Source organism: Microcoleus sp. Pol1C5 (genome assembly GCF_036701115.1).
GTDB lineage: Bacteria > Cyanobacteriota > Cyanobacteriia > Cyanobacteriales > Microcoleaceae > Microcoleus.
Map to the genome: position 1 here is coordinate 1 of NZ_JAUBQE010000033.1, position 57,671 is coordinate 57,671.

General features: G+C 45.5%; 41 protein-coding genes, 1 tRNA gene and 2 pseudogenes (1 of these 44 running past the window's edge). 17 read left to right on the forward strand and 27 right to left on the reverse strand.

Annotated elements, in window-relative coordinates; all coding sequences use genetic code 11:
- Positions 1 to 172: 172 nt before the first annotated feature.
- From QUA23_RS18650 to QUA23_RS18680, 7 genes are all read right to left on the reverse strand, one after another.
- Positions 173 to 697 carry a pentapeptide repeat-containing protein gene (locus QUA23_RS18650; protein WP_333075898.1) on the reverse strand — a complete coding sequence of 175 codons (525 nt, stop codon included), beginning with the start codon at positions 695 to 697 and terminating at the stop codon, positions 173 to 175.
- A 20-nt stretch (positions 698 to 717) separates the two neighbouring features.
- A complete protein-coding gene (locus QUA23_RS18655; RefSeq protein ID WP_333075896.1) occupies positions 718 to 2,067 on the reverse strand; it encodes an LCP family protein in 1,350 nt (449 codons plus the stop codon).
- 14 nt (positions 2,068 to 2,081) lie between these two features.
- Entirely contained in the window at positions 2,082 to 2,429 is a 348-nt protein-coding gene (locus tag QUA23_RS18660; protein WP_333075894.1) for a DUF6717 family protein, read from the reverse strand.
- A 423-nt stretch (positions 2,430 to 2,852) separates the two neighbouring features.
- Positions 2,853 to 4,028 carry an aminotransferase class V-fold PLP-dependent enzyme gene (locus tag QUA23_RS18665; RefSeq protein ID WP_333075893.1) on the reverse strand — a complete coding sequence of 392 codons (1,176 nt, stop codon included), beginning with the start codon at positions 4,026 to 4,028 and terminating at the stop codon, positions 2,853 to 2,855.
- Positions 4,029 to 4,098: 70 nt separating this feature from the next.
- Positions 4,099 to 4,704 (reverse strand): molybdenum cofactor guanylyltransferase, encoded by a 606-nt coding sequence (locus QUA23_RS18670; protein WP_333075892.1) that lies wholly within the window; start codon positions 4,702 to 4,704, stop codon positions 4,099 to 4,101.
- Between the two features lie 126 nt (positions 4,705 to 4,830).
- On the reverse strand, positions 4,831 to 5,895 hold the full coding sequence (locus tag QUA23_RS18675; protein WP_333075891.1) for an anthranilate phosphoribosyltransferase family protein: 1,065 nt from the start codon (positions 5,893 to 5,895) through the stop codon (positions 4,831 to 4,833).
- 93 nt (positions 5,896 to 5,988) lie between these two features.
- Positions 5,989 to 6,963, reverse strand: coding sequence for a LysR family transcriptional regulator (locus QUA23_RS18680; RefSeq protein WP_333075889.1), 975 nt, complete (start codon positions 6,961 to 6,963; stop codon positions 5,989 to 5,991).
- 591 nt (positions 6,964 to 7,554) lie between these two features.
- Between QUA23_RS18680 and QUA23_RS18685 the strand changes: the two genes are divergently transcribed.
- Positions 7,555 to 10,977: a PAS domain S-box protein gene (locus QUA23_RS18685; RefSeq protein ID WP_333075888.1), complete on the forward strand. Its 3,423-nt coding sequence runs from the start codon at positions 7,555 to 7,557 to the stop codon at positions 10,975 to 10,977.
- A gap of 112 nt (positions 10,978 to 11,089) precedes the next feature.
- Here the strand turns inward: QUA23_RS18685 and QUA23_RS18690 are convergent, their stop codons facing one another.
- Complete coding sequence (locus tag QUA23_RS18690) at positions 11,090 to 12,382, reverse strand: HEAT repeat domain-containing protein (RefSeq protein ID WP_333075887.1); 1,293 nt, start codon at positions 12,380 to 12,382, stop codon at positions 11,090 to 11,092.
- A 228-nt stretch (positions 12,383 to 12,610) separates the two neighbouring features.
- Between QUA23_RS18690 and QUA23_RS18695 the strand changes: the two genes are divergently transcribed.
- Positions 12,611 to 13,480, forward strand: a complete 870-nt coding sequence (locus QUA23_RS18695) for a lipid kinase (protein WP_333075885.1) — start codon at positions 12,611 to 12,613, stop codon at positions 13,478 to 13,480.
- 81 nt (positions 13,481 to 13,561) lie between these two features.
- Positions 13,562 to 14,626: pseudogene (locus QUA23_RS18700) on the forward strand (IS630 family transposase).
- 101 nt (positions 14,627 to 14,727) lie between these two features.
- Here the strand turns inward: QUA23_RS18700 and QUA23_RS18705 are convergent.
- Together QUA23_RS18705 and QUA23_RS18710 are read right to left on the reverse strand one after the other, a co-directional pair.
- Positions 14,728 to 16,293: an FAD-dependent oxidoreductase gene (locus tag QUA23_RS18705; RefSeq protein ID WP_333075884.1), complete on the reverse strand. Its 1,566-nt coding sequence runs from the start codon at positions 16,291 to 16,293 to the stop codon at positions 14,728 to 14,730.
- A gap of 415 nt (positions 16,294 to 16,708) precedes the next feature.
- Positions 16,709 to 20,896 carry an NACHT domain-containing protein gene (locus tag QUA23_RS18710; protein ID WP_333075882.1) on the reverse strand — a complete coding sequence of 1,396 codons (4,188 nt, stop codon included), beginning with the start codon at positions 20,894 to 20,896 and terminating at the stop codon, positions 16,709 to 16,711.
- 240 nt (positions 20,897 to 21,136) lie between these two features.
- On the opposite strand from QUA23_RS18710, the gene QUA23_RS18715 reads away from it, so the two are divergent.
- Together QUA23_RS18715 and QUA23_RS31080 are read left to right on the forward strand one after the other, a co-directional pair.
- Entirely contained in the window at positions 21,137 to 21,484 is a 348-nt protein-coding gene (locus tag QUA23_RS18715; RefSeq protein ID WP_333075881.1) for a hypothetical protein, read from the forward strand.
- Between the two features lie 39 nt (positions 21,485 to 21,523).
- Positions 21,524 to 21,799, forward strand: a complete 276-nt coding sequence (locus QUA23_RS31080) for a transposase (RefSeq protein WP_445243504.1) — start codon at positions 21,524 to 21,526, stop codon at positions 21,797 to 21,799.
- Positions 21,800 to 21,944: 145 nt separating this feature from the next.
- Here QUA23_RS31080 and QUA23_RS18720 read toward each other — a convergent pair whose 3' ends face one another.
- The 3 genes from QUA23_RS18720 to hemW form a co-directional block, all read right to left on the reverse strand.
- On the reverse strand, positions 21,945 to 22,217 hold the full coding sequence (locus tag QUA23_RS18720) for a DUF1830 domain-containing protein (RefSeq protein WP_333075879.1): 273 nt from the start codon (positions 22,215 to 22,217) through the stop codon (positions 21,945 to 21,947).
- 101 nt (positions 22,218 to 22,318) lie between these two features.
- Complete coding sequence (locus tag QUA23_RS18725; RefSeq protein ID WP_333075877.1) at positions 22,319 to 22,579, reverse strand: hypothetical protein; 261 nt, start codon at positions 22,577 to 22,579, stop codon at positions 22,319 to 22,321.
- A gap of 227 nt (positions 22,580 to 22,806) precedes the next feature.
- On the reverse strand, positions 22,807 to 24,150 hold the full coding sequence (hemW, locus tag QUA23_RS18730) for a radical SAM family heme chaperone HemW (RefSeq protein ID WP_333075875.1): 1,344 nt from the start codon (positions 24,148 to 24,150) through the stop codon (positions 22,807 to 22,809).
- A 375-nt stretch (positions 24,151 to 24,525) separates the two neighbouring features.
- On the opposite strand from hemW, the gene QUA23_RS18735 reads away from it, so the two are divergent.
- Positions 24,526 to 25,605 (forward strand): PIN/TRAM domain-containing protein, encoded by a 1,080-nt coding sequence (locus QUA23_RS18735; protein WP_333075874.1) that lies wholly within the window; start codon positions 24,526 to 24,528, stop codon positions 25,603 to 25,605.
- A 298-nt stretch (positions 25,606 to 25,903) separates the two neighbouring features.
- Here the strand turns inward: QUA23_RS18735 and QUA23_RS18740 are convergent, their stop codons facing one another.
- Together QUA23_RS18740 and QUA23_RS18745 are read right to left on the reverse strand one after the other, a co-directional pair.
- On the reverse strand, positions 25,904 to 26,476 hold the full coding sequence (locus tag QUA23_RS18740) for a Uma2 family endonuclease (protein WP_333075873.1): 573 nt from the start codon (positions 26,474 to 26,476) through the stop codon (positions 25,904 to 25,906).
- A gap of 90 nt (positions 26,477 to 26,566) precedes the next feature.
- Entirely contained in the window at positions 26,567 to 28,777 is a 2,211-nt protein-coding gene (locus QUA23_RS18745) for a Tex family protein (RefSeq protein WP_333075871.1), read from the reverse strand.
- Between the two features lie 161 nt (positions 28,778 to 28,938).
- On the opposite strand from QUA23_RS18745, the pseudogene QUA23_RS18750 reads away from it, so the two are divergent.
- Positions 28,939 to 29,777: pseudogene (locus QUA23_RS18750) on the forward strand (Uma2 family endonuclease).
- A gap of 94 nt (positions 29,778 to 29,871) precedes the next feature.
- Here QUA23_RS18750 and QUA23_RS18760 read toward each other — a convergent pair.
- Complete coding sequence (locus tag QUA23_RS18760; protein WP_333075866.1) at positions 29,872 to 30,804, reverse strand: class II fructose-bisphosphate aldolase; 933 nt, start codon at positions 30,802 to 30,804, stop codon at positions 29,872 to 29,874.
- Positions 30,805 to 31,107: 303 nt separating this feature from the next.
- Entirely contained in the window at positions 31,108 to 31,842 is a 735-nt protein-coding gene (locus QUA23_RS18765) for a phosphoadenylyl-sulfate reductase (protein WP_333075865.1), read from the reverse strand.
- Positions 31,843 to 32,773: 931 nt separating this feature from the next.
- Between QUA23_RS18765 and QUA23_RS18770 the strand changes: the two genes are divergently transcribed.
- The 6 genes from QUA23_RS18770 (at position 32,774) to QUA23_RS18795 (ending at position 44,401) form a co-directional block, all read left to right on the forward strand.
- The gene (locus tag QUA23_RS18770; protein ID WP_333062848.1) at positions 32,774 to 33,139 is read left to right on the forward strand and encodes a response regulator; all 366 of its coding nucleotides are present in this window, start codon (positions 32,774 to 32,776) and stop codon (positions 33,137 to 33,139) included.
- Between the two features lie 257 nt (positions 33,140 to 33,396).
- A complete protein-coding gene (locus tag QUA23_RS18775) occupies positions 33,397 to 33,900 on the forward strand; it encodes a chemotaxis protein CheW (protein WP_333075863.1) in 504 nt (167 codons plus the stop codon).
- 90 nt (positions 33,901 to 33,990) lie between these two features.
- Positions 33,991 to 39,783 (forward strand): PAS domain S-box protein, encoded by a 5,793-nt coding sequence (locus QUA23_RS18780; protein WP_333075861.1) that lies wholly within the window; start codon positions 33,991 to 33,993, stop codon positions 39,781 to 39,783.
- 249 nt (positions 39,784 to 40,032) lie between these two features.
- A complete protein-coding gene (locus QUA23_RS18785) occupies positions 40,033 to 42,891 on the forward strand; it encodes a hybrid sensor histidine kinase/response regulator (RefSeq protein WP_333075860.1) in 2,859 nt (952 codons plus the stop codon).
- Between the two features lie 208 nt (positions 42,892 to 43,099).
- On the forward strand, positions 43,100 to 43,576 hold the full coding sequence (locus QUA23_RS18790; protein ID WP_333075859.1) for a chemotaxis protein CheW: 477 nt from the start codon (positions 43,100 to 43,102) through the stop codon (positions 43,574 to 43,576).
- 66 nt (positions 43,577 to 43,642) lie between these two features.
- Complete coding sequence (locus QUA23_RS18795) at positions 43,643 to 44,401, forward strand: pentapeptide repeat-containing protein (RefSeq protein WP_333075857.1); 759 nt, start codon at positions 43,643 to 43,645, stop codon at positions 44,399 to 44,401.
- 139 nt (positions 44,402 to 44,540) lie between these two features.
- On the opposite strand, the gene urtE is transcribed toward QUA23_RS18795, so the two are convergent.
- The 6 genes from urtE to urtA form a co-directional block, all read right to left on the reverse strand.
- Positions 44,541 to 45,239: an urea ABC transporter ATP-binding subunit UrtE gene (gene urtE, locus QUA23_RS18800; RefSeq protein ID WP_333075855.1), complete on the reverse strand. Its 699-nt coding sequence runs from the start codon at positions 45,237 to 45,239 to the stop codon at positions 44,541 to 44,543.
- Positions 45,240 to 45,361: 122 nt separating this feature from the next.
- On the reverse strand, positions 45,362 to 46,108 hold the full coding sequence (urtD, locus tag QUA23_RS18805) for an urea ABC transporter ATP-binding protein UrtD (RefSeq protein WP_333062859.1): 747 nt from the start codon (positions 46,106 to 46,108) through the stop codon (positions 45,362 to 45,364).
- A gap of 185 nt (positions 46,109 to 46,293) precedes the next feature.
- A complete protein-coding gene (locus tag QUA23_RS18810) occupies positions 46,294 to 47,016 on the reverse strand; it encodes a TIGR00266 family protein (protein WP_333075854.1) in 723 nt (240 codons plus the stop codon).
- Between the two features lie 190 nt (positions 47,017 to 47,206).
- Entirely contained in the window at positions 47,207 to 48,349 is a 1,143-nt protein-coding gene (urtC, locus tag QUA23_RS18815) for an urea ABC transporter permease subunit UrtC (RefSeq protein WP_333075852.1), read from the reverse strand.
- 27 nt (positions 48,350 to 48,376) lie between these two features.
- A complete protein-coding gene (locus tag QUA23_RS18820) occupies positions 48,377 to 49,531 on the reverse strand; it encodes an ABC transporter permease subunit (RefSeq protein ID WP_333075851.1) in 1,155 nt (384 codons plus the stop codon).
- A 327-nt stretch (positions 49,532 to 49,858) separates the two neighbouring features.
- Positions 49,859 to 51,178 (reverse strand): urea ABC transporter substrate-binding protein, encoded by a 1,320-nt coding sequence (urtA, locus tag QUA23_RS18825; protein WP_333075850.1) that lies wholly within the window; start codon positions 51,176 to 51,178, stop codon positions 49,859 to 49,861.
- Positions 51,179 to 51,650: 472 nt separating this feature from the next.
- Here urtA and QUA23_RS18830 point away from each other — a divergent pair, with 472 nt between their 5' ends.
- From QUA23_RS18830 to QUA23_RS18845, 4 genes are all read left to right on the forward strand, one after another.
- A complete protein-coding gene (locus tag QUA23_RS18830; RefSeq protein ID WP_333075849.1) occupies positions 51,651 to 51,818 on the forward strand; it encodes a hypothetical protein in 168 nt (55 codons plus the stop codon).
- A gap of 75 nt (positions 51,819 to 51,893) precedes the next feature.
- A complete protein-coding gene (locus tag QUA23_RS18835) occupies positions 51,894 to 52,097 on the forward strand; it encodes a 7-cyano-7-deazaguanine synthase (RefSeq protein WP_333093867.1) in 204 nt (67 codons plus the stop codon).
- Between the two features lie 252 nt (positions 52,098 to 52,349).
- Positions 52,350 to 53,240, forward strand: a complete 891-nt coding sequence (locus QUA23_RS18840; RefSeq protein WP_333075848.1) for a phosphate/phosphite/phosphonate ABC transporter substrate-binding protein — start codon at positions 52,350 to 52,352, stop codon at positions 53,238 to 53,240.
- Positions 53,241 to 53,388: 148 nt separating this feature from the next.
- Positions 53,389 to 55,308: an ATP-binding protein gene (locus tag QUA23_RS18845; protein ID WP_333075847.1), complete on the forward strand. Its 1,920-nt coding sequence runs from the start codon at positions 53,389 to 53,391 to the stop codon at positions 55,306 to 55,308.
- Between the two features lie 56 nt (positions 55,309 to 55,364).
- Here the strand turns inward: QUA23_RS18845 and QUA23_RS18850 are convergent.
- The 4 genes from QUA23_RS18850 to QUA23_RS18865 form a co-directional block, all read right to left on the reverse strand.
- Positions 55,365 to 55,437, reverse strand: a tRNA-Ala gene (locus QUA23_RS18850).
- 120 nt (positions 55,438 to 55,557) lie between these two features.
- The gene (locus QUA23_RS18855) at positions 55,558 to 56,286 is read right to left on the reverse strand and encodes an HAD family phosphatase (protein WP_333075846.1); all 729 of its coding nucleotides are present in this window, start codon (positions 56,284 to 56,286) and stop codon (positions 55,558 to 55,560) included.
- Between the two features lie 146 nt (positions 56,287 to 56,432).
- Positions 56,433 to 57,332 carry a methyltransferase domain-containing protein gene (locus QUA23_RS18860; protein ID WP_333075845.1) on the reverse strand — a complete coding sequence of 300 codons (900 nt, stop codon included), beginning with the start codon at positions 57,330 to 57,332 and terminating at the stop codon, positions 56,433 to 56,435.
- Between the two features lie 234 nt (positions 57,333 to 57,566).
- Positions 57,567 to 57,671: the end of an ATP-binding protein gene (locus QUA23_RS18865; protein WP_333093864.1), read on the reverse strand. Its footprint extends 2,322 nt past the window's final position; the window shows 105 of its 2,427 coding nt (coding positions 2,323-2,427); the start codon falls outside the window, past its right edge; its stop codon occupies positions 57,567 to 57,569.

The window sequence follows — 57,671 nt, forward strand, 5'->3', positions numbered from 1 at the left end:
AACTTATGTTGAGCGTGGGCGGGCAATAGCGCGCTCGAACTTTTTTGAGTTTTTTGGACTTATTCAGCAAGCCCTATGTAGGGTGTGAACTGCGCACTTTACCGCGATAAATGTAACCGCTATAAGTAGCGCGTAAAACCCATTTTTGTGTAATTCCTGTAAGTGTAAATATTTAGGGACATCCCAAACTTTCGCGGGTAGGAACTCCCGTCACGGGATTGACACCATCTGCTTTTTCGCACAGGATAGTTACTTGATAAGCGTCGATAATCGCGTCAGTAAAATCTGCGCCAGAAATTGCAGCATCAAAAAACCGAGTTCTAGTCATAATTGCCTCGGAAAAATTAGCATTCGTCAAATTAGCGCCATCGAATGTAACTCTATCTGCCAAAGCACCGGAGAGGTTAGCACCTGATAAGTTGGCATTTAGTAAAACTCCCTTAGTCAGAATCGCATTAGTTAAATCAGCACCTTGAAAATTTGTTCCCCGCATTTCAGCAGCGACAAATGTTCCCCCCGCTAAATTCGAGTTGGAAAAATCGCGATCGGACAAATTAATATTTGTGTAATTAATATTTGTTTTCGGCAGGGCAAATGCCGGAGTAGCACTCAGCAGCACCCACCCCAAAGCCAACACTAAACTTACAAACAGGCTCAGGAAAATTCTGAAAACACTTTTCACAGATATTGCACTCATGGTAATTGACTCATGACTAATTAAAATCGCTTTACCCAATCTTCGCCAACGCGAAGCGTCAAGTCAGAATTGATTTCACCCGTAGAAGATGCTTCAATTTTACCCCCTCCTAATTCTTTTTGCAGTAGATTCGCTGCCTCTAAATCGCCTTGCTGAACAATAATTTGACTTTGACGCTCTTTCTGGGGCGAATCCTGCACTACAGATACATTAAAAAAGCCCTTTTTTGTGAGAAACTCACCAACGTTTTTTGCGGTTGTCGTTTTGCTAGAAGCGTTTTGGACAGATATTTTGAGGTTTTTGGGCAAAACGGACTCCGTTGGATTGCGAACTCGTCCTTGTGCAAAATCCGCCACGCTCTGGTTGAAATATTGTGTCATAATGCGCTCCAGCCCGATCGCATCTACAATCCAATAACTCCTCAAATCGGCTTGTTCTGAACTAGAACTTCCAGGCAACATTACCATTTTAAAATTCTCTCGATCCAATTGCAAACCAAAATTTGCCAGCGTCAATATTTCCTCATAATTTAGGTTTGTATCCACATATTTTTGCATCAATCGCACAATTTGTGGCAAGCGCACCAATACTGATGGACTTGTGAGGCGGTTCCGAATAGCTTGAATTAAAGATTGCTGTCGCTGAATGCGATCGATATCTCCTAAACCATCGTTGCGAAATCGAGCAAATTGTTCTGCTTGTTCTCCATTGAGAGTTTGCCATCCCTTGGCTAAGTTTATTTTTAACTTTTGGGCGCTATCTGTATACGACATGGCGCGAGGTACAAATACCTCAATTCCGCCCACTAAATCGACTAATTCCCGAAACGCATTGCTGCTGACTCGCACGTATCGTTCTATTTTCGTATTGTTCAGCATACTGCTAACCAATCGCGTCGCCAAAGCTGCTCCTCCTCTAGCATTGGCTTCGCTAATTTTGCTGAAGCGAATTCCGGGAACTTCGACTTTAGTATCTCGCGGAACAGAAATCAAACTAATAGATTTATCTCTAGGATCGAGGTGAAATAAGAGTATTGTATCGCTGCGGCCCTCAAAAATCTTAGGGCCATTGGCTGCAGCTTCAGGCACGCCGTCAATTCCCAATATCAAGATATTAACTGACCGCGACAGGCGATATCCAGAGCGGTTGGAGGATAGATAGTCAAAGCCAGTTGCCTCTAATACTCTATTGATAATTGGGGGTTCCACGGGAGCTAAGAGGGCAGTAATTGCCCCCAGTGTGGCTGAGATGGCGGCGGTGAAAACTAGGAAAAATAGCCCCACTATGTACAGGAAGAATTTAGGCTTTTTTCGAGAGGTTTGATCGACTGGTGTAACAAAGTCTCTTTTAAAAATTGACAAGTTTTTCATTGACTTGCTGTTGGTTATTGCAGTTTTTCAGCTTTGCAGTAAAACTTGGGCGGTGCTTCTGGAAAGTATTTGAACATAGCCGGACACAGCCAGCCTTCGAGATTTTTCGATTCCCACCGATACCAGTTACCTCCGTACTCTGCTTTCAACCACAGCATTTCTGCTTGATATCCGGGAAATGGATTGGCTGAAAATAAAAGTCGGAAACCTTGAGCGGCATTGGGAATGTCTGCGACGAGCACGTTAATCATTTCGGGGACGCCCTGAACAAATGGTTCTCGGACAAGTCCGACTCGCTCGTCGTCAAAAACCCAGGTGTACTGTTCGCGATAGGGGTAAATTACCATCATGGCATTGGACATGGTATTCGCCTCTTTTCATTTCCTTTTTTTTGTCTGCAAAAATGCAAGTGTGGATACATTATATTCTGTTGCGCGGAAGTTGTGCGCTATCCGCTTTGACAACCCTGTTTTAACTGAGAATTTTTCGCGGGTTATTTACAAATTTTATTTGGTTTGGGCGGATGGGCGAATTTTAGGGCTATAGGGCTTTAGATCTATTTTTGTAGTTTTTTTAGTTAGGTAAAAAGTATGCAATTATGCAAAGAATAAACGTGACTCATTGCAGGACTTTTACTCTTATGATGCCTATTTTTATAACCTTTACTACGTTTATAGTAAGGACAAATAGTCTGTCTTCATCCCAACTATGAGAACCGATCCCCCAACTACAAACCTATAACTGTTTGTAGTTGGGTGTTATGTTTCTTTTCGGGAAGCTCCCGCTCAAATTCTCGTCAGCTCAACCAGGGCATTAGCTAAATATTGATACTGCGGCAAAGTATTGTATAACTGTGCCGAAATCCTCACCAACTGCTTGCTAGCATCCGGCCAAGGAATCACCGGAACTTCAATTTTAAAAATCTCCCACAGCGCCTCTTGCAAAGGTGGAATTCCTCCCTTTGCAACCACATCAGACGGGGAGTCTGCCAGCGGCACAACAGCCATCGAACCCACCATTTCATCAGGACAAGGCAGCGGCAAATCTAATTTGTCCGCCAATATTTTTCTTCCTGCCAATGCTAAAGTATGATTTTTCGCCATCAATTCCGGCCAGCCGCCACTCAACAAAGAACCCATAAAATCAATAGCTACAGGCACGCACAAATAGGGACTAGGATCGACTGTTCCCATCCAGTCAAATTCTAGTTGAAAGCGCGATTTATCAGCGCGCGGCGAATTAGCACCGTGACTGATTGTAGTTGGCCGAATGGCATCTTGCTTGTCGCGCCGCACGTATAAAAAGCCCGCACCTTTGGGCGCGCACAGCCATTTGTGGCAATTTCCGGTATAGTAAGTCGCGCCAATGTCATCTAAATTCAAGGCTACCATTCCCGGCGCGTGAGCTCCGTCTACTAATACATCGACGCCACGGTTAGCCAACTCGCCGACTAATTGTTTGATGGGAAATATTAAGCCTGTTTGGCTGACAACGTGGTCTAATAAGGCTAACTTTGTTTGCGGTGAAACGCACTTAATTATTGCTTCAATAATTTGGTCGGGTGACTCAATTGGAAAGGGAACTTCTGCTACTATTACTTTAGCGCCTGTACGCTCGGCTACAAAATTAAGTGTGTTGCGACAAGCGTTGTATTCCTGATTTGTAGTTAGCAATTCGTCGCCCGGAGAAAAACAGAGCGATCGCAAAACTGCATTTACTCCCGTCGTCGCATTCGGCACAAACACCAAGTCATCCTCAGCCGCACCGATAAATGTTGCTAACTGATTTCTTGCATTATCCAACAAGGGCTCAAATTCCCGCAGTAAAAAGCGCAATGGTTCTCTTTCCAGTTGTTCTCGAAAAATGGTTTGCGCTTCCAGTACGGGAATCGGACAAGCCCCAAAAGAGCCGTGATTGAGAAAAGTTATATCGCGATCGAGCAACCAATATGCGTTAATCATTAGTAATTAGTAATTAGTCCGTAGTCATTAGTCATTAGTCATTAGTCAGTTAACGGTCAACAGTCAACAGTCAACCGTTAACTATTTTACCTTTTAATTTCTCAAACTCTTCTAATGTATTGCAATTCGATAACATTACTGCTTCTCGTTCCCCTACAGGTAAAGGGATGGCGGGAATTTGATTTAACCAAACTTGAAAAGAACGTCCACCTTTGTCAATAAAACTTTGCAAACTGGGCAGAGCTTTTTGGCGGTAGAAGCCGCACAAAGGCTCCCAGCGCGAATTTTGATAAGGCACAACTGCTAAAGTTGATGGGGGCAATTCAGTTAACTGACTGGCCCAATTCTGAATAATCTGGGCATCCAACAAAGGCAAATCGCAAGCTAACAGTAAAATCCACTCGGTGGCAATTTCTGTCAATCCCTGAGTCAACGCAACCAATGGCCCGGAGCCGGGATTGTACTCTACCAGAAATTGGGATGTTTCGGTTAAGGTCGATCGATAGCGATCGGGCCAAGCAGTCAGAACATAAACTTCGGGGGTTACAACTGCGGCAACTTCCAACGCCCGCTGCAATAGGGATTTGCCCTCAATTTCCAGCAGAGCTTTATCTCTACCCATCCGCGAACTTTGACCGCCTGCAAGCACAATTACAGCAATTTTATGATTAGTCATTAGTCAGTAGTCATCGAACTGTCTGTTTTGAACAGGCAAGATGCCTGTTCCACAATAATTATTGGAGATGTCTAGTAGTCAGTAGTCAGTAGTTAACGGTCAACTGTCAACTGTCAGTAGTCATTCTTAACTCAAAACACTAACGGCTTGGCTAACTTCCTCAAGTTTTTGCACGACTTGACCGCTACTTAATAAAGTTTCGGCCTCAATCAAACCCGAGTTCATATCCAAACAAACTCCGCTGCGCCACAGATAAAAGCCGCCGTTCCAGATAGCGGACTGCATCAATTCCGAGGGTTTTCCCAACAACACTTCCTGCATTTGTTTAAATAACTCAGAGGCTGATTCAAAGGCAGGATTTGTGTTGCTAAAACCGTAATCTCCGTGGGCTAAAAGCAGTCGCTCGAACTCAGCGTCCGGCTTAGCAATGCCGATAATCGCAGTACGATCGCGCGGCAAATCGCAGCTTCCCTCCAATCCTTTGACTGTGGTATAATTTTTGATTCCCCGCAACTCAAAGGCTTTTTGAAACATACCTTCTGTGGGCGGGTGGACGTAGCCGGAGATGACGTTAACGTCGCCGGCACAGGGACACCACATCAACTCCATTGTCGAAAAAGGTGGCCGTTTACCAATTTCGCGGCGGTAGGGTACTAAAGCCGCTGCTTGAGGAAAATGTTGGGGAAGGTAAACAAAACCTAAACCCGTACTGTCAAAAACTTGCTGGACTTTTTCTAAAGTCAGTTTTCTCCAGTCTACTCCCAAACCGCGCCAAATTTCAATCAGGGGAATGCCTTCCTTGGTTGGCATGGTATCGCCCCCGTGCATGAGGCTTGGGACGCCAGAGGCGGCTAAAATAAGGGCTGTTAAAGGGCTAATTGGAGCCGTGCGCGATCGCCCGTCGTAAGCAACGCCAAACACGGCCACGGTAGAGACGGAAAACCCTTTTTCTCGGTTTGGGGGGGCAAGCATAGGGCCCAATTCTTCATAAGCATCGAGCATTCCGGCTAATTCTTCGCCGGTGGGCCGTTTAATGCGGTGGGAAATCATAAAAGCTCCGATTTGAGCTGGTGTTGCTTCCCCCAGCAGCATCATCCGCGTGGCTGCTGCTGCTTCGGATCGAGTTAAGTTTTCTCCTGTGTGTACTCCGCTGCCAATTTTTCGCAGCAATTCTCTAAATGCGTCACTCATAACTTTTGAAGTTAGTAATTGGTAGTTAGTAATTGGTAATATTTGAATCGTTTTAAATTTAAAATTCCCAAAATTCAATTCAAAATTATCTAATTAACTGCCTGATTTTTCTAGCTTGATTACATCAAGTGGCGGCACAAATTCGCGTACCAGATTCCAGAAATGGGCGATCGGCGGAATTTGCATTCGATCGTGAGTTGTCACCAACACCACTTCGCGAGTCCAAGTGGGATCTGCGGCCAATTGACCGATCGCCGAAACCTTGGAATTTGACCGCTCTTGGGCGATCGACCGAATTGCTAAAGTGCGATCGCCCTTCGCGTCCACCAAAGCTGAATGCGGCAGCAAAGCAATCAATTCTCCCTGTCGCACCACACCTCGAAAAGCATCAAGAGTGTTGAGTTCCAAAACAGCATGAAGTTTAGCACCGATGCGTCCAAATTGTTCTTGCACCATCCGCTGCATTCCGTACCCGTCCTTAAACACCACTTGCGGGTAACAAATCAATTCCGACCAAGGTACTCGATCGTACTCGGCCAGGGGATGGCTAGCGGCCATCAACACCTCGATCGGCTCATTGTAGAGCACCTCAACCAACATTTCCGGGGCTTGAGTAAAATGGCGGTTGTTCATCACCACCGCTATGTCCACCAAACCGTCTTTGAGGACTTTCAGAGCTCGATCGCTGCCGAGGGAAGTCACCCGCAACTGCACGTCTGGATAGTCGCGGCAAAACTTTTGCAGCACAGGCGGCAAATAAGCAGCGCAAACCGAGTGAATCGCAGCCACGCAAAGTTCCGGCTGCTTTCCCGCCCGTAAGTCTCCCAATTCTTCAGCAGCATTTCGCCAAGTCTGACAGATTTTGCGAGCGTGAGGTAACAGGCATTCGCCTCCCACAGTCAGTTTCGCGTGGGCTGTGCGGTGAAACAGCGACAAACCCACTTCCGCTTCTAATCCCTGCACTTGGCGGCTAATAGTCGATTGGGTAACGCCACACTTCCGGGCCGCTTGCTGAAAGCTACCAGTTTCAGCAACTGAAAGAAATGCTTGAAGCTGCTCTAAGCGCATGGAGGTTTAATTCGAGATGGTTTCAGAAATTTTACTGGAAGATAATCTGTGACATTAACCGATTTAGTAGCAGAATTTAGTAGACTTTGATACAGGTACAGATTAGTTTTGATTCAGGGGCGAGAGGCGGGGATGCTACGCTCCAAGCATCAATCTGCTCCGGCAGGATTTCTAAGCCTCCAAGTAGAAGTCGGTTCTCCTATGTTGAAAGGATTTCTGAATCGGCAAACTTATCAAAAAATAGATTCAATAAAGATGAGTTTATCGAATATTGCCAGCTTCTAGCTAAACCGTTTCAATGAACTGCACTCTACTAATCCCTTCATCTCGTGAGCTCAATTGATCTGTTTTTACGTCAGTTGTGAATTCAAAAGATAGCATTGAATTTCGTACATCCTTGGGAATTATAGTACCTCACTCTCCCTAAACCTCTCAATAAATGTACGAATATTGCAGGCAGGTTAAAGCCTGCTATGAACTTTCCTCCCCCGACTAAAGTCACTCTTGTTTTATGTTTTTTTGTGTATAAACTAGAAATTAGCGGGTCAGCAACACAAGTGCAACTAGGATCGATCGCACAGGAAAGCCGAAATGCTGCCATTTATTAAGATTATGTCATTTAACCACAATTTTATTCCCCAAGATGGCTGTTGCCAGTGGCAACCCCAGTTGATGGGACTGCACGCGGTCAGCGATTTGTTAATTGCCTTGGCTTATTATTCAATTCCAGCAATTCTGACATACTATGCCCGGAAGCAGCGGGACGTGCCTTTGAGCAAGGGGTTTCTCCTATTGGGAGCCTGGTTTTTCTGCGGCGGGACAACTCACTTGATGCAAGTTTGGATGCTGGTGCATCCCAGCGAATGGCTGTCAAGTTCTATCGCCGCCTTGACCGCTATCATCTCTTTGTGGGCTGTAGCGTCCCTGATACCCTGGATTTCTCAAGTCTTGTCTTTGGCTGGGGCGGCCTCTTTTCCAGCACATACGGCGCTCTTAACCCAAAAGGTCGATCGACCGCAAGCCGACTCTGCTATTAAAAATTCCTTCCCATCCCCCACAAGCGAACTCCAGCAAATTAACCAGCAATTGCTTGTAGAAATAACACAGCGCGAGCGAGTCGAGGAACTCCTGCTTGACGCTGTAGACAAGTTGCAAGAAAGCGAAGAACGCTTCCGCGTTTTTCAGGAATTATCTCTAGACGGATTTAACGTGTTCCGCAGCATCCGCGACGAATCCACAATTGTGGATTTTGAATGGGAATACGTAAATCCCGCAGCGGCCAAAATTCAGCAGAGTACCCCTGAAGAATTAATCGGCAAGCGATTGCTGCAAGTGCTGCCCGGCCATAAAGATAACAATTTGTTCGACCGTTACGTCGAAGTTATAGAAACAGGAATTCCCCTCGAAACTGAGATTTATTACAACAGCGAAGGCATTGTCGGCTGGTTTCGGATTATGACCGTTAAATTGGGCGATGGCATTGCTATTTCTTTTGGGGATATTACTAAGCGCAAGCAAGTAGAAGCATCCCTGCGCGAGGCGCTGCAAAAACTAACTTCTCATTTTGAAAATACCCCCCTAGCGGTGATTGAGTGGGATGAAAACTTTCGGATTAGTGGGTGGTCGCCGGCGGCTAAAAAGATTTTTGGTTGGGAAAAAATAGAAGTTTTAGGCAAGCATTTTAGCGAATGGAAATTTATTTATCAGGGGGATTTTGAAGAGGTAGAATCGGCAATTTATAGTTTAAAAAAACCAGAAAATCGCTGCAATGTAGTTCGCAACAGGAATTATAATAAGTGGGGTTCGTTGGTACACTGCGAGTGGTACAATTCGGCTTTTTACAGCGATTCTGGACAGTTGATATCGGTACTGTCTCTGGTTTTGGACGTGACGGAACGCTTTAAATTTCTGGAAGTGCTGCGACAGTCTGAAGAGCGGTTTCGGATTGCTGCCGAAAGTGCCAGTGATTTAATTTATGAATGGAATATCGAAACCGGGATCGTGCTGTGGTTCGGTCACGTAGACGAACATTTGGAGTACGCAAAAGGCGGATTTCCGAGGACAAGAGCAGCTTGGAACAGTATCTTGCATCCAAGCGACCGCGATCGAGTTTTGGCCGCGGTCGATCTGTATTTGAGTGCGCCAGACAGTTCTGCCGCCCCATTTTTTCAGGAATACCGCGTTCAGTGCCAGCGGGGCCGCTTGCTCCACTGGATCGATCGAGGCAAAGCAGTGCTTGACAAACAAGGCAATCCCTACAAATGGATCGGCGTGATTAGCGACATCACCGCTCGCAAAGAGGCCGAAGAACAGCGGAATTGGGCATTGGCGCGGGAACAGGCCGCCCGTCGCCAAGCTGAAGCCAGCGAACAGTTGTACCGCGTCCTCGCTGAAGCCATCCCGCAAATTGTTTGGACTGCCAGAGCCGACGGCTGGCTCGACTACTACAACCAGCGCTGGTTTGAATATACTGGCTTGACGCTAGAGGAAACTCAAGGCTGGGGGTGGCAGCTAGCCCTGCATCCAGATGACGTGGAAGATGCTGCAGAAACCTGGAAGACCTCGGTGGAGACAGGGAAGACTTACGAGGTGGAATACCGCTTTAAACGGGCATCTGACGGAGCTTACCGCTGGCATCTGGGCAGGGCATTGCCCGTGCGGGACGCGGAGGGGAAAATTCTCAAATGGTTCGGGACTTGTACTGATATTGACGATCGCCAGCGATTGGCCCAAACAGCCTATTTTAGCGCTCAAGCTTTGGCTTTGCTGTCGTCGGCTTCCCTCGATTACGAGAAGGCGCTGCAAGGTTTGGCAGATTTAACAGTACCGGCGCTGGGGGATTGGTGCTGTGTGCATTTGCTCGATGCCGACGGCTCGATCCGCTTGCAAGCAGTTGCTCACTCAGATCCGAGCAAAGTTGCTCTGCTGTGGCAAATCGATCGGCGTATGCCACTAGACCCCCAGGGACGGCACGGAGTAGCAAAGGTGCTGCGGACTGGTGAGTCGAAGCTCTACCCAGAAATACCGCAATGGGTGATCGAGGCGGTTGTGCCCGACAGGGAACTGCAGTTGGTGCTGCGATCCCAATCCCAGGTGCTGTCGGCAATCTGCGTGCCACTGATCGCTCGCGGGCGGACGCTGGGAGCGATTTCGTTGCTGTGCGGGGAGTCGGGCCGCCGCTGCGGGCAGGAGGATTTGGTTTTGCTGGAGGATTTGGCGCGGGATGCGGCGGTGGCGATCGACAATGCGCGGCTTTACCGGGAAGCAGCGGAGGCCAACCGGATTAAAGACCAGTTTTTGGGAACGCTTTCTCACGAGTTGCGGACGCCTCTGAACGCGATTTTGGGCTGGGCGCAGATGCTGCGGCAGCGCCAGATGAGTGCCGAAAAAACGGCTGTGGGTTTGGAGACTATTGAGCGAAACGCGCGGTTGCAGACTCAGATGATTGAAGATTTGCTCGACGTTTCCCGGATTGTGAGTGGCAAAGTGTGTTTGAAGCTGTTCCCGGTGGATTTGGTGCGGATTGTAGAAACGGCGGTGAAGGCGCTGACCCCTGATGCTGAAGCTAGGGGAATTGAATTGGTGAGTTTTTGTGCCGAAGGGGTGAGCTTGGTGAGGGGCGATGCTACTCGTTTGCAGCAGGTGGTGTGGAATTTGCTCTCGAATGCTATTAAGTTTACGCCGCCGTCGGGTCGCGTGGAAATCACACTCTCGGAGGATGGGGAACCGGGAGCAGCGGGTGGCGCCATGTTGTCTGGGCCGTTTCCGGTTCACTCTGTTTCGATCGTTGTCAGAGATACGGGAATTGGCATCAGCAAGGAGTTTTTGCCCTTTGTGTTCGATCGCTTCCGCCAAGCTGACAGCACTTCTACGCGCAATTACGGCGGGCTGGGACTGGGATTGGCGATCGTCCGCCATCTCGTGGAACTCCACGGTGGCACGGTTTGGGCCGAAAGTCCTGGGGAAGGACTCGGCTCGACTTTCGGAGTGCGGCTGCCAATTGAGCAGAGCTAAAGTTTTGATTTTTCAGTTATTGAGTTCACAATTCAATATTTAAGTTCTACGTAAGGTGCTTATGGCGCACCCTAAATTTAAATGTTTTCCGCAAATCCGCTCGCTCTTGGGTTTATTGCCATTCCTGCAATGCGATCGCAATTCCTTGTTTTAATCTTGGTTCGAGGCTCTCTTGCTTAACTAAACTTTCTAATTGCTGTTTGGCCTCGGCAGCGCCTAGCTGTTTGAGGGCTGCCGTGCAGTGCAGCCTGACGCTGCTGTCTGCGTCGCCCAACATTGAAATAAGAGCCTCTAGCCCTCTCATATCTCCTAATTTTCCTAAACCTAAAGCTAAAGATTTTTTGCTAACTGCCTCCTGCACTGCCGGATGATTTGTTTTTAACAAATCAATCAGAATTTCAGCAGCAATAGCTTTTAATCCCGGCTTTTCTACTCGCCCTAAAACAGTGACTATCTCTTGATAAACACTAGAATTTATGTTAGTAAATGGCGCCATTAATGTCTGATGCAAATATGCTAAAGCGGTTGCAGTTTCCATCCAGCTTAGGGCGCGCACAGTTTCGATTTGCAATTCAGCCGGAGTTGTGGGCGATCGCAGTAATTCAAATAAAGCAGCCGCTGCAGCATCGCTTTTGACTCGCCCGATCGCGATCGCCGCTTGCTGACAAACTTCTAATCGAATGTCCGAAAGCAAAGGTTTGAGCAAGTTAACTAAATCTAATTCTGCGTCTAAATAGGCGCGCGCGCCGAGAGCTCGCACGGCTTCTTTTCTGACTGCTGTCGCCGGATCTTTGAGTGCTGCTACCAGCACCGGCGGGATGCGGGAGTCGTGAAAGTTGCTCAGGGCCGCGATTACGGCTGCCCGCACCGCAACTTGAGAGTCTGCGACTACGCTCAACAGCGGCGGGATGGTTTCGGTGCGCCGAATTTGGGCGAGTGCTGCTGTGGCAAACTGTCGCGAGTCTTCTTGCTGCAAGAGAGTGGCGAGGGATTCTATGGCTGTCGGGCCGAAATTCCCTAGGGTTTCGGCAGCGATTTGGCTCAATTCTTCGTCGGAATTTTTGACCAATTCGACTAAAGCTTGAATCACTTCCGGGCGATCGAACTTTCCGAGAATGCGGGCGGCGAACCACCGGGGCTCGGTGTCTGCGTCTTCGTCTTCGAGCACGGCAATTAAAGGTGCGATCGCGCCATTTCCCAGATTGGGCAATACTTTAGCAATTTCCCAGCGGTCTTGAAAATCGCCCCATTCTAAGGCTTCTATTGCTAAACTGACAGCTTGCTCTAAAATGTCTTGTTCCTGCGGCTTGCCGCCCTTGGCTGTCACTTGCTGCAAGCATTCGACTAACCCAGGCCAGTTTTGGTGATCGGCAGCGACTTGCGCTTTTTGTAAAAAATTATACATAATTTTAAATTAAGTTCGATCGAGAAGCGAGATTTTTTGCTGCTAGGTCAGAGCGGGAGGGTGCTACTTTTTACTAATCTTTTGCTACAATTATCCATTTTTTAACATTTTTGTCAATCCATCATAACTGGTAAAATGGAAGTAAAGCATTAATTTCATGCAGTTAAGGCATCAAGCTATACTTTTTGTAATTTAAAATACGCAATCTTCCTAATTAAAAATCAACAAATGAAGAAAGCTCTACTTCTAGTAAACCACCACTCCCGAAAAGGGCAAAAGCTATTATCTCAAGCCACTGTAGAATTAGAAGCACTGGGTTTTGAGTTAATGGTAGAATCTACCGACCATGCCCACGAACTTCCCGACACAATTCGCCGCTACCAAAATCGAGTTGAATTAGTAATAATCGGCGGTGGCGACGGCACTCTCAACGCTGCCATAGAAGGTTTGACAGACACCAAGTTACCCTTGGGTATATTGCCGATGGGAACTGCTAACGACCTAGCCCGCACTCTGGGAATTCCTACAGATTTACCCGCAGCTTGTCAAGTAATCGCCAGCGGTAAAGTTCGGCTCATAGACTTGGGTTGGGTGAACGGCAAGTATTTTTTTAATGTGGCAAGTTTGGGATTGAGCGTGGAAATTACCCAGCGGTTGACTAAAGACGTAAAGCAGCGCTGGGGAGTTTTAGCTTATGCTTTTACTGCTTTGCAGACAATTTTGTCAGCGCGACCGTTCCGAGCAGAAATTAAGGTAAAAAATCAATCTTTTAATGTAAAAACTATTCAAATTGCCATTGGCAACGGCCGCTACTACGGCGGTGGCATGACAGTTGCCGAAGATGCCACAATCGACGACAAGCGACTAGATTTATACAGTTTGGAAATAAAAAAATGGTGGGAAATCATTGCTTTGCTGCCAGCTATGAGGCAAGGAAATCATACCAGTTGGCCTAACGTTCGCGCCTTGCACGCTCAAGAATTTGAGGTTAATACTAGCAAACGCCGTCCGATTAATACTGACGGTGAAATCACAACTCACACACCTGCAAAATTCCGAGTAATTCCCCAAGCTTTAGCAGTTATAGCTCCTTTATAACTCATAATTAATATATCATATCATGTCCGGTCGATTAACCATGATATGATCGGGAGGAACACCACCCCCATCAAATAAAGAATGCCAAAACGAATTACGCTCGCACCTCATCTGAGTCCAGAAGAGCTACAAGCTCGTTTCCGTCAAGCTCAAACAACCACCCAGGCTCATCATTACCAGATTATTTGGCTGTTAGCGAGCGGAAAAACCACCGCCGAAGTGATGGCAGTGACAGGTTATAGTCGTGGTTGGATTTATGAATTAGTCGGGGGATACAATCATTTAGGCCCTGAGTCCCTCGGAGATCAGCGTTGCCAAAATACAGATCGTGACCCTCTGCTGAATGATGTGGAACAAGCTCAATTGTGGCAAGTCTTACAGCAGCCACCTCCCGATGGCGGGCTGTGGAATGGTCGTAAAGTGGCCGACTGGATGAGTGAACTCAAGGGTGAAAAAGTCTGTCGTCAAAGAGGGTGGGAATATCTCAAGTCCATGAAGTTTCGATTGAGAGTTCCTCGCCCGGAACATCAGGAATCAGATCTTCTCGAACAAGAGGAATGGAAAAAAAAATCTGGGTCAGTTCGTCTTGAAAATCAAGAAGGAGAACCTAGAAAGCGACGTAGAAGTCTGGTCAATGGACGAACATCGTTGCTTGATTGAAACCAGTTTTGAGGCGGGAATGGGTGGATGAGTTTAGTAATGCTACGGCTGTTGTTAACTGGCGGTTTCAATGGTTGTGGTTATATGGTTTCGTACATCCGAGTACGGGAGAAACATATTGGTGGATACTGCCATTTGTCAACAGCCAGCTTTTCGAGCGAGTTTTAGAAGATTTTGTCAGACATTGGAAAGTAGGACCGAAAAAAAGAGTCGTTTTAGTTGTAGATGGAGCCGGATGGCACTGAGCGTGAAAACGTGAAAATCCCCGACGGCATACATTTGTATTGTCTACCTTCACACTCACCCCAACTCCAACCAGCAGAAAGGTTATGGCCCCTGACAAATGAACCGATAGCCAATCGCTGTTTTAAGAGCTTGGATGAATTAGAAGCAGTGTTATTTGAGCGATGTCAAAAACTGTTAAATCTCAAACAGTTAATCAGTGGTTTGACTCATTTCTATTGGTGGCCGGAGGCAAAAGTTTAATCATGGTTAATCGACCGGACATGATATCAGTTAACTGGTTCCCAGGCTCCAGCATGGTAACGAGTAATTTTCTTGTGCAAGAGGCCGGAGAGGCTGTTCACTTAATAATCGCCTCCAGCGCCATATTGCCATGCTTCAACTAATCGGTGCAAATAGTATTGCTGCTGCGGTGCTAAATTTTTTACCTGCGGTTCTACGGCTTTCCCCAAAGGCAGCAATCCCGTATAAATTCCTAAATTCACATAATGAACCATCCAATCGAGCAAATTAGCTATTCCAACCTGCGGGATAATTTTCATAACTAATCCGGGATGGCTAACTGCTGTTTTAAACAGGGTTTGTGACAAAGCCGGAAACAGCACGATATCCTGAAGAAATGGTTTGAGTACGGGTTCTCCCAACTCTTCCATTACCTGAAATACGGCTGCCAAAAGTTGATTGATTTGATGGGGGTCTATTTTTTGATTCATCGCAGCACTCATCGAACGCTGAAACAACCAGGTAACTGATAGATTCGGCTGATAGGGTTGCAAAAGTGCGAGGGAATTCTTGTCGAAACTGTCGCTTGTCAAAGCTTCGTCAATTCCTAGAGTCAAGCGTTTGAGGTGCCGTACCATTGCGCCGAAACCGCCGAAGCTGAGGGGAGATTGGCTACCACTGCTATCTCCGACTGGGAGTATGCGATTCCAAGGCATTTTTAGAGGACTTTGGCGATAGCAGGGGAAGAATCCGTAAAGTGCTCTTTGGAATTTTAACTGTTCGAGTTCGACGTTTTGATATTGGGGAAGCAAGCGCAAATACTCTTCAAATAATGTTTCTAAACTGAATCTTTCTGTGTCGGCGTCTATGTATGTAAATAAGTAGGTGGTGCGGCCGTCTCTGGCTGGAAATGCTTCCCAAAAATATTGGCACTGATTTTGCATAGGGGTGAAGGATGCAAATATATCGCCAGTGTCGTTTTTGGGGTATCCTTGAGCGCAACTGCCGACTACTAAACATACGGCGTCGGGTTTTTTGCCTTGTCTTGCTTGGCGCACAATAGGCGAAAAATGCCCCATTGCGTCTAATAATAATCTGGTTTTAAATAAGTTTGTAGCAGGTTGTGTATCGGTATTTGCAGATTCTAACAAGACTCCATCCGGGTGAATGGTTGCTGTTTTAAATGGTGTATTTTCAAATAGCTTTCCTCCAGCTTGGAGGAATCGCTGCTTGAGGGTTTCTAGGAGGTACACTGGGTCGATTCCGATGTTGAGTACGTCCCGCACCCAGATGTCGGGGGTGTTTGCAAAGCTGATTCGGGCTGGGTTATATTCGGTGGCGATCGCCTTTTCTATCTCTTCAACAGAGAGCAAATTTAGTTCTAAGAATACGTCTAATTCTTTGCGAGAAATATTCCATTCTTGCTCGCGTCCTCGCAGGATGCCGCGTTCGAGCAGGGCTACTCGCCAACCCCGCACGGCTAAGGCTGTACCGATTAATATTCCTAGGGTTCCGCCGCCGATAACTATGTCGAAGTCGAGGGTTTCGAGGGGTTGTTGGCTGTGTTTGATTGCTTGGGGTGCTGGTGCGGTGTTTTGTTTGAGGTTTTCCCAGAGTCGATCGACTTTTCTCAGGCCTCCGAGGGCATCTGCTGGCAGTTGGGAGAGGATTTTTTCGGTGAGGGACATCGGGTTTTAGTATTAAACAGTGGTTGATTTTTTATAATTTAGCTTAGATCAACATTTCCGACAGTTTCAGGGCTTACGCATGGGGTGGTGAGAAACCCGCTTTCTACCTATCTTTTTTTAGCATAAGTTGACTAAATCTTTACTCCCTCAGAGTTTCAGGCGGGTTGTCACCACCCCAGCCAAAAAGGCTGGGCAGGGTTTGTACCTGTAAAAGCCAGATGGGGAATCGAAAGAATTAATTCTTGGATGGAAAGGTGTAAAAGTCTCGTTAAAAATTTTGAAATAACTTTAGCTCATGCTACAACAAAAATTAACCTTTGTTTTGTGAGGCTAAGGGTGAAAAAATTAGTGGCGCCTAAGCTCACTCTAGATCCCAAATGACTCCTATAAGTCCTTACAACAATCCCAATATTTTCTATTCAATCTCAGGAATTGTAATACCGGCAGTCTTAGCAATCTCTTGATATCGCTCCATCGCTGCACTTAATACTGAGCTGCTATAAAACGAGGGTTTTGCGAGAATTCCTTCTAGCAGTTTACGCCACATAGGATATTTCTCCTCTGGCATCACAATTTCTTGTAATAATTGATTCCAAGCCGCCTCTTCTTCATCTGTTTTGGGTTGCTTTAAGTTATCCCAGATTAGATGTCGGTAATTGACATCCTCAACCGGATAGTTTGAGGACAAAGTAAGAAGAGTAATACCTATCAGACGACGTTTGCTGTCGTCGTCATTAATAAAACTCATTCCTAAACTTGAATCTACCCGAATAGATTTTAACCCTTTAAATGCGGTTTTTCTATAGCCAGGATAGCCATCTATTGAGTCTATAACAGCTTTCAAAAGAAGTGCGCTTCCTACACGCACAGCTTCTTCCTCGTGCTGCGTTAACGATTGCAGTACGGATAGATATTTGGGATAAAATTTACCGGAAATAGGACGAAGAGGCCTAGGTATTCTAAATTCAAAAAGTTTAGTAAGTGGCATAATTGTAAACAAACGAGGTGCTATTTCTTGTATATGAGTGTCATAAACCAACAACTTGAGGAAGAGAGTAGCACTTAGCTCGGTAATCGAAAATTCTGAAGATTCCGAGTAATTGTCAAGAATTACTTCTAAGAGTTGTCGTGCTTGTCCTATTACAGCTAAATCAGAGGGCCACGGGAATTCAAAGATAAACCCCAACGGTCTCTTTGGTTTATCACCCTGTTTTATGGCCTCTGTGGCAGTAGTCAGTAACTTTTTAATTTGGTCAATCGTATATTCATTTTGCTGAGAACCTGGATACCCATAGCCAGAGTAAACGGTAATGTATGCTGCTACCAACTCGTCAACAGTTAGATCCATAGGTTCGGCAAACTGCTTTAATCCAGGTAAGATTTCATCTAATCCAATTTGCTCTCGTAGTGCCATGAAAAATAGTTGTTTTTGCGTCTCATCTGATTGTTTAAAATACTCTTGAATTGTCTCTACTACTTGGTCAGCAATAGATATCTGAGTCTCACCATCCAAGAAGGGTAGCAACCGATTCACAGCATCCTGCCCTTTAACTTTTTGTCGCTCGACAGCTAGAGCTAAAAGAGGCCAGGTTTCTCTTAAGCCAGAATAGAACAAAAAATTTCTTAAAAGTTCTACGCTTTGTTCAATTGAACGGATACTCTCAATAAAGCTAGATCCATTTGCTTGATTAGGCTTATTAATTTGCAATAAAATTGTTTCCAAACTTACTCGAAGTTCTGGTATTAACTCCGAATGCTGCAACAGACGCTCCACAGTTTCAGCAGTATCATCAGGAACAAAGAGAACAGATGATTGATAGTTCTCTCTTGTTTGCCTACGTATTGCAGATGAAAGGACAGCATCGCCCTCATCTATCCTGATGTCTAAGCGGTTCCTACGTACTTTAATTCTAAGGAAGGCTATTATACGGAGACACCTCAACATTAGTATTAATTGCTCCGAAAGTGTCTTGGGTTCTGGCCAATTCCATACAATTTCCTTAGTAGAATGCAAAGGCTCATAGCTCCAAGGACTATCAAAAATTGTTTGAGCTAGTTCTGTAGCTTCAGCTTGAGAAATATCCCAAGCCTTCAACAATTTTTCAGCATATTTGTGTGGAGGGAAAAATACCGAATGTATTTCTTTTTTCCCGTATGACCAGTGACTTTGGAGTCGCTCGACCATCCATGAAGGTTCAGATTCATAGCGCAGCGCCAGGTTCAATGCACAACGCACAAAATTTTTCTGTTGAATTTCAAGCAAAGCATCAATTTTCTTCTGAAAGAATTTTGTTGACCCAAAATGCTGACCATAGAGATTTAAAGAAACTTCCCAACAGGTTTCTGGTAAATCCTTCGAGCTAAGTTTACCTTCTAGAGCTGGGCGGAGAAGGTCGCGCTTGTCTCTTTCAGACAGTTGCGCTGTCAAGGAACTTAGTTTATGCTGCTGTCCCTCTGTTAGCCCTGTTTCCAAAACCTCTAGACCATACTCAATAGCTTCACGCTGAAGGTCACGGCATTCCTTACTGAAAGACCCATCGGCTGCGACCTCTAGAGCAAATCCTGAGCCAGGTCGTAAGTAGTGATTTGCAACTTCTCCATCTCTAGGTTTATCTACTTCACGACAGACAGATCTAACAATACCATCTGCCTCGTCACCCCCCAATTCGCGAACAATGCGACCCGCTAGGAACAAAGCAACATAGCGCCAGTGTTGCGAACAAACAATAGACTTCAAATTTTCAAAACGTTCTCGTTTCTTAAATAAGTAAACTGCGGCAAAAAACTCTTGAAAAGAACGTAATTCAAATCCAAATAAGCCGGGTTGAGGTGAAACAATTAATACCAGTCTGTCTTTGGCATCGGTGATAAACTGCTTTACTCTTAAATTAATATTTTTTTGCGATGATTGACTATCTCTTTTGCGCAAAAACTTAAAGATTGATTCCTTGAATTCTTCTTCGGACAAAAGAGATTGAACGTTTTGATTAGAAGCACGACAGTGTAGTAAATAACCGAAGTAGGCATGAAGATTTAGCAAGGTAGTCTCATCACTCTTGATAATATCCTTGTCCTTACTTTTTTCTCGTTTAAGTATGGTATCCCAATATTTATCGAATAACTCTTCTCTTTCGCCTGGGGGACGACCACCATTTTTGATAATCAGTAAGATGATAGTTACTTGTAAGGGAGTTTTTAATAAGGTATATATCCTTCCATCTTGCTGACATTCTGCTAGTGTACGAATTATCCTATCTCGTTCTTCTTTACGCAAATTTCTTGTCTCTACCCACTTTTCAGCATATTTTTTGACCTGCTTCGATGACAGAGGTAATAATTCCAAATGTAGAAAGCTTTTAGGGTCAAATTGGTTTTCGTATATATTGGGGCGGGAAGTCGTTACGACTTTTAGGTTAACATTTAAATGTTCGGCCCAATCGAGAAAACTATAAATGCGTTGAAGCATTCGCTCTTGTAATTTAGGATCTACAACCTCATCCAAGCCATCTAAAATCAGGAGGCATTCTTTACACTGAAAAATCTCTTGGATATCTTTAGGAGATATATCCCCTGGTTGCAAAGCCATATCGCCCATGTCCTTAGCTAGATAAGCTTCTAGACTATCAGAATTAGGCTCAGAATTAGGTCTGTTAGCCAGCCACTGGGCAAAATACTTCAGTACAACTCGAAAAGGAATGCGTTTAACTTTAATCTGCTCCGCAAAATCATAAGATCTACCGAGCCATTTGGCACGATACACTTGAGCAACTTGCTGTCCTAAAGTGGACTTGCCCTGACCAGGGCCACCAATAATTACCACTTTCAGCCATTTCTCCTTAAGGAGACATTTCATTGCAGAAGAATTACCACTTCCCTCAACGAAGAAGTCATCACGATCAAGTAAAGAAACTCTACTCCCTGACTGTGCAAATTTTTCTAGACTCCAATCAAGGGGGTTTATCCTCTCACAAAGTTTTACCTCAAGGTCAATAAAAACTTGTTGGAGCTCTGTGCGACGCTCTCCACCTGTTTCCGGTTCGCCAGCTTGATCTAATTCAGCAAATTTATCAGCAGTAAAAGATTTAGAAAGATAAGTTTGTATCGTGGAATCAAGTTGTGGAGCTAGTTCTTTTTTAGCAACATCAGATTTCGGTGGAATGCTTACTGATGCGGTTTTGTCAGTTTTAGACTTTTCTGATTTGGGGCGGTTTCCCCAGGCCAACTCCAACTGTCTCCGATTATGCTCTACATTACTTGCGTGCCAAAGGATAAACGTGAATCTCCGTATCCCCTTGCTTTTTTCACCAGGCGAGCTGTTCTCCCGCACAATTTCTAATTCTTTGAGGCGGTCAATTGTACTCTGAATTTCAGATTTTTCTTCCTTTGCCTTGGGGTCACGATTTGAATTGATGCGTTCAGGGTAAAGCAGCCATGCCAGATCCAACAGAGTTGTCCTTACCTCTAACTCAGGGCGATCACTGTTTTGATTTCGCGGCTCTACGAACAAATGGTTCCGACTGTGATTGTTATAAGACACTAGAAACTTTATTAGATGCTTCGCCCGCTTCAGCGGCTCCTCTCCCCAGTTATCCGTCCGTCCCATAGATTTAATTACTTACAGAAGTTTTCTGAACTGGTTTGGGTTAACCCAAGCCTACCCCAAACTGCATATACCCATTCTAAGGAATTTATAAAAAAAACGTTTGGGGTAGACCCAAACGCTTCCCAAGCTACATAGCCAGAGTTTATAGGACTTTCAGGCTTTAGTGAGCCCCTCTAGGCTTGGGGTACTAAGTGGAGATTACTCTGGGTTCAGTAAGTTAAAGAACAAGAGGGTTTAAATATGACATCACTGATTAACTACATACAGGTAGCTAAAGACTTTGCTGATTCTTACGGTGTGGATCGCCTCGATCGTCTAATGACCTTAGCTCAGGCCGATCCGAATTCTCCCAAGACTCAACCAGTTCCCGCAAGCGATCGCCATAATACCATTTTGCAAGAAGTAAAAGCAGCCGGATTCCAATTGAATCCCTCGCTCAAAAAGTTGCTTTTCAATACCAGCGTTGAGGTGGTACGGGATGCAATGGCGGTTGTTGCAGAAAATCAGCAGCGGGGAACGGTGCGGAACCCCGAAGGACTTTTGGTTGATGCTATCCGCAATCAATGGAAGCCTAATCTCTGGGCCTAAACCTTTCTCTTCGGGACTTACGCAGCATCTCCATAGGTAGTGTTATGGTTTGCAAGCTGCATAAGTCCTGAATTACCCGATGTCAAATACTCTCTATATCTGCCGGCCTCTAGTCCCGAGTTAAATCCAATTGAGAGATTGTGGGAATATGTAAAACGAGACATAAAATGGGAAAACTATTCTAGTTTAGATAAACTTAAACAAAAGGTGGATGTAATTATCAAATCTCTGATAATCGAAGATATTTTATCTCTTTGTGGTTGGGATTATATCCTTGAGGCTATATGTAAGTGCAACTTCCTAGTTAATTGGTAGAAGTAACGAGAAATATACGAAGAAACCGGGTTTATGATGTCGCAAGTGCGATCGCGAACCGAGTTTTTATCCTCATACAGAGAAACCCGGTTTATGAAAAAAAACCGGGTTTCTACCTCTCGTGGGTAAGTCTAAAAAATTATCTTCAATCAGCCGTGCTTAATTCTTCCACTCGCAGCCGATCGCACAAAATTCGCTCGCACACTATAACACCCGTATCCGCACTTCTGCAAACTTCTAACTGAGCTTCCGGCAGCGCTTCAAACAAAAAACGTTCCCCCGGAAACACTGTCCGCTCAAAATACCAATTAGGAATATTTGTAATGCGAGCGATTTGCACTTTGCTAGTATTATTAAGATACCAACACAAAATGCGCGTATCACCTTCGGAAATTACCTGATTTAGTGTCAAATTCATCTTTTTAACTTGTTTGTGCAATTGTGCGGGCGATCGGCGACAGACCTAAACTTAATATAGCATATTACCAGTTAAAACATATTTTTTTTACATTGTTTTGGTTAATTAATAAATTTCGCCGGAGAAACATCCGCGCCTTCCAGGTATTCCCAAGAAGGTGCAAAAGCCGGCATTGCTAAAGCGCAAGATTTCCATCCTCCCCTAACAGGTGCGTTCAACAATTGACAGTGACCAACTGAACCTCTTGCCTGTTGGTAGTGACCGCAAAAATTACACTTGGAAGCCGGATTGCAGCCACGATCGCTGATTACAAGGCAGGGCTGGTTTTGGGTTTGGTTGCGCTCGACAGTTAAAGTGTTCATTAAATTACTTTTTAAATGTTCAGTTTTAAGTATGACGGCTGGAGTACAGTCGTTGCGTCTATCTCAAGGCTTAGTTCGCCTTTAAGATTTGTTTAGGGATCGATAGAAAATAGGTTATTTTTGACAACATAAAGCTAGGGAGCAATTAAATTGATTTCTGGTCGCATTGGCGGCCCCGGCTTTAGCAAAGCTCGCCCTTGCCTGGAGGTATACTTCCTCAGACAGAGCTAATTATCGTCGCCTAACTTGCTGAACAAATCGGCTAGAATTGTATTAGAAAATAAAAAACCTTCGGGATCGCTCAACCTCAAATTGCCCGAAAGTGGCAGTTTCCCGTCATCGCCTAAAGTTGCAATCGCCCCATCCGCACTGATAATTTCCACCCATCCTTGTCGCCAGTAGGGCTGCAAACAACGCCAAATTTTGTCAACCGTTTGTTGAGTAAACTTCTCAGTCAGCGCCGACAGGCTAACTCCTTCTGTTAAACGCAAACCTAGCATCAGCGTTTCTAACAAAACGTCATTTTCTGAAACTTGAAAATTTTGCTCAACTGCTGGGTAAATTTCCTGCTGGGTTTCCCCGCCAATTTGAGGAGTAGCAGGGGAATTGAGGCTAGAATTTGATCGCACCCACTGATAATATTCTTGAGTTTTGCGAGGCCTGGTCAACCTCCGGCCTTCCACGTAACTCGCCGCCCCCATTCCCAAACCGTAATAAGGGCGATTTTCCCAATAAACGCGGTTGTGGCGGCACTGATAGCCCGATCGAGCGTAATTAGAAATTTCGTAATGTTCGTAGCCAGCCCCCGTCAGAATTTCTCTTGCTAAACGGTACATTTGAGCAGCGGTGTCATCTGCAGGCAGTGGCTGTGCGCCTGCTTCAAAGTAGCGCGCGAAAGCAGTTCCCTGCTCAACAATTAAGTCGTAACTCGACAGATGAGTCGGGCTAATTTCCACCGCCGATTTCAGGGAAGCTTCCCACTGTTCTAAAGTTTGGTGCGGCAGTCCCGAAATCAGGTCTAAACTGAAATTGACAATACCAGCCGATCTCACTATTTCTACTGCTTCAAAAATTTCTGCTACCGAGTGCGATCGTCCACAAGCTTGCAGCAATTCATCCTGAAAAGCTTGCACTCCCAAACTAACTCTATTTACTCCCGCCGCTGCATATCCCCGCAACTGTTCTAAAGTAAACGTACCCGGGTCTATTTCTATAGAAATTTCCGCCCCAGCAGCAATCCCAAATTTGCCGTCGAGAGTCTCCAAAATATTGCTCAACTGACTCACTGAAAGCAGCGAAGGCGTGCCGCCACCAAAAAAAACTGTTTTCAGGGATGCGCCTAAATTTTTTGTTTCTTGAATTTCTTGACAGAGTACGGCAACATATTGCACAATTGTGCCGGAATTATCGCCATTTTTGCGATCGCCCACCACAAAAACCGGAAAATCGCAGTAGTAACAGCGGCGGCGACAAAAAGGTATGTGCAGGTAAGCCGAAGTGGGAATGCTGGGATTTGTCGCTTGCACACTTTTTTTTAATTCAAATGTTAAATAATCTGTGGTAGGGTTCATTACATTTCAAGCCAAAAGCGCAACTTCAAATCTAAAGTTTTAATTAAACCATCATGAATAATTATGTATATTATGACATTTGCTTACCAAAAAAGCGCTGCGAACGATCGGCTCTTGTAATTTAACCTCGTACCAGTTTCGTTCCGTCACAATTCCCGAACAGCCCGCAGGGCGGTTTATTCGCACCTCGTGCCTGCTTTCGGTCCGGCGTGGTAAGTGCCGATATGCTCGATCGCACATCTCTCAGAGGGTACAACCCCGAAATATAAGTTTATGAGAATCCTTGAGTAGATATAGCGAGATCCGACCAAAGCATGAAAACAAGTATCAGCACTGGAAAGATATAATAGGAATAAATTCATTAACCTAGAACTAATGCTAGACGCAATCATAATAATCTCATTCATAATCGCAGGCGGAGGCATCGGCTATTACGGAGTCGAACTCCTGCCGAGCAATCTACTGCTGCAAGTTACAAATATACAAGGTTTAAGTTCTGTACTAGGTTCCTTTGGAGCATTAATCGGCTTCGTGATGGGATTAGTGGCTCAAACAACCTACCGCCGGCTGGAAAAACAAGTTCGCGATATGCCAGTGGAGATGTTACTGACGCGGGCGATCGGCTTAATCATCGGACTTCTAGTAGCGAACTTAATGCTGGCTCCGCTATTCCTGCTGCCAATTCCCCGCGAGTTCGGCTTCATCAAACCTCTAGTTGCCGTCTTGGGTAGCGTCATGTTCGGCTTCACAGGCGTCAGTTTGACCGACACCCACGGCCGCGCTTTCTTGCGGCTGATCAACCCCAAAAGCTTAGACACGGTGTTGGTAGCCGAAGGAACATTCAAACCAGCCTCTGCCAAAGTTGTCGATACTAGCTGCATTATTGACGGTCGGATTGAAAACCTGTTAGAAACAGGTTTCCTCGAAGGTCAAATTATTATCCCGCAATTCATACTTCAAGAACTGCAACTGATAGCTGATTCCGCCAACGACCAAAAGCGAGTGCGCGGGCGCCGCGGCTTAGATGTACTCAACCGCATCAAAGAAACATATCCAGAACGCATTCAAATTCACTCGGCTGACTACGAAGATATTGCCACAGTCGATGCTAAATTAGTCCGGTTCGCTTTGGATATCGACGGCATTTTGCTCACCAACGATTACAACTTGTCGAAAGTAGCTACCGTCCAAAAACTGCCGGTTTTGAATATCAACGATTTGACTCATGCGGTGCGCCCGACTTATTTGCCGGGAGATACGATCGAACTAAAAATCCGCAAAGAAGGCAAAGAACCCTCTCAGGGAATCGGTTACTTGGATGACGGCACAATGGTTGTCGTAGAAGCAGGAAGCAGCTATGTCGGCGGCGAAGCCCGAGTCGTAGTCACCAGCGCCCTGCAAACCAGCGCCGGCCGCATGATATTCGCCCGCCCTCAAGAGTCCGTTATTGTTTGAAACAGAGTAACAATGGCCAGGGCAATCAGAATCAAATATTGCGATCGCTGTTCCCAATCTGCCCCGACTCTCTACCGCGCCCGGTATGACGAGTCGGGGCAGTGGTTTTTTTTGTGTCTTAAATGTTGGGAATCGGTAAGTAAAAACAATCCTTTTTACTTCTACGGCGGCACTTGGAAAGCTAGGAAGAAAAAATAGCAATTACCAGCTTGTCCTTCTTTTCTTTTCTCTTCCTTCGCGTCCTTCGCGTCTTCGCGGTTCAATCATATCAATATCAGTGATTCAGGAGTAATTAAAATCAACCAATCTCGATCGCATCTTCATAGAATGTCTCGATCGCACAGCTAAAATTAACGCTAGCAAACTGAACTTCTTGTCCTTGAGTGTAAGGATAAAGCACCCACAAACCCTCTGCATTCCGGCGAAAACATTCTACACTAACTCTTTCTTGATTGATTAACACATACTCTTGCAAACTTTCAGAAGTGCGGTAATCAGCAAATTTATCGCCTCTGTCAAAAGCCGCTGTTGTCGGCGATAAAACTTCCACAATTAAGCGCGGATAGCGAATGAAATCTTCAGCAGTATTTCTGTCTCGTTCATCGCAAGTCACCGCTACATCGGGATAGTAATAACAATTTGCTGCCTCAATCCGAACTTTTATGTCTGCCACGTAAGGTATACAGCCACTTCCCCGAAGGTGATTTCTCAGCAAAGTTGCTGCATTGAGACTAATGATGACATGAGCTTTGCTTGCACCTGCCATTGCATAGACTTCACCGTGTCTGTACTCGTGTTTGATCGAACTGACTTTCTCGGCTGCTAAATAATCTTCAGGAGAGACGTAGGTGTCGCTTTTACTTGCAACCATATAATTTTGAGGTGGGTGAGGATTACACAATTATAGCGGTAGCTTGCGGGGCGGGACGCCATCGCCCTTTTTCACCTTTCCCCCAAACTTTTAACGTCGGCGCGGGGCCGGAAGCCTCGCACTATTGCCATTTTGCGGTTGCGGTTTTTCTTGCAGCTTCATCGTCAAACTAACCCGCTTTAACTTCTCATTCACCTCCAAAACCCTCACTTTCACCACTTGTCCGACTTTAACAATCTGTTTGGGGTCATCTACAAAGCGATCGGCTAATTGAGAAATGTGAACCAAACCGTCTTGGTGTACTCCCACATCAACAAAGGCTCCAAAGTTAGCTACATTCGTGATTATGCCTTCTAATTCCATCCCAACTTGCAAATCGGATATTTCTTTGATTCCTGCCTGGAAAGTGGCATATTTAAACTCGGCGCGCGGGTCTCTTCCCGGTTTTTCTAGTTCCGAAATAATGTCTCGGAGTGTTGGCTCACCGACTTTTTCTGTGACATATTTTTTGATGTTTACAGTCTTGATTTTTTCCGATATTTGTGTTATTCCTGTCAGCGGCAAGTCTAAATCCTTGGCGATCGCCTGCACTACAGGATAACTTTCGGGATGAACTGCTGTATTGTCGAGGGGGTTTTCGCCGCCGCGAATGCGGAGAAACCCGGCTGCTTGTTCAAAAGCTTTTGGCCCGAGTTTGGGAACTTTCAGAAGTTGACGGCGATTTTTAAATGCGCCGTTTTCGTTGCGGTAATTGACGATATTTTTGGCAACTGTTGCCGTCATTCCTGACACAAATGTCAGCAGTTCTTTGGAAGCTGTGTTTAAATCAACTCCGACATAATTAACGCAGCTTTCGACTGTTTCGTCGAGTTTCTTTTTGAGCAATTTTTGGTCAACGTCGTGCTGGTATTGACCGACTCCTATTGATTTCGGGTCGATTTTCACGAGTTCGGCGAGGGGGTCTTGCAAGCGCCGTCCGATGCTGACTGCGCCACGAACGGTGATGTCGAGATCGGGAAATTCGGCGATCGCCACTTCGCTTGCTGAATAAATCGATGCACCGGATTCATTCACCATGACTTTAATCGGTTTCCTGTCCATTTCTGCCAAAACTTCCGAAACAAATTCATCTGTTTCCCGGGAAGCTGTACCGTTGCCGATCGCGATTAATTCAATTTTATATTTTTCAATTAAATGCTTGACAATTTTACCAGCTTGCTGTCGCTGAGCAGCCGCTTGGTGGGGAAAAATTGCTTGATATTCTAAAAATTGCCCGGTTTCATCGAGGGCGGAAACTTTGCAGCCCGTGCGAAATCCCGGATCGATCGCCAATGTGGGTTTCATGCCCGCCGGCGCCGACAGCAGCAACTCGCGGAGGTTGGTTTCAAAAGTGGCGATGGACTCGATATCAGCAACGGCTTTATTGTGCGATCGTACTTCTGTAATTAACGAAGTCTTCATCAGTCGGTTGAAGGCATCCTTCAAGGTTGATCGATAAAACTCTTTAACTTCCGGTATCCTAGTTCTAATTTCCTGACCTTCCAAATAAGCCATCACTGCGGATTCATCAAACGCCAGTTCCAAATCTAAGACTCCTTCCGTTTCCCCGCGAAACAGGGCTAACATATTGTGCGACTGAACGCTTCTCGCTGCAACTTGATAATTGCGGTACATTTCAAATTTAGTGCTTCCTTCCGGGAAATCATCTTTTATTTTCGAGACAAAAACTCCTGTTTTCATCAAAAATTCTCGCAAATAAGCCCGCAATTCGGCTTTTTCCGAAACCGCTTCCGCCAAAATATCCGCAGCACCTTTGAGAGCTTCTTCTGCTGTTTTCACTCCCTTTTCTTCCGAAATGTATTTAGCTGCTTCCGCCTCAAAGTCTGCTGGTTTAGCCGTCGGTAAGTTCAGAGATTTGATAAATTCTGCCAGCGGTTCCAAACCTTTTTCCCTAGCAATTGTGGCTCGCGTCCGCCGCTTGGGTTTGTAAGGCAGATAAAGGTCTTCGAGTTCATTTTTTTGCAAACACGATTCGATTTTTGCTTGCAGTTCTTCAGTGAGTTTCCCCTGAGAGCTAATCGTATCTAAAATTGACTTTTTGCGCTCTTCAATTTCCGTCAGATAGGTGAAGCGATCTGATATATCCCGCAACTGAATTTCATTCAGCAAATCCGTGCGTTCTTTGCGGTAGCGGGCAATAAACGGAATTGTTGCTCCCTCTGCGAAAAGTTCCAGAGCATTATTGACTTGAGACAGATTAATGGAAAGTTCTTGAGCAATCAGTTGAGGAATGTCGATCATAGTGCAGAATTTCGGATCGGTCGATTGAGATTTAAAAGGTTAGATTTACTTCACAAAAGAGAGGAAGAAAAGTTTGAAATAAACGTTTTACAGGGTGTTGGCACTCCTCCTGCAAGTATTAAAATGATGTTAGCATAAATGCAGTCATTTCTCAATATTATATGTTGCCTTTTAAATATCCTGTGCCACAAACCGATCCGCCGCGATCGCCCCGAGAAACGCTGCCGACGATGTACGATTTACCCAGCGAAGACCCGGCGGGACCTGGTTTGACTGACGAATTTCACGATTTGCAGCCGCAGTTGTTGAGCCTGACGTTTCGACCTCGGAATTATCCGGCTTCTGAGATATTTAGCGGCACCGACATGAACCTTTATTATGACGTGCATCACACTCTGTGGCACAAGCGACCGGATTGGTTTGCAGTTGTGGCAGTTCCCCGACTTTACGATCGCTCCGAACTGCGGATGAGTTACGTTACTTGGCAGGAAGGCGTGAATCCTTTTGTAATTGTAGAACTGCTTTCGCCGGGAACAGAAAAAGAAGATTTAGGCGACAATACCCATGAAGAAAAGTTGTTACCTCAGTCGGGAAACACTGCGGGTAACTGGCAAGTTTTGGAGGCCGAGAAAAGGAGGAACCGCCTAGAAAATGGGAGGTTTACGAGCAAATTTTGCGGGTTCCTATTTATGCCGTTTTCAGTTGCTATATTAACAAATTGCGAGTGTTTGAATTGAAGGGCGGACACTATCAAGAATTAGAGTTGCCTGAGTCGCGAGTGTGGATTCCTGACCTAAGTTTGGGCTTGGGTTCGTGGCAAGGAGAGTTTCAGGGAATCGATCAACTGTGGCTGCGCTGGTATGATGTTGATGGCAATTGGATTCTGACTGAAGCGGAACAGCAACGGCAGGGGGCCGAGTCAGCGGAAGCTCAATTGCAGTCTTTAATTCGGCGGCTGCGGGAATCTGGCATCGATCCCGATCGATTTTTAAACATTTAGAGAGGACTGAAGTCCTGACTAAAAACGGGTTCGCAGTCAGGACTTTTGTTTTTTTACTTCCCCAGAAGACTGAAAGCCTCACTATACACAGGCTTTAACATTGGATCAAAACTTGATTTGTTGTGACTTGTTTGTTGCTGGTATTCTTTGCGGTCAAGTCATCCGCGTAAGGAGAGTGATGCAAATAAGCTTTACCGACAGAACCGAAAAGTTGCAGTTTGTCAGAAATGACCCATCGCATGGCATTGATAGATTTTTCCATTATTTCCAACAAATCCGGATCTGACAAAGAAATGCTACTTTTTAACACGTCCATATAAGCTTCGCGAACTTCTGTATTCACATTGAACTTCGATACCCCGAATTGAATACATTGATGAATCATTGATTCCGGCAAACCGCTAGCACCGTGCATCACTAACGGCACTGAAACAGCAGCCCGGATTTTTGCCAGACGCGGAAAATCTAGTTTTGGTTCGCTTAAATATTTGCCGTGAACGTTACCAATTGTTACGGCTAAAAAATCCACCTTAGTTTCTTTGATAAACTCTACTGCTGCTACGGGATCTGTCATCCTTGCGGCCTTCTCATCGATTGTCAAACCGTCTTCCCTGCCACTAATTCTGCCGATTTCTGCTTCAACTGCCGCACCGTTAGCGTGGGCTAATTTAGTCATTTCCCGGCTAAATATTAAGTTTTGTTCGTAGGGTAAAAAAGAACCGTCTGCCATAATTGATTTAATGCCCGCACCTAGGCCGAGGTGAATGTCTTTTTCTGAGGTGCTGTGATCTAAGTGTACTGCGATCGGCACTAGAGATTTGCGGGCCGCTTCCATGCACAGTGCGACTAAAGGCGATTTTCCGTATTGGAGGGCGCTGGGGTGAAGTTGCAGTATAGCAGGACTGTGCAGCGCTTCGGCCGCATTGATGACGGCTTTTACTCCTTCGAGGTTGTAGACGTTAAAAGCGCCGATCGCATAACCATTTCTCAATGCCGTGTTCAGCAATTCGCTAGTTGAGGCGAGCATATAGTACCTAACTTTAAAAACTTTTCTGAATGTTGATTATTCTATCAAAGTTTAAGGGCAAGCTCAGCTTAATTTGTGTTTATTTTAATTGCGAATTCTTCGGCTAGCATTTATTATGAATGTCGATCGTTCTATCAAAGTTTAAGGGCAAGCTCAGCTTAATTTGTGTTTATTTTAATTGCGAATTCTTCGGCTAGCATTTATGTATGTGAAGTGCATTTATTTTTGGGCAAGGTGCGCCTAGCGCACCCTACTATTTGTTTGGTGAGCCTAGCGCACCTTACTCCTTAAGTGATTTACTTACTAAGTTTGTGCGTTACCAGCGTGCAAACCGCATTCTTTTACGGTCGCTTCTTCCCACCACCAGCGACCTTCGCGTTCGTGTTGGTTCGGCAATATCGGCTTCGTACAAGGTTCGCAACCAATACTTACAAAACCGCGTTCGTGCAACTTGTTGTAAGGCACCTCCAAAGCGCGAATGTATTCCCAAACCTCTGCCGAAGACCAGTTTGCTAAGGGGTTGAATTTAATTAATTCATGGTCGGGAGTGGAGAATGCAGTGTCAACTTCAATAACTGGAATACCGTTGCGGGTACTGGGACTTTGGTCTTTCCGCTGACCAGTAATCCAAGCATCGAGAGTATTCAGTTTGCGGCGCAGCGGCTTGACTTTCCGCACGCCGCAGCATTCTTTGTGACCGTCTTGATAAAAACTAAACAATCCCTTTTCTTCTACTAGGGCTTGTACTTCAGCAGCATCGGGAAACATTACTTCTAATTTAATGCCGTAATGTTTTCTGACTTGATCCAAAAACTGATAAGTTTCAGAGTGCAATCGTCCGGTGTCTAGGGTAAAAACGCGGAAATTCTTCGTGATTTTTGAGGCAAGATCGATCAGAACTACATCTTCAGCCCCGCTGAAAGAAATGGAGATATTGTCAAAATTTTCTAGGGCAAATTTGAGAATGTCTCGCGGTGTTTTTTGACTGTATTCTGCTTCTAGCGCGGCAATGTTGAGATTTCTTTGGATGGCAACCATATTTTCGGGTTTTCGGTGTTCTTTTCCTCTAGCCCTTTATTATAGCCGATCGCCGTGTCTCCCTCACCGACTAATTTTACCATCAAGCAATTTCGTCCGGGACCGCCGGATTCATCCGTGAAGCGAGAAAAAAGCTCCGACTGCTAATCACCAGCCCCATGATTTATCAGTGTGAGCGCTTCTTCAATTCTGAAACCTAAAATCTAAAATCTAAAATCGATTGACCGCATCTTGCAGCAGTCTTTTCGGCTCGGTCCACAATCAAGCTCAAGAATGGCGATCGCCGGCTGGCAGTAGTTCTGACGAACCCAATACTTTTCTACTGCGTAAAATAGGACTGCCGGGCGGTCCATTGAATTTGCCCCCAAATTATAAATCATAGACAACAAAATTTTTTAATAAATGTCATTGTTACAATCCTCAATTTTGACTTGTATAATTTATAAAAAGATAGCGCTTACTAAGCGATATTTTGCTGTTTTTTAAACTCAAAAAATATTTGAACACCAGTAATAATATCGCTATTACTCCTTTTGAATAGCTGTTAAGAGCGCCAATAAAAAAATTACTCTGTATTTTTCAGGCAATGCTCTAACCTAGGTGAGTGGAATAAAGCTAAAACAATATCATATAAAATCCGGCTTTGGTCTTCCCATCGCTCCTTCTACTAAGACCTGTTGGTTTCCAAACCGCGATTTACCGACGATCAATTACTAATTACCGATTAATTTATTCAGGATGATTCCTTTAGCAAAGTAAATTTTGATCGTTTTTTATCGCTGACAGCTAACCTTCAGCTATACGATCGGCTATATTATATTTGGAAGTACATTAATTTGTCGGCAAAGCGGTCTAGTCCCATCGCCGCCGGTCGCGCCAGCTTCTAAATAAACGTAGTCCGGTGTCAATAACAGCAAGGAAGTGTGGAATCATGTCAAAAATTTTAGTAGTGGACGACGTTAAGACCGAACTAGAAATCATCTGCCGCATTCTTCAAGATGCCGGACTGGATGTGATCCGGGCAGGTGACGGCGAAGAAGCGATCGCCATGATCCGCAAAACCCCTCCGGCTTTGGTCGTTTTAGATGTAGTGATGCCACGAATGAACGGGTTTGAAGTGATCAGAGAATTGCGGGGCGATCGCGCAACTGCCAAATTGCCCGTAGTATTTTGTACTCATAAAAACACCGAGATCGATAAAGCTTGGGGAACCGATTTAGGCGCCGACGCTTACGTTAGCAAACCCTTTGAACCTCAGCAACTGGTCCACATAGTGCAGCGTCTGCTTTCGGCGTAATCCGAATATAAAGTCATCCGCAGCTTTCCAAAAAACCTTATACCGACAAACCCCGTTTTTTTTTAATAAACTGGGTTTTTGAATTACCTAAAAGTTTATATTTAATGATAGAAATCTGCTTATTTGCCCAGCCGGGATTTATTTAAGGGAAACATTTGAGGCGCCCAAAGTTATTCAGAAAAACTCGATCGGCGATCGGCTTTAGGGTCAAAGCAAAATTCTAATTTGTAAGCTACACTATAAACTAAAAATAAGCCATGAAAAGAACGGCTCCCCCGGCTGGGGGGAATCAGACAAGTGGAACAAAGCAATTTCTCCTGTTCGGTCAAGGAGGCAGTCTGTTCGCCATAGACTTAGATGCAGTGCGGGAAGTTCTTTCCCTCAATGAACAACCGATTTCCCTGGTTCCCAACACCCTCCCATTTTTGCTGGGATTAACCAACTTGCGGGGCGAAATCTTAGCAGCAGCAGACTTCGGACTGTTCGTCGGTATTGAGTCGGTTGACATCCACCACCCAAACAGCCGCATCTTAGTTGTAGAAGCCCCCGATCCACGAGACGTGAGATTGTTGTCGAGAATCAGCCTGGGATTAGCCGTCTCCCGCGTCGAAGGAGTTTTACCTCTCAATCCCGATCGCATTGTCTCAGCACTAGATGTGAGTCCCGATCTCGCTCCATTCTTAAAAGGTCTGTACAATTCCGAAGGACGCTTGCTAATGATTGTCGATGTAGAAGCGATCGCCCATTCCGAACGCTGGTAAAAAGCAACCATACAGGTAAGTCTACAACTGCTTTCCATCAATAATTTTAACTAACGATCGCCCGCATCCGATTTGCCCATCCTTAATTTTATGATCAAAATTCTCTATACCTCGATCGCAACGACTTTAACCCTGACGTTGCCTGACTTCTCCCAATCGGTGCTAGCTGGAGCTGCTAATTCCATCATTTGTGTGTGTTACTTTGCCATCGCCTGGATAATCAGCTTAGGTTTGTGGCGAAACCGTCAATTCGGGTTGGACATCTTCGCCACAGCCACAGCAGCCATATTTTGGACCTGCGCTTTCGGCCATAGCGGCCACGCCGCCGAATACCTAGGGCTGCCCCACTCTCCAGTGGCACAAACTGTGTTCGATTGGATCACTGTAATGGCGGCGCTCGTTTTTTTGAGTTTGTCCAACCGCTACGGATTCTTAGTAGGTTCCACCCGCATCCTTAACGCTAAAAAAGAAACAGAACAAGCACTGAGCGAAACTAACCAGCGATTTCACGCAATCTTCGACCAAGCTTTTCAAGCGATCACATTATTGGAGCCAGACGGTACTGTGATCGAAGCAAATCAGACAGCGCTAGAAGTGGGCGATTTCCAAGCATCAGAAGTGCTGGGGCTGAAATTTTGGCTGACACCTTGGTGGGCCTCAACTCCAACCAACCAGCAGCGCCTAAAAACGAACATTAAACAAGTTTCGGCCGGTAATTTTGTCCGGGAAGAATACGAAATCATCGGCCCCAATAACCATGTGACAGTAATGGACGTGTCGTTTAAGCCACTGTTAAATGCAACAGGAGAAATATTTCAAATCCTCGCCGAAGGCCGGGACATTACCCAGCGCAAACAGGCAGAAGCCGCATTGCAGCAGCTAACCGCAGAACTAGAGCAGCGAGTGAATGAAAGAACCGAGCAGCTCCTGCAAACTAACGCACAAATGGAACAGGAAATTCGCGATCGCACCGCAGCCCAAGAGCAATTAAAAGCCTCAGAACAATTCTTAAACAACATTCTCAACAGCATCCCCGACCCGATTTATGTCAAAGACCAACAGCATCGCTTGGTAACATTAAATGATGCCTTTTGTCAATCCATAGGTCACAGCCGAGAAGAACTAATTGGCAAATGCTACGACCAGTTTTTGCCCAAAGAGGAAGCACAGAAATATCGAGAAAAAGACGAATTAGTTTTCTTGAAAAATACCAGCAGCGAAATCCAAAAAACCATCACAGACCCAGCAGGAAACACCCGCCTTTTCTCCGCCAAAAAATCTACCTTTGTAGATGCCTGTGGCAGCAAAATCCTTGTCTGCGCTATGACAGAGATCACCAAGCGCGTGCAAATGGAAGAACAACTGCGGCAGACACTGGCAGAAGCAGAAAGCTCCCAAAACTTGCTGCGTACAGTCATTGACGCTACCCCAGACTGCATCTTTGTCAAAGATCGAAACTTGCGCTACACCCTAGTCAATGCAGGTTTCGCCGCCGCCTTCGGCAAAACTCAAGCAGAAATTATTGGCAAAGACGACGCAGAAATCGGCATATCGGTCGATCGAATCTTTGGCAGTTTCCCAGCCGAAACCGATTCCCAGAACCAAATCCAAAACTTCCGGGCCGGCAACCACCTCGCGCCGGGTTCCAACTACTTAGCCACCTTAGCCGACGGCAAAGTACATAGCTTCGACACCCAGAAATTGCCCCTCCAAGATACAGAAGGCAACATTTTAGGAATGCTGTGCTTCGCACGCGACATCACACAGCGCCGCAAATCTGAACAAGAACTATTGCGGTTCAAAGCAATTTTAGAAACCACAACAGACTGGGTAGGCATAGCCGACACCCAACAGCGCACCATTTATCTCAACCGTGCCGCCAGAGAAATACTGAGAGTTGGGGAAAACGCAGATTTAGCCGGATTCAGCATTTCCGACCTGACATCGCCCAAAAGTATCGACACTCTTATCAACGTCGGCATCCCCGCAGCTTGCCGGGACGGGGCGTGGAGCGGCGAGGCAATGTGGCGAACTTTAGACGGCAAAGAAATACCAGTTTCTCAAGTAATTATTGCTCACAAATCCGAGAAGGGAGAAATTGAATTTTTGTCAACGATCGCCCGCAACATTACAGAAAGCAAGCGCACAGAAGAAGCCTTGCAGCAGAACTTGCAAATGCTCGACCTAGCCAGCGACGCCTTGATCGTTCGGGATATTGACGGCACGATTAATTATTGGAGTCAGGGAGCCGAACGGATGTACGGCTGGACAAAAAAAGAAGCCTTGGGGAAACTCACCCATACTCTATTGCACAGCATTTTTTCCCAGCCTTTAGCAGCTATCTGGGCACAGTTAGAAGAGCAGGATTATTGGGAAGGAGAAATAATTCACACCACCAATTCTAACACCAAAATTACCGTGTTCAGCCGCTGGAATTTGCAGCGAGACGAACAGGGAAAACCCAAAGCAATTTTAGAAACTAACAACGATATTACGGAGCGCAAGCAAGCCGAAATCGAAAAGCAAAGATTGATTTCGATAGTAGAAAGCAGCTCGGATTTTATCGGCACGGCAACGATGGAGGGAGAGGCAACATACCTGAATCCCGCTGGAATGAAATTAGTAGGATTGCCAAATATTGAAGAAGTCAAAAATAAAAGTGTTTATGAGTTCTTCTGTGCAGAAGATGTTAAGTTTTTCCAAGAAGAAATCCTGCCGCCTACTGTGCGAGACGGTTTTTGGCAGGGTGAATTCCGCTTGAGAAACTTTCAAACCGGCGAAAACATTCCGGTTGACTTCACCATATTTACCGTCAAAAACCCAGAAACCGGCGAGCCTATTGGGTTGGCAACAGTTACTCGCGACATCAGCGATCGCAAACGTGCAGAAGAGATGCTGCGCGATCGCGAAAGACTATTCCGAGCCATTTTCGACCAATCGTTCCAATTCATAGGTCTGCTCAAACCGGACGGCACCGTTTTGGAAGCCAACCAAACAGCCCTGGCCGCCGCAGGCCTGCGGAGCGAAGAAATAATAGGCACTCCGTTTTCCGAAACCCTGTGGTGGCAGATTTCGCCGGAAACCAAGCAACAGATACAAGAAGCGATCGTCTCTGCTGCCGCCGGCAAGGTAGTCCGTTACGAAGTGGATGTGCTAGTTGCCAACGGTGCAGTGGCGACCGTTGACTTCTCCATCAAACCCATCACAGACGACAGTGGCAAAGTCTTGATGCTAATTCCAGAAGGCCGTGACATCAGCGATCGCAAAGCCTTAGAACGAGAATTAGTTTTGCGTCAAACCCGCTTTGACGCCTTTTTCAAAGCCGCCCCGGCCTCAATGTTTATTTTTGACGAGCAGTTGCGCTTCGTTCAAGTTAACGAGAAATTAGTGGAAACCATCGGCGCCTCAGTTGCCGAATACCTCGGCAAGACGGTGAGGGAAGTTGTACCCGAAATGCTCGAGACCCTACAGCCGATGTTGGAGCAAGTTCTTGTCACCAACCAACCGTTTTTAAACATTGAGCTGTCGGGTACAACTCTCAAGCAACCGGGCATCATGCGAGATTGGCTGGCGTCATACTTTCCTTTGCCCGGATCTGACGGCAAACCTATCGGTGTCGGCGGTGTGGCGATCGAAATTACCGATCGCAAAAAAGCAGAAGCAGAGCGCGATCGATTTTTTACCCTTTCCCTAGACTTGATTTGTATTATAGATTTTGAAGGAAAATTCAAGCGCATCAATCCCTCTTGGGAAAACACGCTCGGCTACAAGGCGCATGAACTCGAAAACAACTATTATATCGATTTAGTCCATCCAGACGATCGCGAATCTACCCTAGAACAAGCGGCCAAAGTAGCCAGTGGCTCCGAATTAAAGTCTTATGAAAATCGCTACCGTTGCCAAGACGGTTCCTACAAGTGGCTGTCGTGGAAAGTGCGACCTGAAACCGAACAACAGCTCATGTATGCAGTCGCTCGCGACGTTACCGAAAGCAAACAGGCGATGGTGCAATTAGAAATAACAACAGCCCAATTAGCGAGTTCCGAAGACCAATTTCGCCAGCAAAGCAATCTCTTGCAACTGCTAATAAACAGCATTGGCGACGGCATAATTGCTGCCGACGAAAATAGCAATTTTATTTTGTTCAACCCCGCCGCCGAAGATATGTTTGGCATGGGTGCGACAGATTCTATTCTCAACGAATGGTCGGCAAAATACGGTTTATTCTTGCCCGATACCGTAACTCCCTATCCCCCAGCCGAAATACCTTTAGCGCGCACGGTTCGAGGAGAAGTAGTTGACGACGTAGACCTTTTCACCCGCCACCCAGGCAAGCCTGACGGTCTTTGGGTGAAAGTTAACGGCCGGCCGCTCAAAGACGAAACGGGGGCCCTTAAAGGCGGCGTAGTCGTTTGCCGCAACGTCACCGAACAAAGAGTATCCCAGCAGCGAATGCAGCAGTTAGCCGAGGCACAGGAACGCTTGCTGCAAGAACTCAAAACTCGGCAGAATGCTCTCGACGAATCGGCGATCGTCAGCGAAACTGATGTCCAAGGCATGATTACTTACGTCAACGACAGATTCATTGAAATCTCCGGTTACAGTATGGGAGAACTCCTGCACCGCAACCACCGCCTCGTCAATTCCGGTTACCATCCCAAATCATTTTTTGAAGAAATGTGGGTGACACTTTCTCGCGGTTTGGTGTGGAAAGGGGAAATCAAAAACCGACGCAAAGATGGCTCGTTTTACTGGGTAGATTCGACGATCTCCCCCATTTTTGATACCAGTGGCACCATAGTCAAATATATCGCCATTCGCTTTGACATCACTGAGCGCAAAGAGGCAGAAGAACGACTAGGAAAATTGGCAGCAGAACGTAAAGCTGAAGCTGATTCTTTGACGCAGCAAGTCCTTAAATTGTTGGGAGAAATTAAAGGCGCTGCTCAAGGCGACTTGACCGTCAGGGCGGAAGTGACTAACGATGTTTTAGGTGCTGTCGCCGACTCTTTCAACTTCTTAATCGGTTCTCTGCGGAAAGTGGTAACGGGAATTCAAACTTTAGCCGAACAGGTAACATCTGCCACCGGCGAGTCGATTAACAATACCAGTCAACTCACGCAACAGGCGGAAATTCAAGCAGCAAAAATATCTGCCATCATGCGCGAAATTGAGCGGATTGTGAATTCGATCCGCGACGTGCGAGATGTTTCGGTGCGCGCCGAAACAGTCGCCCAGCAGTCTTCTCACACGGCTGAAGTCGGCGGTATGGCGGTCGATCGAGCTGTCGAAGGTATTAACGGGCTCCGGTTGACGATCGCCTCTACCTCGAAAATGATGAAGCGTTTGGGCGAATCTTCCCAGCAAATAGGTAAAATTGTGACTTCGATTTCTCAACTTGCTTCGCAAACTAATTTATTAGCTCTGAATGCTACTATTGAGGCGGCGCGAGCCGGCGAACAAGGTTTAGGCTTTGCAGTTGTTGCCGAAGAAGTGCGGAAATTAGCTGAAAGATCCGCCGGCGCTACTGAGGAAATCTCGGAAATTGTCGGTACAATCCAAGAAGAAATCAGCCGCGTGATGAAGGCAATGGAATCCGGGACGCTGGAGGTAGTGGAAGGCACTAAGCTGGCAAGCGAAGCTAAGACTCACCTCAATGCCATTATCGAAGTTAGTCGAGAAATGAATGCTTTGGTGCAGAATATTACTATTGCATCTGCCAAGCAAACTGTTTCGGCTGAGGGAATTGCTAACAGTATGCAGCAAGTCAACGAGATTGCTAATACGACCGCACAAAAAGGTGCGGATGTCAAAGCATCTTTGGACGAGTTGTCTGGTTCTCTGGGCCAATTGCAAAAGTCGGTGGCGAATTTCCGCAGTTAGTTCAGTTGACAGTTGTCAGTTGTCAGTTGACAGTTGTCAGTTGTCAGTTGTCAGTTGACAGTTGTCAGATTAGATAATTAGGCGATTGAAATTGCTACTAAACAAACGAAGTCCGCTGCTAGCGGACTAAGAATGCCGGATTTATTATTGATAATCGTAAACCCGCCCCTAAAATAATTACAGTCAATTAACCTGACATCATATAAAAAAAACTGCCAAGAGACAACAGTCAACAGACAACAGACTAATATGAATGATGACGATTTAAACGAATTAATAGATGCTTTTACCGCAGAATGCGAAGAGTTTCTCCAGTTAATGGAGACGAACCTACTGGCGATGGAAACTGCGGGTTTGAAAGAGCGACAAGCGGCAGTTAAAGAAATGTTTCGGGCGGCTCACTCGATTAAAGGTGCGGGTTCGATGTTGGGCTTTCAAAACGTGTCTGTGGCAGCTCACACGCTGGAGGACTGTTTTGTCATTTTGCGCGATCGCACAGACTTGTCAGCCCTGGAACCGACTACTGTGAGTGTTTTGCTGCAGGGGGTGGATGCGCTCAAAAAGATTACGATCGAATCAGTTCAACACTCCGATGTCACAACTCCGGATCAAACGGAAAACTTGGAGGCGATCGCCCAAATTTTCGCTCAGTTCCAGGCCCAGTATGGCAAGTCAGAACCGTCGCCAGTCCCAGCAGCCAGTCAATCGCCCGCCCCGGAAACCCTGAAACTCATTTTTGAACATGAAGTGCCGCCACTCTTCAATCGCTTAGAAACCGAACTTTCCCAAGCTTCCGAGGCAGATTTGGCAAAAAGCGTCACCGCCCTCAACCAGGTTTACTACCAGCTTTCCGGTTTGGCTGGAATGCTGCTATTGCCGGAATTTGGGAAAGTCGCCGCAGCCATCAGAGATTTGATCGACTCTCCCGACTTGACTCTACAACGGTTGCAATCCGAGGGTTGGACGATCGCCCAAAACTTGCAAACCGCACGCCAACAAATACTGGAAGGAAGGGCGATCGACATCCCCGACATTTCCCCCTCCGCGACTCCCGCCGACTCCCCCCCACTCTCCGACTCCCCGACATCCCCGGAAATCTCCCCCTCCCCCTCCGTCTCCCTCCCCGACTCTCCGTCTCCCTCCCCGACTCTCCCCGACTCCCCGACTCTCACAGTTTCCAACCCGCAAAGACCGACCATCCGGGTAGACTTGGAACGCTTGACAGAATTAGTGAATCTAGTCGGAGAATTAGTCATCAACCGTACAAATTTAGAACTTCAAGAATCCGAACTGCGTGGCGAAGTCAAGCGCATCCGCCGCAATATCGTAGATTTAAACCAATTCGGCGGTCAGTTGCGAGAAGAATACGACAGACTGAGTTTTGCAGAGTGGAGAGGGGGAAACGGGAACTCTGGATTGGGAAAACTTGCAGCAGCAGAAACAGAATTCCCCATGATTGCTAACGGCAAATCCTCTCCGGTTCATGCTCACTTCGATATCTTAGAGATGGATCGTTATACAGAGTTCCACTCGACAGCCGCCGAAGTCATCGAAACTGCCCAAGCAATTTCTCACTCCGCCACCAAATTAGACACCTTAGCCATGAAATTCGAGCGCAGTACCGACCAACTGCGCCGCATTACCGAACAACTACGCAGCCGCGTCATGCAGTTGCGAGTCGTGAGTTTCAGTCGCGCCGTCGATCACTTGCCCCGAGCGCTCCGGGAAATGTGCCTCACATACGATAAAGATGTCAACCTGCTGCTAGTGGGAAGAGACACCAAAATTGACGAAAGTTTACTCGACGCTTTGCGCGACCCCTTAATACACTTAGTAAGAAACGCTTTCGACCACGGCATCGAAATGCCCGAAGTTCGGAAAGCAAGTGGCAAGCCCGCCAGCGGTCAAATTGAAATAGAAGCCCGCCACCAAGGCGGCCAAACTATTATTACTGTCGCCGATGACGGCAAAGGCATTGACCCGGAAATCATTCGCCGTAAAGTTGTCACAAAGGGTTTGGCTACGGAGGAACAAGCTCAAGAATTTTCCATTGCCGAACTCTACGATTTTCTGTTTTGGCCGGGTTTCAGCACTACAGAAGGCGTCAGCGACCTTTCGGGGCGGGGAGTCGGACTCGACGTGGTGCGAACAAATTTGCGGACTGTGCGGGGAACTGTCAAGGTAGACTCTCGCCTGGGAAAAGGTACGAGTTTTATCATTAAACTGCCGCTGCTGCTGTCGATTACTGATGCACTGATGGTGAAGACAGATCACAATAAAATAGCAGTGCCACTGGATGCAGTCGAGGAAATTCTCCACATTAAAGCCTCGGAAGTTCACATTGCCGGCAATCAGCCGATGCTGTGGTGGCGGGAGGAATTTATTCGTTTGGTGAGGATGCAAGATTTGCTCGAATACAGCGTCGTCGCGCCGGATGCCCCCTCTCCTGACCCTTTGACCCAAGACGAAATTCCTGTCCTGGTTTTGGCTTCTACCGAAGGAATGCTGGCGGTGGCCGTGGAACGGCTGATCGGTCAGCAGGAAATTGTGGTTAAACCTTTGCCACCGCCTCTATCCAAGCCTCGCGGGGTTTTGGGGACTACGATTTTGGGGGACGGGCGCGTGGTGAATATTCTGGATGTGGATGATTTGGTCGGTCAACCTGTCATAAATAGTTCGATCGCCGCTGTCTCCGGTAAAGTGCAGGAGATAACGCCGAGTTCGAGTAAGTCACCGCAGATTTTGGTAGTGGATGATTCCTATACAATTCGCCAGTTGCTGTCTATGACGCTGACTCGTGCTCGCTACCGGGTGGTACAGGCTAAAGACGGTGTGGATGCCCTGGAAAAGTTGCAAAATGGTCTTGATTGCAGTTTGGCGATCGTCGATATTGAAATGCCTCGGATGGATGGATTTGAATTGTTGCGATCTATCAGATCGACCCAGCGGTTTGCTAAGATTCCCGTAGCCATGCTGACATCCCGTAGCGGGGAAAAACATCGGCAAATGGCAATGGAATTAGGCGCAAATCAATACTTCACTAAACCTTACAGTGAAGCCCAACTTTTACAAGCCATCCCCAAATTAATCCACCAATCAATAATTTAATCCACATTCTCAAATTTTCACTCAAATAATCCCTAGTCTCAAACAAAGCTTAGGCAAAAAATAATTTAACACGCAAATTATAGTGGGAATATACGCAGCAGACGCACCTACTAAAATCCAAGAACTTTCTATTTCCCAGCAAATGATTTTCAATCTTCACCCAAATAATTATTCAATCTAAAATCTAAACTCTAAAATATAAAACCCCATGACTCACGCCAATTACAACCGCAGATTTCGGAGCAATAAACAAGCGACTGTTAGAGTTGCCCCTAAAAAAATTGTTTCCTTTGAACTAGGGAATATTTACTATGCTGTTCCTATTGAACGAGTGGAGCGCATTGTTAAAAACTTTAATGCCTACGGCACTTTACCTAGCGGGAATAGTTTATTGCGGCATCAAGAAGAACTGATTACCATAATTAATTTATCCACAATATTTCCCAGCAGTCCGAGCCTTGCTGAGTGCAAATACCTGATTATTTGTACCTTAAATAAAAGGGATCGGTTAGGGATTCCCCTTCCTGATATGCCAAAAATTTTGGAAATTACCGAAGAAAGCTTCTGCGAGATTCCCGAATTGTACCGTCAACAGCAACTGCCTTCGGTAATAGAAAAGTTAATTCGCGCACCTGATGGTTCCGAAGTTTTTTATCTGAATTTTGATTTATTTAGCGAAATGTAGGGTGTTCACTTTTCGAGGTATTATACCATATAAATGGTATTTATGCAAACAAAAACTTATTGATTTATGAAAAAACTCACAATCATGTCGATCGCCCTACTAATTTTTGCAGCAACTCTCGAACTGCCGAAGGTGGGGCTACAACTAAGTGCGATCGGGCAAATAGAAACACCCCAACCAATCCAAACACCCCAACCAATCCCAACACCCCAACCAATCCCAACACCCCAATCAATCCCAACACCCCAACCAATCCCAACACCCCAACCACAAACACCCCAACCAATCCAAACACCCCAACAAATCCAAACACCCCCAATACAAACACCCCAACCAAAACCAGCCGACCCCAAAAACCTCGGCTACGTCTCCCCAGAATTTGCCGAAAATTTCTCCCAGCAACAAATCGACGAAATCAACGCCAACGTCGAAACGTTGCTGCTAACTCAAAGCTGCTCCCGCTGCGACCTCCGAGCCGTAAAATTAGTTAACATTAACTTAAAAAATCCCATCCTTACAGGAGCAGATTTATCCGATGCCAACCTCAGCGGTAGTCGCTTCGAGATCTCAGATTTTGTCAACACCAATCTAGCTCGCACAAACTTAAGCGGAGCCGAATTAGTAGGAGCGAGAATCAGCAACGCTAACCTCAGAAAAGCTAACTTGACAAAGACAAATCTAGACGGTGCAGACCTGCGATTTTCCGACTTGAGAGATGCCAATCTTTCCGATGCCAACCTCCGCAATGCTAATATAGATGGCGCTAGTATCGATCGAGCAAGTATGGCCGGCACAACAATGCCCGACGGTCGAAAAAATCAATAATACAGCGTCGTTTCGTAGGCGATTGAAATCGATTCTTATCAAACAAAGTCCGGATGGTGCGCGGACTGAATACAATTGAGTAAGGTGCGCAGTGCGCACCCTACTAATGACTAATGACTAATGACTAATGACTGCTGACTCAAACAGCCAAAAACCTCTGAATCACCTCATCACTTAACTCGCTAGTGCTTCCAGAAGCCACAATCCCGCCTTTTTGCATAGCATAATACCAGTCAGCTTGCCGCACAAAATGCAAATGTTGCTCCACCAACAAAACAGAAATTCCCCTAGTTGCAACCACACGGCGCACCGCAGCTTCAATATCTAAAATAATGGATGGTTGAATCCCCTCCGTAGGCTCATCCAAAACCAGCAACTGCGGCTCACCCATCAAAGCCCTAGCAATAGCTAACTGCTGCTGCTGTCCCCCGCTCAAATCGCCTCCGAGGCGATCGAGCATAGTTTTCAAAACCGGAAATAACTCATAAATTTCATCAGGAACTTCAGGATTTTTGATTTTGGTTGGTTTCGCTTCCAAACCTAACAATAAATTTTCTTTCACCGTCAAACGTGGAATGATTTCGCGCCCTTGAGGCACATAACCAATACCTAATCTAGCCCGCTGGTGAGTCAACTTAGAAGCAATAGATTCTCCGCCAAAAGCAATAGTGCCGCTGCGCGGTTGCAGCAACCCCATAATCGTTTTTAGCATAGTAGTTTTGCCCACACCATTGCGGCCGATTAAGCAAACCATTTGCCCCGCCATGACGCTTAAATCGACATCGCGCAAAATGTGACTTTCGCCGTAATAAACATTCAAATTAGAGACTTGTAGCATAGTTTTTAATTGGTAAGTGGGCATGGGAATTGGTAGCAACTAACAAATAACTTCTTCCTTTTTCCTTCTTCCTTCTTCCTTTTTCCTTCTTCTTACTCTTCCTTTTTCCTTCTTCCTTCTTCTTACTCTTCCGGTTTTCCCAAATATACCTCAATTACCCGATCGTCATTTTGCACCTCATCCATAGTCCCCTCGCACAAAACCGCACCCTGATGCAACACCGTAACCTGCCGCGCAATTTGCCGCACAAACTCCATATCGTGTTCAATTACCAACACCGAATGACTTTCCGCCAGCGAAATTAGCAACTCACCAGTTAACATCGTTTCCTCATCCGTCAAACCCGCCACAGGTTCATCTACCAACAACAAATCAGGAGATTGAGCCACCAACATTCCAATTTCCAACCATTGCTTTTCCCCGTGAGAAAGCAAACCAGCCGAAATATCAGCTTTAGCAACTAAACCAATTGTTTCTAACAAACCGGAAACCGTGCGTTTTTCAGCAGCAGAAGCAGGCTTGAACAAAGTAGAAAAAACATTTTTATGGCGGCTGCAAGACAATTCCAAATTTTCGCGTGGCGTTAAATTCAAGTAAACTCGCGGCGTCTGAAACTTGCGACCAATTCCCAAGCGCGAAATCCTATCTTCGGACAACTTGCGTAAATTCTGTCCCTTAAATAACACCCGGCCCTCTGTCGGCTGCACTTTCCCGGTAATCGAATCGAGAAAAGTTGTTTTGCCCGCACCATTGGGCCCAATAATAACTCGTAGTTCGCCCGCATCCATGCTGAAATTTAAACCGTTAATGGCTTTAAAACCATCAAAACTAACAGTCAAGTTTTCTATTTCTAATACTTTGCCATTCATAGCTGATTTTTCCAGGTAGGGTGCGTCAGTTAACAGTCTCTGGGTAAGGCGGAAAATCTGCTGGCTGACGCACCTGACAGCGCTGATTTTCTGTGAGAAGGTGCGTCAGTTAACAGTCTCTGGGTAAGCCGGAAAATCTGCTGGCTGACGCACCCTACACAAGCACATAAATGGTTATTTTACTCTCAACTAAAACTGCTAGAACTGCTCGAAATAGGAGGTGGAGCAGCAGCTAAAATCCGTTCAGCTAACTTCGAGAGTGGCAAACTTTGCACATATACTTTTCCCGGCCCAGTCATCTTTGCCAAAAACAAGCCTTCACCTCCAAACAAAGCATTCTTAAACCCGCCAACAAACTGAATATCGTAATCTACACTCGCTGCAAAAGCTACTAAACAGCCGGTGTCTACTCGCAACACTTCGCCAACTCCTAAATTTTTCTCAACTATTGTTCCTCCCGCATGAACAAAAGCTAGCCCGTCACCCTGCAATTTTTGCAGAATAAAACCTTCTCCGCCAAAGAAACCGGCACCGAGTCGCTTGGTGAATGCTACCTCAATTTCAATGCCGTTGGCTGCACAGAGAAAAGAGTCTTTTTGGCACAAAAATTTACCGCCAAGTTTGCCTAAATCTAGGGGAATTACTTTACCCGGATAGGGGGCGGCAAAAGCGACGCGGGCCTTGCGATTTCCGGCGTTGACAAAGGTGGTAATGAAAAAACCAGCTCCTGTCAGCATCCGTTTGAAACCTTGAAATAAGCCGCCGCCTGTGGATGTTTGCATTTGGATGTCGCCTTCCATGTATGTCATGGTTCCAGCTTCAGCCCTGACGCCTTCTTTGGGGTCGAGTTCAATCTCGATGAGTTGCAAATCGTCGCCGTAAATTTTGTAGTCAATAATATCTGCCATATGTTGCCCCTCAAGTTAAAGAACGAAGCTACTTGCTACGGATATCTAAGTAGGTGGACATATATATTACGTTTCCTCAGACAGAAAGAAACGCAGCGTTTGCCAAGTCTATGACGATTGCTTTGTTTGTCTGTTGCAGGTGACATTTATTTATTTCAGCCTACTTATAAATTACACGATCTTTTTGCACTCAATGTTCAAGTTCTTCTTTTTCGAGCTGCACTTGGGGGTCTTGTTCCAGGCTGGGGTAAGTAGATACGTACTTAGGTTTTCTGAACAGGGCGCGGATTTGGTCGAAACTTTGATCTTGCAGCCATCCGACTATGCCGTCGGGCAGGACGGTTACTACTATTAAGAATAGCGCGCCTTGGAAAAATAGCCACACTTCTGGAAATTGTTCGCTCAAGAAACTCTTGCCAAAGTTGACTAGCAGCGCTCCTAATATTGCTCCAGATAATGTGGCGCGACCTCCCACCGCGACCCAGATTACCATTTCAATTGAAAAGGCAATATCCATTGCTTTTGGCGAAATAATTCCGGTTTGTACGGTAAATAATGCGCCTGCAATCCCGGCTAAACCGGCGGAAATTGCAAAGACTAAAACTTTGTAGCCTGTGGGATTGTAACCTGAGAAACGCAGGCGCACTTCGTCGTCGCGAATGGCTACTAGCAGTCGGCCGAAACGCCCGCTGGTCAACCATCGACACAGGGCGTAAGTTGCTGCTAAAAATAGTATGGTGAGAATGTAGAAAATATATTGAGTATCTCGGTCATTGACTGTGGCTCCGAACAAGGTTTTAAAGTCGGTGAGTCCATTAGTGCCGTTAATCAGTTTTTGCTGACCGTTAAAGAAGTTGAAAAATACAATGGTTGCTGCTTGGGTGAGAATTGAAAAGTAAACGCCTCGAATTCGATTGCGGAATACTAAATAACCTAAAAGTGCGCCCAAGATGGCGGGGATGAGAACTACTGCTAATGCTGAGAAAGGAAATGAATAAAATGGTTGCCAAAACCAGGGGAGTTCGGTAACGCCGTAGAGGTTCATAAATTCTGGCAATTGACTGCTGGCGGTTGGGGGAATTTGCAATTTTAGGTGCATGGCGAAAGCGTAACCGCCGATCGCAAAAAACACCCCATGCCCTAAACTGAGCAAACCCGTGTATCCCCAAATCAAGTCTATGCCGAGGGCGGCAATTGCTAGTGCTAAAAATCGCCCCAATTGATTGAGCCGAACGTCGGGGAGTATTCCTGGGATGAGCAATATGAATGTGAGGGCGATCGCGCTGACAATTGCCGCTTCTTTTAGCCAGGGTTTTTGATGTTTGTTCTGCATTTTTCGGTACACTCGCAGTTGTAATTTTTAATTTTCTACCGTCCGCCCTTTTTGCGGGAAAATCCCTCCCGGCTTCACTTGCAGAAAAGCCATAATTAAGGCGAATACCATTACTTTTGCCATGCTGGTTGTGGCGAAAAATGTGAAGAAGTCGGCTAAAGGCTTGACAGGAGCGAACATTATTGCTAAGGTTCCCGAACCGATCAGGTAATTTGCAGTGCCGATCGCGATCGCAGCAACTACACTCCCCACAATCTTGCCGACACCGCCCACAACCACCACCATAAAGGTATCGACTATATAATTTTGTCCCGTATTTGACCCTACCGAACCGATCAAACTAATTGCGCACCCAGCCACACCTGCCAACCCCGAACCCAAAGCAAAAGTCAGTGCGTCTACTTGTTCGGTAGGAATTCCCAAACACGCACTCATGCTGCGATTTTGCGTCACGGATCTAATCCGCAATCCCCACACAGACTTTTGCAAAAATAGGTAAATTCCTGCCAAACAAATTCCGGTAAGGACAATAATAAAAATTCGGGCGTAGGGCAACTGAAAATTGCCCAGCGGTATGCCGCCCCGCAACCATTGCGGTGCAGTTACGTCCACATTTTGAGCGCCAAACCAAGGTTGAGTTACTGCCAGTTTGTAAGTTTGCCCTACAAAGGCGCTCACAGCCCAGGAAATAGCCAAAGATAAAGGCAAAATTATGGCGATAATTTTGCTGCGAATGCGATCGAAATCCATGCGAGATTTCAGCACCCGCAAACCGCCAAAAAACAGCAAACAAAACACCGCAATCCCAATTACCAGCACCCAACTAACGCTGCGGACAAACTGCTGCAAAATTAAACTTACACCCCAAGTTGCTAGCAAAGTTTCTAGCGGCCGCCCGTAAAGATAGCGAATCACTCCGCGTTCGAGAATTAATCCTACCAAGGCAGCTACTAAAAAAGCTAGGGGAATTGCAAATAAAATATAGGTTTCAAAAGCAAACCCTCCGATACCTTTGAAGACATTTTGCACCACGAAAGTTGTATAAGCCCCCAGCATCATCAACTCGCCATGAGCCATATTAATCACGCCCATTAGCCCGAAAATAATCGCTAGTCCCAGGGCTGCAATTAGTAAAACAGCGCCGATGCTAATACCGTTAAATAAACCATCTAATATCGCCAATTTTGTTACTCCTGCATCAAGTCTGTTAACTTTGTTCGCGGATAATTAGGGGCGGATTTTACCACGTTGGTGTCAACTTAAGCGTCGAGTTTTTCTATAAATTATGCTTAGAGTGAGTATCTCGATACCCCTAAGTCTCCTTTAATCAGGGGGAATTTGAAGGCTCCAGTTCCCCTTGATTAAGGCGGAATTTGAAGAGTCCCGTTCTCCCTGATTAAGGGGAGTAGGGGGTGACGCAAGACCGCTTTTGTCCCCCCCCTATTAATGGTGGCTAGGGGGGATCGAACGATACGTTGCCACCGTTAAAAAAATGGTATTACCTACTTATCAAGCTTTGAATTTTCCACCTTTTGCCGGGTCTGACCAATCGCAAGCAAAGCCTTTGGTTTCCGCGACAAACTGATTCCAAGGCACCGGCTTCACTGCTGCTGGTGTAGCAAAAGCGATGTTAAATAAACCGTCTTCTCTCACTTCGCCCAACCGTACAATTTTAGAAAGGTGATGGTTAACATCCATCGTTACTGTGCCCCCTGGCGCGTCAAAGGTTTGACCCAAAGCTGCTGCCCGCACTTTTTCTAAATCGTCGGCTGTCCCTGCTTTTTCGACGGCTTGCTTCCACAGGTAAACCATGATGTAAGCTGCTTCCATCGGGTCGTTAGTCACTCTATCGTTGCCGTATTTGGCTTTGAAAGCTTGCACAAATTTTGTATTAGTCGGAGATTCGACAGTCATGAAGTAATTCCAGGCGGCGTAATGGCCTTTAAGGTATTCTACGCCGATCGCCTTTACTTCTTCTTCCGCAATACTGACAGACATTGACGGATATTTGTCCGGGCCCAAACCTGCACCCTGCAACTGTTTGAAAAATGCTACGTTGCTGTCGCCGTTGAGGGAATTGAAAATGACGCCCCCGTCTGGCAAAGCTGCCTTAATTTTAGTAATAATTGGCGTAACTTCTGTCCCGCCCAAAGGAATGTAATCTTCACCAACTAATTCGCCACCTTTGGCTGCTAGCTGGGCTTTGATAATGGTATTTGCCGTGCGGGGAAAAACGTAGTCTGACCCGACTAAGAAGAATTTTTTGCCTTTATTTTCTAGCAGCCAGTCAACTGCTGGTTCGATTTGCTGGTTTGGTGCCGCGCCGGTGTAAAAGATATTTTTGGAACACTCTTGACCCTCGTATTGTACGGGATACCAGAGCATATGATTTTTTTCTTCAAATACCGGCAATACTGCTTTGCGGCTGGCGGATGTCCAGCAGCCGAAGACGGTGACAACTTTATCTTGGTCGATCAATTTTTTGGCTTTTTCGGCAAAAGTCGGCCAGTCTGAGTTGCCATCTTCTATTACTGCTTCGATTTGTTTGCCGAGGACACCGCCAGCTTTATTAATTTCATCGATCGCTAATTGTTCGGCATCGACCACGCTTTTTTCGCTGATTGACATCGTGCCGCTCAAGGAATGCAAAATTCCTACTTTGATCGTGTTTCCGCCTCCGGCTGCTGCTGGTGTAGTTCCTGTTGATGTGGGAGAAGCTGCTGGAGTTGCTGTTGGAGTGGGAGTTCTACAAGCTTTGAGAAATAAACTGGATGTCAGGGTAGCAGAACTGTATAAAAGAAATTTCCGCCGATCGAATCGCTTTGTCATTTTTTCTGGTTACTCTTGAATAGATGAGTCAGATGATTGAGAATAATAACACATAGCGACTTGATATTAAGACTCCCTTAATAAGATAGTTGTATTTTTGGATACAAAATTTATTATTAAGTAAATTAATGTTTAAGGAGAATTTGTAACAATTTACAGTACAGTCTCTCAAAAGGGGTGGCATTGCACTGCGCTTTGAGTACGATCGGACTTGTGTAAATCACCCTAATTGTCGAATAACAAATTATTTGTCGCTTGAACAAATTAATGTCGTATGACTACGATGAGCTGAAGTCCTTGCTATCTAAGGATTAGAGCAGCTTTTCTCACACCGAAATTACAGCAGTCACTTGAACACGCTCGTTATTTAAACTTTTGACAACTTCTGTGTCGCTTCTTAAAAAACGGGACTTGCAAAAATTACGGCAGCGTCTAACAAATTAAGCTTGATTTTTTGAAAAAACAGCTTAAAATGTTGATTAGACAATCAAAGTCCTTTTCAGACGTGCTGGTAATAGGAGATTGTACTCGATCGATCTCCGTTGAGGCGATCGCTCCCTTCAAAGCCATTGCAGGAAAGCCAGACGCTTTTTCTTTGGCGCGAGCACCCTCGATCAAATCTCCGAAAGCATCCCGATAACCTACCTCCCACCGTAGAATTCTTCTAAGTTTTGGCGTTCCCAGGGCTGCAACTCTCAACGCCCATCACATTTGCATTTGCCTCAACGTTTTAAATTATTCCGGCTATCGAGACTGTCGCCCCGATTGTATTCAAGCCATACAACAAGTATTGCGGTTAGAGACAAGACAAGGAAGAGAAGGCGAAGCAATTTCTATCTCAACACCGCTGATTGAGCTAAACAAGACAGAAATCATTAAATTAGGCAATAATTGGAGAGTGCCTTCGGAAAAAACTTAGTCTTATGACACCGACGGTGAGGTTGCTTGTGGCGTTTGCGATTCCTGTCACTTACCACGGGCAGCGTTTAAGCAGTTAGGTTTACAATATCCGCTGCCTTACGCTGCTAACCCAAACACCGATCAAAAATTTTCTTAAAGATTTTTCCGCACAGGAGTTTAACCAATGGATAATCTCTTTTAATGAAAGCTTATTCCAAATAGCTTATAATAGTTAGGAAATTTTCAACTGCCACTAAAATTTCTAAAAATTATGAAGCGGCGGCCTTTTGTTGGGTTATCCCTATTGTTTGTAGCAAGCTGTTCTACAACAGTCAATCAATCTAATCGCAGTTCTTCCAATTTAGCCGTAAGTGAACCAGAGACCCTTGAATTTGCCGTAACTGATATTCAGGGAGCAGAAGATTTGCAGCAAAATTATCAAACATTTCGGACTGTTCTTGGGGAAGTTTTGGAGAAAAAAATTGAATTGTTCCCAGTAGATAACTATATAGCAGCAGCCGTAGCTCTCCAGTCGGGTCAGCTAAAATTAGCTCTAACAGGGCCATCTGAATATGTGATTATGCGGGCCCGGACAAATGCTGTTCCAATCATTGCCATCACGCGCCCCAACTATCACTCGCTTATTCTTGTTCCTGCAAATAGCGAGATTAAGTCCCTAGCACAGTTGAAAGGTAAAACAATAGGTATGTGGGAAGTAGGTGCAACTGGCGGTCATCTAGGCCCGATTAAAATTCTCATGGATGCTGGCTTAAATCCCCAATCCGACTTCCAAATCTCAATGTTGGGAAAAAAGGGTTTGGAAGCTATTAAAAAACAACAAGTAGATGCATTAGGAATTGGTTGGAATAGATACAAAGATCTGCTAAAAATAGACGGTTTATCGACCAATGATTTTCGGATTATTGCCACAGGGCTACCCTTACCTAGTGATTTGTTTGTTGCTAGTAGCAACCTACCTAATACTCTTGTGGAAAAAATACGCACTCGCTTGGTAGAAAATCAAGACAAGCTAATTGAAGCCATTTTACTTGGGGAAGCTAATGATAAGTATCAAGGAGCTAAACTGGTGCCAGCAAACGACAGTGATTATAACATGATTCGTGAAGCTTATAAAGCCATTGGTCAGGGTAATGTCTTGTAAGATTGAATTTTATTTAATACCGAATTTGTAGTACATCTTTAGTCCTTAATCCCTAAACTATAGGGAATATAGCCCCTACTACGAATAAAAGACTTTATTTATGTGCATTTACTAATAAAATTTTAAAAATTTAGCTCAGGTTGCTAGTATGCAAAAATTTGAACAGCGAGAAAATGGCGCGGTAAAATTCCCCAATCTTACCCTAAATAGACGGAAAAATAAAGCCGCTGTCACAGAAGGCGATACGGAAGGCGATCGCGATCTCAAAACTTCTGTCCAAAAAACTCCCTTGACTGGTATTAACCGCTTCATTTCTGGCTTAAGCATTGCCCAAAAAATTACTTATGGCTACTCGCTAGCAATTGGAATAGCCGTACTAGGAACCACAGGGGGAATGCTCTGTGGAGACTATTACCAAAAGCAAGCTTTCCAAGCTCTAACCTTCGCTGATGAGCAACAACATTTGCTCAGCAATTTAGAATATTCCGTGCAAGCACTGCAGTCACATCCCAAACGCTTAATCTCAGTTTTGGGAGATTCAATCTGGTTTGAATATGAAACTGCTAAGTTCTTAAAAGATGTGGATCTAGTCAAAAAAAATATTGCAGAACTAGCTTTTTTTACAGAAGAACATTCCACAGAATTAGCAGTTAATTCTTCTGAATTAAAGGAACTGTTAAACGGTTACACAACTGCGACAGATTCGTATTCTCAATTGCTCAAATCTTTTTGGCAAAAAATAGCTTTTTCCTCACTAAAACCAGAGGAAGTTAAAGATGCACAGCAGCAAGTATTGGATTTAATTAGAGGGGATAAAGCAGTTAAGCTCGATGTGAAGTTTGAGCGGCTGTCAGAGAGTTTGAGCTTGATGACACAAGTAGCTAAGGCACAGCAGGGACAAGCTTACATTAATTTTAATAGAGCTGAGGAATTGCGAGTGCAAATCATCGTAGGGAGTATGTTAGTGTCAGCCGCGATCGCTATTTTTCTAGCCATCTGTACCAGCCGCGCGATCGCCCTTCCTCTCCAAGCGGTAACCACGGTAGCTAAAACTATTACTCAACAAGCAAATTTTGATTTGCAAGTACCTGTCACCACAGAAGATGAAGTGGGCACCTTAGCCAAATCCATCAATCAATTAGTTGAATGGGTAGCAGAATACACCCATGAATTAGAACAGGCTCGCCAAACTTTAGAAGATCGAGTAGAACAAAGAACAGAAGAACTTACAGCAGCCCTTCACGAACTCAAACACACCCAAATCCAGTTAATTCAAACCGAAAAAATGTCCAGTTTAGGTCAGATGGTGGCAGGAGTAGCCCATGAAATAAACAACCCTGTTAACTTTATTCACGGCAACCTAGAATATGCTAACGAGTATATTATAAATTTGCTAAATTTACTTAGTCTCTATCAGCAGGAATACCCGCAACAAACAGAGGCGATCGCAGAAGAAATCGCAGAGATAGAACTAGACTTTCTCAGAGAAGATTTACTAAAACTGCTTGAATCTATGAAAATCGGTTCAGAACGCATCAGGCAAATAGTTTTGTCTTTGCGAAACTTCTCTCGTTTAGATGAAGCTCAAATGAAATTAGTTGATATCCATGAAGGCATTGACAATACACTATTGATTTTGAGCAGTCGCCTCAAGCAGGGAATTGAAGTTATCAAAAACTATGGAGAATTGCCCGAAATAGAGTGTTATCCAGCGCAGCTAAATCAAGTATTTATGAATATTCTAGTAAATGCGATAGATGCACTCGAAGAATCAGGGGATAACTATAAAAAAAGTAAAATTCCTCAGATTTTAATTCAGACGCAAAAGTTGGACAGTAGCCAAATTCTGGTGCGAATTAGCGATAACGGCCCTGGCATTTCACTAGCAATCCAAAGCAAGCTATTTGACCCATTTTTTACAACTAAAGAACCAGGAAAAGGCACGGGTATTGGTCTGGCAATTTGCTACCAGATTGTGGAAAAACATCGGGGAAAAATACAGGTAATTTCATCTTTGGGAAGGGGAGCAGAGTTTGCAATCACACTCCCCGCCTCCTCTCAAACTTGAAGCTAGATATTGTCTATAACGACAAATAATTTCTTATTTGACATATATTCGACATATGGAGAATAGCGGACTCGAACCGCTGGCCTCTGCGGTGCGATCGCAGCGCTCTACCAACTGAGCTAATTCCCCTGATTTAGTTTTAATTTAGCATTTTAGATGCCGGATTGCCGAATCTAAAAGGCTTACAGGTCTTGCTTGCTCTCACGTTCGCAGACCGTCACTTACACTAGCACGTAACTGCTAAAAACGTCAAGTGTTTTCCGCAGCCGGCTCAGTGGGAGCGATCGAGCAAAGTGCGGCCACTCTGTCCAACTCTAAATCAGCAAAATAGTCCACCGTCCAATTAGCTTGGCGCTGGATCATGTGAAACGGGTAAGTATGAGTCACACCCGCTACCTGAATGCCCGCTTTTTTCGCTGCTTCAATCCCCGCAAAAGTATCTTCTAGCGCCAAACACTCGATCGGTTGCAGGTTAAATTCGGGATATTTCTGGTTGAGAAGTTCGACAGCCAATAGATAGCCGTCAGGTGCTGGTTTGCTCGCCGTCAAGTCGTCACCTGCGACAATTAACTCAAAGTTTGCTGCCAAACCGGCCCGATCTAACACCAATTCTATCTCCGATCGCATTGCCCCGCTAACTACGGCCATTTTCAATCCGGCGACCCGAATTTTGTCAATAAATTCTGCCAAACCGGGATAAATCGGCAGTTTCTCCAAAGTATCTATTTGAGCTTTGTAAGCTTGGGCCTTGCGCTGCAGCAGTCGATCGAGATATGTTTCTGTTAGATATCGTCCTCGGCGCTTGAGCAGTTCGGTAATGCAAGCGCGATCGCTTTTTCCCAAACAAACTTCTCGAAACTCCCCACGTTTGAGCTGGAGATTTTCATCGAGCATCAACTGATCGATTATTTTCTCGTGAATTGGCTCATCATTAACAATCACGCCATTAAAATCAAATAAAACTGCTTTGAGAGTCATTAGTTATGATTTATTAGTTATGAGTTATTAGTTATTAGTTATGAGTTATTAGTTATTAGTTATTATTCAGTCCGCGAAGGCGGACTTTGTTTCTGTAGCCCCGACTTGCAGTCGGTAGTTATTTTAGTCGGCAGTGATTATGTAAATCAAGCAGGAGCTGGAATGCCCGGTAAATCGCCATCAAAATCAGGAGTTCGATCGCCCAAATTCCACCCCCTCGCCACCGGCACCTGTTCCAAATCTTCCCCAGGCAAAGGTTTCACGCCCTGCGTCACCTGATTCACCCACCAGTGTTCGTGAGTTTGCACCGCCGCGAATCCAGCCGCCCCCGCCCAAGCATCAAGGCTGCCAGCCGCGTAAGACTTAATATAAGGCTCCTCAAAGATATCAGTCAGCCACTCTGTCTGCCGCAAAGTTTTTTGATTTCCATCCAAAATTGCCACTTGTCCCCCAACCTTCAGCAGTCGGAAGCTTTCTCGCAAAATTGCCCGCGATACAGCAGGTGGCGTCTCGTGAAACAGCAAGGAAGCTGCCACTAAATCGAAGCTGGCATCGGGAAAAGCAACGCTTTCGGCATTTCCGTGCAACCACTGAATATTTAAGCCTGCTTTTTGCGCTTTCATGTCGGCAACTACCAGCATATAAGGCGACAAGTCCAAGCCGACAACTTCCGCTTGTGGAAAAGCTTGCTTGAGCATGAGTGTTGTCGAACCCGTGCCACATCCCAAATCGATGATTCGGCGCGGTTTCACCCGCACAGCGTCAATTAAGCCTTGCCTGACGACTGTTTCGTGGGGAGGCAAAACATATTGCGTGATCGGATCGTAGGAAACGGCGGCACTGGGGTTGAGGTAGCCACCTTTAATGCCGTGAAAGTTTTGGCTGCTGTAATATTCGGGATAAACTAAGTTGGGTTGTCGGTAGCGATCGCCCGCTGTTTCCCAGTCGATACTTTCGTAGAGTCGTTTCAGTGCTTCTTCGTCGATCGCCAGTCGAATCAGGGGCGACAAAAAGCGCTCGAAAATTGTATCCTTGCCAACAGCCATAAAACACCTTTAACAAAAACTCTTCTAATTTTAGCCAACGGCCGTCAACTTAGCATTAATTAAAACTTTTTGTCCCCTCGAACCTCTATCCCTTACCTCGGTTACCAAATCCGTGGGCTTCCTTTCCCACTTTCTTCTTATACCAGTTTTTATAAAAAATGCAACTGTATACCAGCTTCAAAAGCTTGTTCGATCGGGTATTCCCAAATCTAAAATCTAAAATCTAAAATGGTATTATTTCCCGTTACTAATAGGAACTTTTACCAAAAACTCCGTGCCGCCGCCCGAAGGTTTAGAAATTTCGATGCTGCCACCGTGTCCGTCCACTATAATTTTGTA

Coding starts and splice junctions, on each gene's coding strand:
- QUA23_RS18715 (WP_333075881.1), top strand. CDS start 21,137: ATGACATCACTGATTAACTACATACAGGTAGCTAAAGACTTTGCTGAT.
- QUA23_RS18760 (WP_333075866.1), bottom strand. CDS start 30,804: ATGCTCGCCTCAACTAGCGAATTGCTGAACACGGCATTGAGAAATGGT.
- QUA23_RS18840 (WP_333075848.1), top strand. CDS start 52,350: ATGAAGCGGCGGCCTTTTGTTGGGTTATCCCTATTGTTTGTAGCAAGC.
- QUA23_RS18655 (WP_333075896.1), bottom strand. CDS start 2,067: ATGAAAAACTTGTCAATTTTTAAAAGAGACTTTGTTACACCAGTCGAT.
- QUA23_RS18720 (WP_333075879.1), bottom strand. CDS start 22,217: ATGAATTTGACACTAAATCAGGTAATTTCCGAAGGTGATACGCGCATT.
- QUA23_RS18860 (WP_333075845.1), bottom strand. CDS start 57,332: ATGGCTGTTGGCAAGGATACAATTTTCGAGCGCTTTTTGTCGCCCCTG.
- QUA23_RS18745 (WP_333075871.1), bottom strand. CDS start 28,777: ATGATCGACATTCCTCAACTGATTGCTCAAGAACTTTCCATTAATCTG.
- QUA23_RS18790 (WP_333075859.1), top strand. CDS start 43,100: ATGACTCACGCCAATTACAACCGCAGATTTCGGAGCAATAAACAAGCG.
- QUA23_RS18650 (WP_333075898.1), bottom strand. CDS start 697: ATGAGTGCAATATCTGTGAAAAGTGTTTTCAGAATTTTCCTGAGCCTG.
- QUA23_RS18685 (WP_333075888.1), top strand. CDS start 7,555: ATGCTGCCATTTATTAAGATTATGTCATTTAACCACAATTTTATTCCC.
- QUA23_RS18775 (WP_333075863.1), top strand. CDS start 33,397: ATGAAAAGAACGGCTCCCCCGGCTGGGGGGAATCAGACAAGTGGAACA.
- urtA (WP_333075850.1), bottom strand. CDS start 51,178: ATGACAAAGCGATTCGATCGGCGGAAATTTCTTTTATACAGTTCTGCT.
- QUA23_RS18795 (WP_333075857.1), top strand. CDS start 43,643: ATGAAAAAACTCACAATCATGTCGATCGCCCTACTAATTTTTGCAGCA.
- QUA23_RS18670 (WP_333075892.1), bottom strand. CDS start 4,704: ATGACTAATCATAAAATTGCTGTAATTGTGCTTGCAGGCGGTCAAAGT.
- QUA23_RS18785 (WP_333075860.1), top strand. CDS start 40,033: ATGAATGATGACGATTTAAACGAATTAATAGATGCTTTTACCGCAGAA.
- QUA23_RS18770 (WP_333062848.1), top strand. CDS start 32,774: ATGTCAAAAATTTTAGTAGTGGACGACGTTAAGACCGAACTAGAAATC.
- QUA23_RS18675 (WP_333075891.1), bottom strand. CDS start 5,895: ATGAGTGACGCATTTAGAGAATTGCTGCGAAAAATTGGCAGCGGAGTA.
- QUA23_RS18765 (WP_333075865.1), bottom strand. CDS start 31,842: ATGGTTGCCATCCAAAGAAATCTCAACATTGCCGCGCTAGAAGCAGAA.
- QUA23_RS18710 (WP_333075882.1), bottom strand. CDS start 20,896: ATGGGACGGACGGATAACTGGGGAGAGGAGCCGCTGAAGCGGGCGAAG.
- QUA23_RS18725 (WP_333075877.1), bottom strand. CDS start 22,579: ATGAACACTTTAACTGTCGAGCGCAACCAAACCCAAAACCAGCCCTGC.
- QUA23_RS18660 (WP_333075894.1), bottom strand. CDS start 2,429: ATGTCCAATGCCATGATGGTAATTTACCCCTATCGCGAACAGTACACC.
- QUA23_RS18695 (WP_333075885.1), top strand. CDS start 12,611: ATGAAGAAAGCTCTACTTCTAGTAAACCACCACTCCCGAAAAGGGCAA.
- urtC (WP_333075852.1), bottom strand. CDS start 48,349: ATGCAGAACAAACATCAAAAACCCTGGCTAAAAGAAGCGGCAATTGTC.
- QUA23_RS18855 (WP_333075846.1), bottom strand. CDS start 56,286: ATGACTCTCAAAGCAGTTTTATTTGATTTTAATGGCGTGATTGTTAAT.
- QUA23_RS18780 (WP_333075861.1), top strand. CDS start 33,991: ATGATCAAAATTCTCTATACCTCGATCGCAACGACTTTAACCCTGACG.
- urtE (WP_333075855.1), bottom strand. CDS start 45,239: ATGCTACAAGTCTCTAATTTGAATGTTTATTACGGCGAAAGTCACATT.
- hemW (WP_333075875.1), bottom strand. CDS start 24,150: ATGAACCCTACCACAGATTATTTAACATTTGAATTAAAAAAAAGTGTG.
- QUA23_RS18845 (WP_333075847.1), top strand. CDS start 53,389: ATGCAAAAATTTGAACAGCGAGAAAATGGCGCGGTAAAATTCCCCAAT.
- QUA23_RS18830 (WP_333075849.1), top strand. CDS start 51,651: ATGTTGATTAGACAATCAAAGTCCTTTTCAGACGTGCTGGTAATAGGA.
- urtD (WP_333062859.1), bottom strand. CDS start 46,108: ATGAATGGCAAAGTATTAGAAATAGAAAACTTGACTGTTAGTTTTGAT.
- QUA23_RS18680 (WP_333075889.1), bottom strand. CDS start 6,963: ATGCGCTTAGAGCAGCTTCAAGCATTTCTTTCAGTTGCTGAAACTGGT.
- QUA23_RS18735 (WP_333075874.1), top strand. CDS start 24,526: ATGCTAGACGCAATCATAATAATCTCATTCATAATCGCAGGCGGAGGC.
- QUA23_RS18705 (WP_333075884.1), bottom strand. CDS start 16,293: ATGTCCCTCACCGAAAAAATCCTCTCCCAACTGCCAGCAGATGCCCTC.
- QUA23_RS18690 (WP_333075887.1), bottom strand. CDS start 12,382: ATGTATAATTTTTTACAAAAAGCGCAAGTCGCTGCCGATCACCAAAAC.
- QUA23_RS18740 (WP_333075873.1), bottom strand. CDS start 26,476: ATGGTTGCAAGTAAAAGCGACACCTACGTCTCTCCTGAAGATTATTTA.
- QUA23_RS18810 (WP_333075854.1), bottom strand. CDS start 47,016: ATGGCAGATATTATTGACTACAAAATTTACGGCGACGATTTGCAACTC.
- QUA23_RS18665 (WP_333075893.1), bottom strand. CDS start 4,028: ATGATTAACGCATATTGGTTGCTCGATCGCGATATAACTTTTCTCAAT.